The 57,171-nt window shown below is 59.5% G+C and carries 60 protein-coding genes; 9 read left to right on the top strand and 51 right to left on the bottom strand.

The window, feature by feature from the left end; all coding sequences use genetic code 11:
- Positions 1-134: 134 nt before the first annotated feature.
- A complete protein-coding gene (dapE, locus tag D8M21_RS02225; protein ID WP_048680445.1) occupies positions 135-1,265 on the bottom strand; it encodes a succinyl-diaminopimelate desuccinylase in 1,131 nt (376 codons plus the stop codon).
- An 88-nt stretch (positions 1,266-1,353) separates the two neighbouring features.
- On the opposite strand from dapE, the gene dapD reads away from it, so the two are divergent.
- Positions 1,354-2,319, top strand: a complete 966-nt coding sequence (gene dapD / locus D8M21_RS02220; RefSeq protein WP_048680448.1) for a 2,3,4,5-tetrahydropyridine-2,6-dicarboxylate N-succinyltransferase — start codon at positions 1,354-1,356, stop codon at positions 2,317-2,319.
- Between the two features lie 24 nt (positions 2,320-2,343).
- Positions 2,344-3,360: a UDP-glucose 4-epimerase GalE gene (gene galE, locus D8M21_RS02215; protein ID WP_048680451.1), complete on the top strand. Its 1,017-nt coding sequence runs from the start codon at positions 2,344-2,346 to the stop codon at positions 3,358-3,360.
- Between the two features lie 144 nt (positions 3,361-3,504).
- Here the strand turns inward: galE and D8M21_RS02210 are convergent, their stop codons facing one another.
- From D8M21_RS02210 to D8M21_RS02165, 10 genes are all read right to left on the bottom strand, one after another.
- Entirely contained in the window at positions 3,505-4,791 is a 1,287-nt protein-coding gene (locus tag D8M21_RS02210; protein WP_048680454.1) for a citrate synthase, read from the bottom strand.
- A gap of 266 nt (positions 4,792-5,057) precedes the next feature.
- On the bottom strand, positions 5,058-6,191 hold the full coding sequence (gene dapC / locus D8M21_RS02205) for a succinyldiaminopimelate transaminase (protein WP_048680456.1): 1,134 nt from the start codon (positions 6,189-6,191) through the stop codon (positions 5,058-5,060).
- Positions 6,192-6,205: 14 nt separating this feature from the next.
- The gene (fdxA, locus tag D8M21_RS02200; protein WP_048680458.1) at positions 6,206-6,529 is read right to left on the bottom strand and encodes a ferredoxin; all 324 of its coding nucleotides are present in this window, start codon (positions 6,527-6,529) and stop codon (positions 6,206-6,208) included.
- A 182-nt stretch (positions 6,530-6,711) separates the two neighbouring features.
- The gene (locus D8M21_RS02195) at positions 6,712-7,995 is read right to left on the bottom strand and encodes a PIG-L family deacetylase (RefSeq protein WP_126855620.1); all 1,284 of its coding nucleotides are present in this window, start codon (positions 7,993-7,995) and stop codon (positions 6,712-6,714) included.
- A 30-nt stretch (positions 7,996-8,025) separates the two neighbouring features.
- Positions 8,026-9,942, bottom strand: a complete 1,917-nt coding sequence (gene typA, locus D8M21_RS02190; protein WP_048680464.1) for a translational GTPase TypA — start codon at positions 9,940-9,942, stop codon at positions 8,026-8,028.
- A 192-nt stretch (positions 9,943-10,134) separates the two neighbouring features.
- Positions 10,135-11,823 (bottom strand): dipeptide ABC transporter ATP-binding protein, encoded by a 1,689-nt coding sequence (locus D8M21_RS02185; RefSeq protein WP_048680467.1) that lies wholly within the window; start codon positions 11,821-11,823, stop codon positions 10,135-10,137.
- 3 nt (positions 11,824-11,826) lie between these two features.
- On the bottom strand, positions 11,827-12,819 hold the full coding sequence (locus tag D8M21_RS02180; RefSeq protein ID WP_048680634.1) for an ABC transporter permease: 993 nt from the start codon (positions 12,817-12,819) through the stop codon (positions 11,827-11,829).
- Between the two features lie 76 nt (positions 12,820-12,895).
- Positions 12,896-13,822: an ABC transporter permease gene (locus tag D8M21_RS02175; protein ID WP_048680471.1), complete on the bottom strand. Its 927-nt coding sequence runs from the start codon at positions 13,820-13,822 to the stop codon at positions 12,896-12,898.
- Positions 13,823-13,975: 153 nt separating this feature from the next.
- On the bottom strand, positions 13,976-15,613 hold the full coding sequence (locus D8M21_RS02170; protein WP_048680472.1) for a peptide ABC transporter substrate-binding protein: 1,638 nt from the start codon (positions 15,611-15,613) through the stop codon (positions 13,976-13,978).
- Positions 15,614-15,954: 341 nt separating this feature from the next.
- Entirely contained in the window at positions 15,955-17,757 is a 1,803-nt protein-coding gene (locus D8M21_RS02165) for a BCCT family transporter (protein ID WP_053089971.1), read from the bottom strand.
- A 255-nt stretch (positions 17,758-18,012) separates the two neighbouring features.
- On the opposite strand from D8M21_RS02165, the gene pgi reads away from it, so the two are divergent.
- On the top strand, positions 18,013-19,695 hold the full coding sequence (gene pgi / locus D8M21_RS02160) for a glucose-6-phosphate isomerase (RefSeq protein ID WP_048680640.1): 1,683 nt from the start codon (positions 18,013-18,015) through the stop codon (positions 19,693-19,695).
- A gap of 20 nt (positions 19,696-19,715) precedes the next feature.
- Here the strand turns inward: pgi and pcp are convergent, their stop codons facing one another.
- The 24 genes from pcp to terL all read right to left on the bottom strand — a co-directional run bounded on the left by pcp (position 19,716) and on the right by terL (position 42,003).
- The gene (pcp, locus tag D8M21_RS02155; RefSeq protein ID WP_065424264.1) at positions 19,716-20,342 is read right to left on the bottom strand and encodes a pyroglutamyl-peptidase I; all 627 of its coding nucleotides are present in this window, start codon (positions 20,340-20,342) and stop codon (positions 19,716-19,718) included.
- Positions 20,343-20,584: 242 nt separating this feature from the next.
- Positions 20,585-21,013, bottom strand: a complete 429-nt coding sequence (locus tag D8M21_RS02150) for a hypothetical protein (RefSeq protein ID WP_048680478.1) — start codon at positions 21,011-21,013, stop codon at positions 20,585-20,587.
- A 10-nt stretch (positions 21,014-21,023) separates the two neighbouring features.
- A complete protein-coding gene (locus tag D8M21_RS02145) occupies positions 21,024-21,446 on the bottom strand; it encodes a helix-turn-helix domain-containing protein (protein ID WP_053089972.1) in 423 nt (140 codons plus the stop codon).
- 21 nt (positions 21,447-21,467) lie between these two features.
- Positions 21,468-21,974 (bottom strand): hypothetical protein, encoded by a 507-nt coding sequence (locus D8M21_RS02140; RefSeq protein WP_126855619.1) that lies wholly within the window; start codon positions 21,972-21,974, stop codon positions 21,468-21,470.
- A gap of 73 nt (positions 21,975-22,047) precedes the next feature.
- Entirely contained in the window at positions 22,048-22,479 is a 432-nt protein-coding gene (locus D8M21_RS02135) for a hypothetical protein (RefSeq protein WP_048680483.1), read from the bottom strand.
- 10 nt (positions 22,480-22,489) lie between these two features.
- Positions 22,490-23,401: a peptidoglycan recognition protein family protein gene (locus D8M21_RS02130; RefSeq protein WP_048680487.1), complete on the bottom strand. Its 912-nt coding sequence runs from the start codon at positions 23,399-23,401 to the stop codon at positions 22,490-22,492.
- 49 nt (positions 23,402-23,450) lie between these two features.
- Entirely contained in the window at positions 23,451-23,786 is a 336-nt protein-coding gene (locus tag D8M21_RS02125) for a hypothetical protein (RefSeq protein WP_048680490.1), read from the bottom strand.
- A gap of 14 nt (positions 23,787-23,800) precedes the next feature.
- The gene (locus D8M21_RS11460) at positions 23,801-24,403 is read right to left on the bottom strand and encodes a hypothetical protein (RefSeq protein ID WP_126855618.1); all 603 of its coding nucleotides are present in this window, start codon (positions 24,401-24,403) and stop codon (positions 23,801-23,803) included.
- A 681-nt stretch (positions 24,404-25,084) separates the two neighbouring features.
- Complete coding sequence (locus D8M21_RS02115) at positions 25,085-27,352, bottom strand: hypothetical protein (RefSeq protein WP_048680493.1); 2,268 nt, start codon at positions 27,350-27,352, stop codon at positions 25,085-25,087.
- An 805-nt stretch (positions 27,353-28,157) separates the two neighbouring features.
- The gene (locus tag D8M21_RS02110; protein WP_048680496.1) at positions 28,158-31,751 is read right to left on the bottom strand and encodes a phage tail tape measure protein; all 3,594 of its coding nucleotides are present in this window, start codon (positions 31,749-31,751) and stop codon (positions 28,158-28,160) included.
- Positions 31,752-31,770: 19 nt separating this feature from the next.
- The gene (locus D8M21_RS02105; RefSeq protein ID WP_048680498.1) at positions 31,771-32,109 is read right to left on the bottom strand and encodes a hypothetical protein; all 339 of its coding nucleotides are present in this window, start codon (positions 32,107-32,109) and stop codon (positions 31,771-31,773) included.
- Between the two features lie 52 nt (positions 32,110-32,161).
- Positions 32,162-32,695: a hypothetical protein gene (locus D8M21_RS02100; protein ID WP_048680501.1), complete on the bottom strand. Its 534-nt coding sequence runs from the start codon at positions 32,693-32,695 to the stop codon at positions 32,162-32,164.
- A 159-nt stretch (positions 32,696-32,854) separates the two neighbouring features.
- A complete protein-coding gene (locus tag D8M21_RS02095) occupies positions 32,855-33,391 on the bottom strand; it encodes a phage tail tube protein (protein WP_048680504.1) in 537 nt (178 codons plus the stop codon).
- Positions 33,392-33,541 (bottom strand): hypothetical protein, encoded by a 150-nt coding sequence (locus tag D8M21_RS11245; protein WP_153245881.1) that lies wholly within the window; start codon positions 33,539-33,541, stop codon positions 33,392-33,394.
- A gap of 18 nt (positions 33,542-33,559) precedes the next feature.
- Positions 33,560-33,985: a hypothetical protein gene (locus D8M21_RS02090; RefSeq protein ID WP_048680507.1), complete on the bottom strand. Its 426-nt coding sequence runs from the start codon at positions 33,983-33,985 to the stop codon at positions 33,560-33,562.
- A complete protein-coding gene (locus D8M21_RS02085) occupies positions 33,982-34,329 on the bottom strand; it encodes an HK97-gp10 family putative phage morphogenesis protein (protein ID WP_048680509.1) in 348 nt (115 codons plus the stop codon). The genes D8M21_RS02090 and D8M21_RS02085 overlap by 4 nt, the downstream gene beginning before the upstream one ends.
- Entirely contained in the window at positions 34,319-34,789 is a 471-nt protein-coding gene (locus tag D8M21_RS02080; RefSeq protein WP_048680512.1) for a DUF6093 family protein, read from the bottom strand. The genes D8M21_RS02085 and D8M21_RS02080 overlap by 11 nt, the downstream gene beginning before the upstream one ends.
- Complete coding sequence (locus tag D8M21_RS02075; RefSeq protein WP_048680515.1) at positions 34,777-35,160, bottom strand: hypothetical protein; 384 nt, start codon at positions 35,158-35,160, stop codon at positions 34,777-34,779. Before D8M21_RS02075 ends, D8M21_RS02080 begins: the two co-directional genes overlap by 13 nt.
- Before the next feature lie 92 nt (positions 35,161-35,252).
- Positions 35,253-36,329 carry a phage major capsid protein gene (locus D8M21_RS02070; protein ID WP_048680517.1) on the bottom strand — a complete coding sequence of 359 codons (1,077 nt, stop codon included), beginning with the start codon at positions 36,327-36,329 and terminating at the stop codon, positions 35,253-35,255.
- Positions 36,330-36,342: 13 nt separating this feature from the next.
- Positions 36,343-36,678 (bottom strand): DUF2190 family protein, encoded by a 336-nt coding sequence (locus D8M21_RS02065; RefSeq protein WP_048680520.1) that lies wholly within the window; start codon positions 36,676-36,678, stop codon positions 36,343-36,345.
- A 10-nt stretch (positions 36,679-36,688) separates the two neighbouring features.
- Positions 36,689-37,873 carry a hypothetical protein gene (locus D8M21_RS02060; RefSeq protein WP_126855617.1) on the bottom strand — a complete coding sequence of 395 codons (1,185 nt, stop codon included), beginning with the start codon at positions 37,871-37,873 and terminating at the stop codon, positions 36,689-36,691.
- A gap of 4 nt (positions 37,874-37,877) precedes the next feature.
- Positions 37,878-38,921 carry a phage minor head protein gene (locus D8M21_RS02055; RefSeq protein ID WP_048680526.1) on the bottom strand — a complete coding sequence of 348 codons (1,044 nt, stop codon included), beginning with the start codon at positions 38,919-38,921 and terminating at the stop codon, positions 37,878-37,880.
- Positions 38,918-40,462: a hypothetical protein gene (locus tag D8M21_RS02050; protein ID WP_048680528.1), complete on the bottom strand. Its 1,545-nt coding sequence runs from the start codon at positions 40,460-40,462 to the stop codon at positions 38,918-38,920. Before D8M21_RS02050 ends, D8M21_RS02055 begins: the two co-directional genes overlap by 4 nt.
- Before the next feature lie 20 nt (positions 40,463-40,482).
- A complete protein-coding gene (gene terL / locus D8M21_RS02045; protein WP_238650930.1) occupies positions 40,483-42,003 on the bottom strand; it encodes a phage terminase large subunit in 1,521 nt (506 codons plus the stop codon).
- A 133-nt stretch (positions 42,004-42,136) separates the two neighbouring features.
- On the opposite strand from terL, the gene D8M21_RS02040 reads away from it, so the two are divergent.
- A complete protein-coding gene (locus tag D8M21_RS02040; RefSeq protein WP_082156729.1) occupies positions 42,137-42,688 on the top strand; it encodes a phospholipase A2 in 552 nt (183 codons plus the stop codon).
- A gap of 345 nt (positions 42,689-43,033) precedes the next feature.
- Here D8M21_RS02040 and D8M21_RS02035 read toward each other — a convergent pair whose 3' ends face one another.
- From D8M21_RS02035 to D8M21_RS11610, 14 genes are all read right to left on the bottom strand, one after another.
- Positions 43,034-43,720, bottom strand: coding sequence for a hypothetical protein (locus D8M21_RS02035; RefSeq protein ID WP_048680538.1), 687 nt, complete (start codon positions 43,718-43,720; stop codon positions 43,034-43,036).
- Positions 43,721-43,821: 101 nt separating this feature from the next.
- Positions 43,822-44,340, bottom strand: coding sequence for a hypothetical protein (locus D8M21_RS02030; RefSeq protein ID WP_048680541.1), 519 nt, complete (start codon positions 44,338-44,340; stop codon positions 43,822-43,824).
- A 142-nt stretch (positions 44,341-44,482) separates the two neighbouring features.
- Positions 44,483-44,842: a VRR-NUC domain-containing protein gene (locus tag D8M21_RS02025; RefSeq protein ID WP_065424265.1), complete on the bottom strand. Its 360-nt coding sequence runs from the start codon at positions 44,840-44,842 to the stop codon at positions 44,483-44,485.
- Positions 44,843-45,123: 281 nt separating this feature from the next.
- Positions 45,124-45,381 (bottom strand): hypothetical protein, encoded by a 258-nt coding sequence (locus tag D8M21_RS02020; RefSeq protein WP_048680544.1) that lies wholly within the window; start codon positions 45,379-45,381, stop codon positions 45,124-45,126.
- 9 nt (positions 45,382-45,390) lie between these two features.
- Positions 45,391-46,107 (bottom strand): RelA/SpoT domain-containing protein, encoded by a 717-nt coding sequence (locus tag D8M21_RS02015; RefSeq protein WP_048680547.1) that lies wholly within the window; start codon positions 46,105-46,107, stop codon positions 45,391-45,393.
- A 195-nt stretch (positions 46,108-46,302) separates the two neighbouring features.
- Positions 46,303-47,616 carry a competence protein CoiA family protein gene (locus D8M21_RS02010; protein WP_126855616.1) on the bottom strand — a complete coding sequence of 438 codons (1,314 nt, stop codon included), beginning with the start codon at positions 47,614-47,616 and terminating at the stop codon, positions 46,303-46,305.
- Between the two features lie 533 nt (positions 47,617-48,149).
- Entirely contained in the window at positions 48,150-48,587 is a 438-nt protein-coding gene (locus D8M21_RS02005; RefSeq protein WP_048682792.1) for a helix-turn-helix domain-containing protein, read from the bottom strand.
- Between the two features lie 76 nt (positions 48,588-48,663).
- Positions 48,664-49,719, bottom strand: a complete 1,056-nt coding sequence (locus D8M21_RS02000; RefSeq protein ID WP_053090021.1) for a RecT family recombinase — start codon at positions 49,717-49,719, stop codon at positions 48,664-48,666.
- A 2-nt stretch (positions 49,720-49,721) separates the two neighbouring features.
- Positions 49,722-50,618, bottom strand: a complete 897-nt coding sequence (locus D8M21_RS01995) for a YqaJ viral recombinase family protein (protein WP_274542911.1) — start codon at positions 50,616-50,618, stop codon at positions 49,722-49,724.
- 71 nt (positions 50,619-50,689) lie between these two features.
- On the bottom strand, positions 50,690-50,935 hold the full coding sequence (locus D8M21_RS01990) for a hypothetical protein (protein WP_048682798.1): 246 nt from the start codon (positions 50,933-50,935) through the stop codon (positions 50,690-50,692).
- Between the two features lie 293 nt (positions 50,936-51,228).
- A complete protein-coding gene (locus D8M21_RS11240; protein ID WP_153245880.1) occupies positions 51,229-51,384 on the bottom strand; it encodes a hypothetical protein in 156 nt (51 codons plus the stop codon).
- On the bottom strand, positions 51,381-51,749 hold the full coding sequence (locus D8M21_RS01985; RefSeq protein ID WP_048682804.1) for a hypothetical protein: 369 nt from the start codon (positions 51,747-51,749) through the stop codon (positions 51,381-51,383). Before D8M21_RS01985 ends, D8M21_RS11240 begins: the two co-directional genes overlap by 4 nt.
- The gene (locus D8M21_RS01980; protein WP_161970366.1) at positions 51,749-52,537 is read right to left on the bottom strand and encodes a BRO family protein; all 789 of its coding nucleotides are present in this window, start codon (positions 52,535-52,537) and stop codon (positions 51,749-51,751) included. Before D8M21_RS01980 ends, D8M21_RS01985 begins: the two co-directional genes overlap by 1 nt.
- A gap of 209 nt (positions 52,538-52,746) precedes the next feature.
- Entirely contained in the window at positions 52,747-52,962 is a 216-nt protein-coding gene (locus D8M21_RS11610) for a helix-turn-helix domain-containing protein (protein ID WP_446720489.1), read from the bottom strand.
- A 242-nt stretch (positions 52,963-53,204) separates the two neighbouring features.
- Between D8M21_RS11610 and D8M21_RS01970 the strand changes: the two genes are divergently transcribed.
- From D8M21_RS01970 to D8M21_RS01950, 5 genes are read left to right on the top strand one after another with little or no spacing between them, the layout of a single operon-like run.
- On the top strand, positions 53,205-53,732 hold the full coding sequence (locus tag D8M21_RS01970) for a hypothetical protein (protein WP_048682813.1): 528 nt from the start codon (positions 53,205-53,207) through the stop codon (positions 53,730-53,732).
- A gap of 56 nt (positions 53,733-53,788) precedes the next feature.
- Entirely contained in the window at positions 53,789-54,352 is a 564-nt protein-coding gene (locus tag D8M21_RS01965) for a hypothetical protein (protein WP_126855614.1), read from the top strand.
- Entirely contained in the window at positions 54,352-54,687 is a 336-nt protein-coding gene (locus D8M21_RS01960) for a hypothetical protein (RefSeq protein WP_048682818.1), read from the top strand. The genes D8M21_RS01965 and D8M21_RS01960 overlap by 1 nt, the downstream gene beginning before the upstream one ends.
- A gap of 32 nt (positions 54,688-54,719) precedes the next feature.
- Positions 54,720-55,154: an ImmA/IrrE family metallo-endopeptidase gene (locus D8M21_RS01955; RefSeq protein WP_126855613.1), complete on the top strand. Its 435-nt coding sequence runs from the start codon at positions 54,720-54,722 to the stop codon at positions 55,152-55,154.
- Entirely contained in the window at positions 55,151-56,233 is a 1,083-nt protein-coding gene (locus D8M21_RS01950; RefSeq protein WP_082156860.1) for a tyrosine-type recombinase/integrase, read from the top strand. Before D8M21_RS01955 ends, D8M21_RS01950 begins: the two co-directional genes overlap by 4 nt.
- A 149-nt stretch (positions 56,234-56,382) precedes the next feature.
- Here the strand turns inward: D8M21_RS01950 and D8M21_RS01945 are convergent, their stop codons facing one another.
- Complete coding sequence (locus D8M21_RS01945; RefSeq protein ID WP_126855612.1) at positions 56,383-56,655, bottom strand: hypothetical protein; 273 nt, start codon at positions 56,653-56,655, stop codon at positions 56,383-56,385.
- An 83-nt stretch (positions 56,656-56,738) separates the two neighbouring features.
- Positions 56,739-57,161, bottom strand: a complete 423-nt coding sequence (locus D8M21_RS01940; protein WP_048682823.1) for an NUDIX hydrolase — start codon at positions 57,159-57,161, stop codon at positions 56,739-56,741.
- Between the last annotated feature and the right edge of the window lie 10 nt (positions 57,162-57,171).

Raw genomic sequence — 57,171 nt, 5'->3', positions numbered from 1 at the left:
AACGGCCGCCAAAATCACGAAGGTCAGTCCCACCAGGATAAAGTTCATGCCCCCATTCTGGACCATGACCCAAGATCTGGCGTATTCAGAAACATGTCAGCACCCGGTGATTACCTGGGAAGTCACTGATGCGCTTAACTACTCGTCAACCAAGTCCGGAGTGATTCGTAGCAGTCGTGAATCTCCGACGCGAAGACGTGCTCGTCGTCGGAATGGGCCAACAAGGCATCGCCGGGGCCAAAGTTCACGGCAGGAATTCCGAGCGCAGAGAATCGGGCGACGTCGGTCCACCCGTATTTGGGCTTGGGCTCCGAGCCCACCGATCGGACCAGCTCTTGCGCCAGCGGGGCGTCGAGACCCGGCCGGGCCGCGGCGGAGGTATCGACGAAATCCAACTCATATCCCCCGAACACGTCACGAACGTGATCCATGGCCTGTTCGAGGCTCTGATCCGGCGCAAAGCGATAGTTGATGTGCACCTTGCAGGAATCCGGTATGACATTTCCCGCCACACCGCCGTGAATCTGCACCGCGTTCAGGCCCTCTCGATATTCCAGCCCATCCACGAGGACGCTTCTTGGTTCGTACTGATCGAGGATCCGCAGGATATCGCTCATCCCGTGAATCGCATTGCGTCCCATCCAGGCCCGGCCAGAGTGAGCGGCGACGCCGTCGGTCGTAATCCAAAACCGCAGGGTTCCGTTGCAGCCGCCTTCAATGTGCCCGTCGGTGGGTTCCAGTAAGACCGCGAAGTCCGCGTCCGTGACCAACTCCGGCGCGGCGTCGATCAAGGCACCCAGCCCCGAAGCGTCGCTGGAGACTTCCTCGTGGTCATAGAACACGTAGGTGACGTCGCGCAGTGGCTCGACGAGGGTAGCGGCTAGCTTGAGTTGAACCGCCACGCCACCCTTCATATCGGTCGCGCCCCGTCCGTACAGCACGTCGCGTCCGTCGAGCTTGTCCCATGCCGAGGGGACGGTTCCCTTGGCCCCTTGGGTCGTGGGCAACGGCACCGTGTCCAAGTGACCGGCCAAAACGATGCGTTCGGAACGACCCAAGCTCGTCCGCGCCACGACGGTATCTCCGTGCCGGTGCACGGTCAGATGGTCTACCCCCTCCAAGGCCGACTCCACGGCGTCGGCCAGAGGTGTTTCGGCGTCGGAGACCGAATAGATGTCGAGAAGATCCGCCGTTAGGTCGGCGACGCTCTTCTCTACGTCGAGTTTCGGGGTGGGCTGCGCGGCCGTTGGGGAATCGTGAGTCATGTGAATACCTTAGGCCCCCGGCAGCCTGTGTCCCACGATGTGTCATGCCGAGGACTTTCCGTGCGGATTGACCGGTGGGCTTCGTAGAATGGCAGACATGACTAACAGCACGACCCCTGAACACGCATCCGGTCTCGGCCTGGCAACCGTGGTTGCCTCCGGCCCGAACGAAGGCACGATCCTGGAGGTCTGGTACCCAACGCCGACGTTGACCAGCGACCCCGACGATTCGGTGCGCTCGGCACTCGAAGAGGCTCAGGCCGACGACCCGGCACGCAACGTGACTCAAACCGTCGTTGAGACCTCAACGATCCTGGCGGAAGCTCCCGTGGACACGGCGGATGCCTACCTCCGGCTCCATCTCCTCTCACACCGCCTCGTCACGCCCAACTGCATTAACCTCGACGGCATTTTCGGGGCGTTGACCAACGTCGCATGGACCAACTTCGGGCCCGTGCTTGCCAGCGAATTCGAACAGGCCCGCCTCGCGCTCAGGGCCCGAGGGCACGTGACGGTCTACCAGGTCGACAAATTCCCGCGCATGGTCGACTACGTGGTCCCGAGCGGCGTCCGGATCGGCGACGCCGACAGGGTACGCCTCGGCGCGTACCTCGCCGAAGGAACCACCGTGATGCATGAAGGGTTTGTCAATTACAACGCCGGCACCCTTGGACACGCGATGGTGGAAGGCCGCATTAGCCAGGGCGTCGTCGTCGGCGATCACACCGATATTGGCGGCGGTGCTTCGATCATGGGCACCCTCTCCGGCGGCGGCAAGGAGCGCGTCAGCCTCGGTGAACGCGTGTTGCTCGGTGCGGAAGCCGGCGTGGGGATTTCCCTCGGTGACGACTGCGTGGTCGAGGCCGGCCTGTACATCACGTCCGGCACGCGTGTCACCGTCGCTACCGGCAACGACACCACCGTGGTCAAGGCATCCGAACTTTCCGGAGTGAACAACCTTCTCTTCCGCCGCAATTCGCAATCCGGCACCGTCGAAGCCATCGAGCGGGCCAGCGGTTCCGTCGAATTGAACTCCATTCTTCACGCCAACTAGGCACAAAACTTCAAGGACACACATATGAAAATCATGGTGACTGGCGGAGCCGGTTACATCGGAAGCCACACTGTCCTGGCCCTCCTCGAGGCGGGTCACGACGTCGTGGTGATGGATAACCTCTCCAATTCTTCCCGCACTTCTTTGGACAGAGTGAGTGAGCTCGCTGGCGGCAAGACCATCGAGTTCCACCAAGTGGATCTCCTCGATGCCACGGCGATGAATGACGTGTTCGCCCAGACCCGGCCAGATGCCGTCATTCACTTCGCGGGCCTCAAAGCAGTCGGTGAATCCGCGGAAAAGCCCCTGTGGTACTACAACACCAACGTCGCGGGGACCATCAACCTGTTGTACGCGATGGAACAGGTGGAATGCCGCACCATGGTGTTCTCCTCCTCGGCCACGGTTTACGGTGCCCCCGAAGAGATGCCGCTGACCGAGAAGCTGCCAATGGACGCCCAGTCGTGCTACGGCCGGACGAAGGAACATATCGAGGATATGTTGATCGACCTCGCCGCCTCTGACGCGTCGTGGAATGTGGCGCTCTTGCGGTACTTCAACCCTGTTGGCGCGCACGAGTCCGGTCGGATCGGTGAGGACCCCACGGGAGTTCCCAATAACCTTCTGCCGTTCATTGCCCAGGTGGCCGTGGGACGTCGAGAGAAATTGAAGATCTTCGGCGCCGACTACCCCACCCCTGATGGAACCGGGGTTCGTGACTACATCCACGTGGTTGACCTGGCCGAGGGACACCTTAAGGCCCTGGACTTCATTTCCAACCATGGTGGGTTGCGCACCTGGAACCTCGGAACCGGTAATGGGTATTCGGTCCTCGAGGTACGAGATGCCTTTGAGAAGGCCTCCGGTCAAGCAATCCCCTACGAGCTCGTCGACCGGCGACCGGGCGACGTCGCCGTCTCCTACGCCGACCCCTCTTCTGCCCTCGCCGACCTAGGGTGGTCAGCAACTCGCGACATCGACACGATGTGCCGTGACCACTGGCGTTGGCAACACGAGAATCCCAACGGTTACGAGGCATAACCGACGACGCCGGCCCCGGGGTTCAACGCCGGGGCCCGGTGCCGGCATTTAATGACCAAACGCCGCCGCTTTCGTGTCGACCTCCCCTGGAGGTTCACACGAATGCGGCGGCGTTTGGTCTAAGGCCACAGGCCCCGGTGGGTGCTAGGAATCGAGCCCGGGGTAGCGACGTTCCGGATGACCGGTGTAGACCTGACGCGGGCGGCCGATCTTGGTCGACGGGTCCTGCATCATCTCGCGCCACTGGGCGATCCAGCCGGGGAGGCGACCGATCGCGAAGAGGACCGTGAACATCTGCTCCGGGAACCCCATGGCCTTGTAAATGAGGCCCGTGTAGAAATCGACGTTCGGGTATAGCTTGCGTTCCACGAAGTAGTCGTCGGCGAGGGCCTTGTCTTCCAGACGCTTAGCGATGTCGAGCAATTCGTCGTCGCCGCCAAGCTTCTCCAGGATCGAGTCCGCGGTGGACTTCACGATACGGGCCCGCGGGTCGTAGTTCTTGTAGACGCGGTGTCCGAAGCCCATCAGGCGGACGCCATCCTCTTTATTTTTGACCTTCTCCATGTAGTCCTCAGGCGAGATGCCTTCCGACTGAATACGACGCAACATATTCAAGACCGCCTCGTTCGCGCCGCCGTGCTTGGGGCCGTACAAAGCATTAATCCCGGCGGAGACCGAAGCGAACATGTTGGCGTCGGACGAGCCGACCAGACGAACCGTCGACGTTGAGCAGTTCTGCTCGTGATCTGCGTGCAAGATCAGCAGGAGGTCGAGGGCCTTCGCGATCTCGGGATCGATCTCGTAATGATCCGCGGGCACCCCAAAGCACAAACGCAAGAAATTCTCGGTGTAGTTCAGGTCGTTCTGCGGGTAGAGCATCGGCTCACCCTTGGACTTCTTGAAGGCATAAGCCGCCAAGGTGGGGACCTTCGACAACAGGCGAATCGTCGAGATTTCGACTTCGCGCTCGTCGTGCGGGTCCAAAGAGTCATTATAGAACGTCGAGAGCGCCGAAACCGCGGAGGCCAAGACGGGCATTGGGTGCGCGGTCCGGGGGAAACCCGAGTAGAAGATTTTCAGGTCTTCGTGGACCATCGTGTGAGTCCGGATCAAATGATCGAACTCGGCCATCTGATCCTCGGTCGGCAGCTCCCCGTAAATCAACAGGTACGCGACCTCGACGAAGCTCGATTTTTGGGCAAGGTCCTCAATCGGATAGCCCCGGTAGCGCAGAATGCCTGCGTCGCCGTCGATGTAGGTGATGTCCGACTTGGTGTTTGCCGTATTCATAAACCCGGGGTCGTACGTCACGTAACCGCCGGTTTCAGAACGTAACTTCGCAATGTCGAAGGCACCGGTTCCGTCGGTGGGTTCGACGGCCGGGCAGTCGACACTGGTTCCAGCGAATGTAAACGTCGCTTTTTCGGTCATTTTTCCTCCCGTGTGAACGCATCCCTCGACCAGCCGAGGCTCCGGGGTTGCCCGGGCCCTGGCATAAAATCGCCGCCCGACAAACGCGGCCAGGGGCCGTGGCGTGGGCGGGGACACAGAATCTCTCCACACACCCTACCCTTTGACGACACACCGTCACGAATTAGGGTTCGGAAACGAGACGGATTTCATCCAGACGTGACCTGAAGCTACATCCGATGTCATCTTGAGCGGCCCCAGAGCCACCCCGAGAGTCAAAGGGCAGGTCACAGAGAGGACAAGCGTTCCACGGCCGCCGCGATGCGCTCATCCGTTGCGGTCAACGAAATGCGGACCATTCCCTCACCAAGCTCTCCATAGAAAACACCAGGGCCCACCACGATTCCGAGGTCGGCAAACCTGCCGACCGTCGTCCAGGTGTCCTCCCCCATGGATCCCCACAGGTACAGCCCCGCTTCGGAACCCGAGATCTTTAGGCCGTACTGCTCGACGACGGGCTTGAGAGCCTCCCGCCGGCGACGGTACGCATCCTTCTGAGCCACGACGTGAGCGTCATCCCGAAGAGCCACGGCCATGGCGTCTTGTATCGGGCGAGGCACGATCATGCCCGCGTGTTTGCGGGAATTGACGAGGTTGGCCATGATCTCGGGGTCGCCTGCCACGAAAGCGGCCCGGTATCCGGCAAGGTTGGACTGCTTAGACAGCGAGTACACGGAGAGGAGATGCTCCAAGGATCCCTCTGAGACCGCCGGATCCAAGATCGATGGAACGCGCCGGCCACCCCGGGCTTCGTCCCAATCGCCCCAACCGAGTTCGGCGTAGCATTCGTCGGAAGCCACAACGGCGCCCACCTCGCGGGCCTCGCGCACGAGTCGTCTGAGCGATTCCTCGTCGCGTACCTGACCTGTGGGGTTGCCCGGGGAATTCACCCACACGAGTCGGACCCTTGAGCGAGTCCGCTCATCCAATTCGCTGAGTTCGTCCGCTGCCACGGCCTCTGCTCCCGCGAGGGTCGCCCCGATGTCGTAGGTCGGATACGCAACGCGAGGACGAACGACGACGTCGCCCTCCCCCAACCCCAGAAGGAAGGGCAACCAGGCCACGAGCTCTTTGGAACCTACAGTCGGCATGACGCAGTTTTCGTCCAGGCCGGTTACGCCGCGTCGTCGGGCATACCATTCCGCCACGGCAAGCCGGACGTCCGTGGTTCCCTGAGTCGTAGGGTATCCGTGCGCGTCTGCTGCTTGAGCCAAGGCCTCGCGGACGAGCTGCGGCGTCGGATCCACGGGCGTTCCGATCGACACATCGACGGTTCCGCCAGGATGCTTCGCGGCACGTTCGCGGTACGGCGCGAGAGAGTTCCAAGGGTAGTCAGGAAGCGACAAGCCGAACGACGTCATGCTCTTAGACCCCTTCAGTCTTGGTTCTGCGGGGGTAACGCGGCGATAAAGGGGTGATCGTGATCGATCGCGCCCGTGCGCGCGGCACCGCCTGGCGAGCCCAAATCATCGAAAAAGTCGGCGTTGGCCGTGGTGTATTCGTCCCACTCTTCGGGGACGTCGTCCTCGTAGTAGATGGCTTCCACGGGGCACACCGGCTCACAAGCGCCACAATCCACGCACTCGTCGGGGTGGATGTACAGCGTGCGTTCCCCCTCGTAGATGCAGTCGACCGGGCATTCCTCGACGCACGCGCGGTCCTTCACATCGACGCAGGGTTGGGCAATTACATATGTCATGAAAACCTCTCATCGGCACCGGGCCGATCTCGTTGCGGTGTCTGTCGAAGGGCCCTGAGAATCCGTTGATTCACCAGTCTAGTGGTCCGTGAGGCTCCGTTCTCACGGCCGGTCCCACCACTCTAGGCCCAGGGGCTCGACGTTTGCTCGGCAATTAAGCCAGGTGACTTCGGACGACGTCGTTACCGACGGCTGCGCAAAATATGTCGGTTCGCAATCCACTCGCCGAGCAGCGTCATGGCGACGATGCCCAAAACCCACGCAATGCCCACCTGACCGATGGCGACTGATGGGTTGGGAATGACCAACAGCGAATCCGAGCGGGCGTATACGAAGAAGCCCACCAAGATGAAGGCCGATACGCCCGGGAGCACCGTCGCCCAAGCGCGGCGGGTCACGTGTGCGGTCCACACCGTGGCCGAGAGCACCAAGATCAAGGCCAAAACAAGGCCCCACGGGAGATACCAACCAGAGAAATATCCAATGGAGGCATGAAACAGGGTGCCGATAAATCCCACGATGAGGCCCAAGCTCAGACCGGTCACCGAGGAACTCACAGGACCCGCCGGTTCGCATTCACTGGGGTCTTCGTCATCGTGCGGAACACGCGCGAGCAGTCGGTAGGTCTCGCGCCCCGAAATCTTTTGTTCCACGCCATTGGAATAGTGGAACGTCATGTCTTCGCCCACCGTGACCTGCGTCTGATGCGCGGCCATGGCCAGCTTCTTGGTCGCGGCGTCTCCGTCCACCACGGCCTGCTGCCGTTCGTCGTCGGGGTCCGCTTCACCTTCCACACCCCACACCAATACGGGTAGAGCGTGCGCCGGAAGCATGTGAAGAGCCTTGATCGTGGCTTCGTGAGTGCGCCGATGATCCGGGTGTCCGTAACCGCCGTCGACGTCGTAGCTCACCACCACATCGGGGCGTAATTCCTCGATGACCTCGGCAATCGCGGCCGCGGATTCTTTCAAGCGTGCACGGGAAAGGCAGTCGTCGGCCGCGTTCGACGCGGACTCCGCGCGACCGTGTTTGCCCCACGACATTCCAGAGTCGCGGAAGAAGCCCGCGGCCCCATTCCGTCGGGCAAAACGATGCCCGCGGACGCCCAAGGCTCGACACGCATCGTTCAGCTCGCCCTCGCGGACGTGCCCGAGCTCATCGCCAGTATCGTGACTCGGTCGCGTCCTCACATCTAACCGAGCATGCTCGTCGCCGATGACCTCCCCCATTTCACCTCTGGACATGGTGAGCAATTCGACGCGGGCACCGGCCCGCGCGTAATGGCTCATCGTCGCCCCGGTCGAGGTGGATTCGTCGTCCGGGTGAGCGTGGATGAACAACATCGTCGTCCCGGCCGCCTCCGCCCCTACCGGGAGTAGGGTGCGGACGGCGTCGGGCGCAATGTATTCGCCCTGCTCAGGGTAGAACGGCTCCGGGTGGGAGCCGTGCGTCGTGGGGGTGGTCATCGGCGGGAAAGCGTGCTCGTTCTTTGGTGGTTAGTTTGCGCGGTTGCGGGCTCGGAAGGCCTTAACGCGCTCGTTGGCGTCGAGGACGACCTTGCGGATGCGGAACGCCTCGGGGGTGATCTCCACGCACTCGTCCTCGCGGGCGAATTCGAGGCATTCCTCGAGGGTCATCTTGCGCGGCGGCGTCAAGTTCTCGAAGGAATCCGCGGAAGCCGAACGCATGTTGGTCAGCTTCTTTTCCTTCGTGATGTTGACCTCCATGTCGTCCGCACGAGAGTTCTCGCCCACGATCATGCCTTCGTACACCTCGGAGGTGGGCTCCACGAAGAACGTGCCACGCTCCTGGAGGTTAATCATGGCGTACGGAGTCACCACACCGGCACGGTCGGCGATCATAGAGCCGTTGGTGCGGTACTCGATGTCGCCGGCCCAGGGCTCAAAGCCGTCGGCATACGAGTTGGAGATACCAGCGCCACGGGTTTCCGTCAGGAACTGCGTGCGGAAGCCAATGAGGCCACGGGCAGGAATTCGGAATTCCATGCGCACCCAGCCGGTGCCGTTATTGGTCATGGTTTCCATGCGGCCCTTACGTGCCGCCATGAGCTGGGTCACCGCGCCCATGAACTCGTCCGGGACGTCAATGGTCATGTACTCGATCGGCTCGTGTACCTTGCCGTCGATGATCTTGGTGACAACCTGCGGCTTACCGGCGGTCAGCTCGAAACCTTCGCGACGCATCTGCTCGACCAGAATCGCCAGGGCGAGTTCACCACGGCCCTGAACCTCCCACGCATCGGGGCGCTGGGTCGGCAAGACGCGGATCGAGACGTTACCGATCAGCTCCTTGTCGAGGCGGTCCTTCACCTGGCGCGCCGTGACCTTGGCTCCCTTAACACGGCCAGCCATGGGCGAGGTGTTGATACCGATGGTCATCGAGATCGCCGGCTCATCGACCGTAATCAACGGGAGGGGCTGCGGGTTCTCGACGTCGGTCAGGGTTTCACCAATGGTGATGTCCTCGATGCCGGCCACGGCGACGATGTCTCCGGGGTTGGCTTCCTCGGCCGGAACGCGGTCCAAAGCTTTCGTCTTGAGCAACTCGGAAATACGGACATTCTTGATCTGTCCATCCTGGCGGGCCCAGGCCACCGTCTGGCCCTTCTTCAGGGTTCCGTTGAAGACGCGCAACAAGGCGAGGCGGCCCAGGAACGGCGAGGAGTCCAAGTTGGTCACGTGGGCCTGAAGCACGCCGTTGGGATCGTACGTCGGCGCCGGAACGTGATCGACGATGGTCTTGAAGAGCGGCTCCAGATCCTCGTTTTCGGGAAGTTCGCCGTCGGCCGGCTGTTCGGTCGACGCACGGCCGGCCTTACCCGAGGCGTAGACCACGGGAACGTCCAGCACGGAGTCCAGATCGAGATCCGGCACTTCCTCGGCCAAGTCGGAAGCTAGCCCCAAGAGCAGGTCCATGGACTCGGACACGACCTCGTCGATGCGGGCATCCGGGCGGTCGACCTTATTCACCACGAGGATGACGGGCAATTTGGCAGCGAGGGCCTTGCGCAACACGAATCGGGTCTGCGGGAGCGGGCCCTCGGACGCGTCCACCAAGAGGACGACGCCGTCGACCATCGACAAACCGCGTTCGACCTCGCCGCCAAAGTCGGCGTGGCCGGGCGTATCGATGACGTTAATGGTGATCGATTCACCGTTGGCGGCCGGGCCGGAGTACTCAACGGTGGTGTTCTTCGCGAGAATGGTGATTCCCTTTTCGCGCTCCAAGTCACCGGAGTCCATCACACGATCTTCGACGTCCCCGTGCTCGGCGAACGAGTGGGTTTGTTTCAACATGGCGTCCACGATGGTGGTCTTGCCATGGTCAACGTGCGCGACGATGGCGACGTTGCGGATGTCGGAACGAGTGGCGGTGTTGGACGTTTCAGTCATACGATAAGGCTCACTTTGCTGGTGGATGGCTGGTGTGACGTGATGATGGGCCACACCACTACGCCTTTCAGGCGCGTTCAGGCGCGACCGCATAGGGCCGTTGTTAATCATAGCCACCTCGTCAAACGGAACGTGCCCGCACCGCCCATCGCTGTGGATGGAGGGAGCGGGCACGTCGAGTCGCGAAGGGTGTTATGCGGCTTCCGGCGGGATCATCAGACCCGCGCCGGGAATAGCTGCCAATAGCTTCCGCGTGTACTCGGTCTTCGGATCTTCGAAGACGGAATCCGTGGATCCGGTCTCCACCATCTTCCCCTTCTCCATGACACACACGTTGTCCGCGATTTGTCGGACCACGGCGAGGTCGTGGGTGATGAAGAGGTAGGTCAAGCCCAGTTCGGTCTGAAGTTCGGCCAGCAGGTTCAATATTTGCGCCTGCACCAGAACGTCGAGAGCGGAAACCGCCTCGTCACACACCACGAGGTCCGGATTCAAGGCGAGGGCGCGCGCGATGGCGACTCGCTGGCGTTGACCACCCGAGAGTTCATTCGGATACCTCGCCATCATGGATTGCGGCAACGAGACCTGATCCAGGAGTTCTTTGACTTTCTTTTCCCGGGAGGCCTTATTACCCACCTTGTGGACGCGAAGAGGCTCTTCGATCGTCCGAAAGATGTTGTACATGGGATCGAGCGAACCATAGGGATCCTGGAAGATCGGCTGGACGCGACGCCGGAAATCGAACATTTGCCGTCCCCGCAGGCTTGCCACATCTTTCCCATCAAAGGAAATGGTTCCACTCGTGATTTTCTCCAGACCCAAGAGCATCCGTGCCACCGTCGACTTACCGGAGCCAGACTCCCCTACCACCGCCGTCGTCGTGCCCCGTGGAATCGAGAAAGACACACCGTCCACTGCCGTGAAATCTTCGGATTTGCCCCAGGCACCCCGCAGTTTGAAGACCTTGGTGAGGTCTTTCACCTCGACGAAATCCTGCTGCAATTTCTGCTGGATTTCCGTCTTGGGATGCTCGGCCAACAGATCCTCGGCCTCGACGCCCGTTTCCTTGGCCACCTGGATACGACGCGACGCTAGGGACGGCGCCGACGCCACGAGCTTTTGGGTGTACGGGTGCTGCGGATCCCGCAGTAGTTCCAAGGCGGGACCGGCTTCGACCACACGCCCCTTGTACATCACGACGACTTTGCGAGCGCGCTCGGCGGCGAGGCCCAGGTCGTGAGTGATGAGAAGCACTGCGGTTCCGAGATCTGCCGTCATCGATTCGAGGTGATCCAAGATGGTCCGTTGGACCGTCACATCGAGGGCCGAGGTCGGTTCGTCGGCGATCAACAAACGCGGCTGGCAGGAAAGGCCAATTGCGATCAACGCACGTTGCCGCATGCCGCCAGAAAACTCGTGCGGGTACTGGCGCGCACGCTTTTCGGCGTCGGGCAAACCCGCCTGTTCGAGCACCTTCGCGACGTCTTTCGCCTCGGAGGGCAAGCCGTTGGCTTTGAGCGTCTCTTTCACCTGGAAGCCAATGCGCCATACAGGGTTGAGGTTCGACATCGGATCCTGCGGGACCATACCGATCTGATTGCCGCGGAGCTTGACCTTTTCTGGTTCGCTGAGGTGGGTGATGTCCTTGCCATCAAAAAGGATCTGCCCACTGGAGACTCGTCCATTGCTCGGAAGCAGACCGATCGCGGCAAGGGCCGACGTCGATTTGCCCGACCCGGACTCCCCCACGATGGCCACGGTTTCGCCCGGCATCACGGTGAAGTTGGAATCTTTAACCGCCTCGACGTCGCCCGTGCTGGTCGTAAAGGTAATTCCCAGATCTTTGACCTCGAGCAAAGGTTGCTGTGGTTGTTCTGTCATCGTTTACTTCTTCCGAGATTTGGGATCGAGCGCATCTCGCAGGGCATCGCCCAACATGATGAAGCTCAGGACCGTCAGGGACAAGGCCAAACCGGGCCAGAAGACCGGCAACGGATTGGAGCGGAAAGCGTCCTTTCCGTCGGAGATGTCATTTCCCCAGCTCGTGATCTCGGGTGGAAGGCCAATGCCCAGGTAGGACAGGGTCGACTCCGCGACGATGAACGTACCGAGCGAGATCGTCGCGATCACGATCACCGGAGCCATCGCGTTCGGGATGATGTGCCGAAGCAAGATCCCAAATGACGAGACGCCCAATGATCGCGCGCTCGTCACGTAGTCCGCATTCCGCACCTCGACCACGGCTCCGCGCATGATGCGCGCAACCTGAGGCCATCCCAGCAGCACCAGGATCACCACCAGAGTCCATACCCCGCGGTGCTCACGGAACACCGGAAGCTGCATGATCACCAAGGCGCCCAGAATGAGCGGCAGAGCAAAGAAGATATCTCCGAGGCGGGCGAGGATCGCATCCAACCAACCGCCAAAATATCCGGCGATGGCACCGATGATTCCGCCGATGACCACGACGCCGAGGGTCGAGAATAGGCCAACCGTCAGCGATGCTCTGGTACCGGCGATCACGCGCGAATACACGTCACAGCCTTGCGCGGTGAATCCCATAAGGTGCCCTGCGGAGCCCCGACCGTTCGAGTGTTCCAAGAGGCACTGAGCGTTGGCAGGATTTTCAGTCCAGAAAATCTGCGGGAAGAACGCAACTAGCACCGCGAGGATGATGAGGAGCATCGACACGATGAAGGTCGGTTTCTTCCGCAGTTGCCTCCAGGCATCGCGCCATAGGCTCAGTGGGGCTTGCTCTTGGGTGGTCGAGTCGGTCGCCGCGACCGGGGTTTCCTCAAGGTCGGCGACGTATCTCTCGGTCGCGATCGCCGAGGCCCCGAGATCCTTTTGATTTCCGGCCACCGCGTGCTCGGCCATCTCCGGAGTTGCACGATGACGCGCGGTCGCTTTCGGAGCCTGCTGCTCGGCCGCGTCTACTTCTGTGGGGTCAAATTTATGCATAGCGAATCCTCGGGTCGAGCCAGGCGTACAGCAAATCCACCAGGAGGTTTGCCACGCAGAAGACCAAAACCATGATCGACACGATGGAAACCACACTGGGTGCGTCGCCCAATGTGAGGGCCTTGTACAACTGAGAGCCGATGCCAGGAACGTTGAAGATGCCTTCCGTGACCACGGCGCCGCCCATGAGCGCACCAAGGTCGGCGCCCAGGAACGTCACCACGGGGATCATCGAGTTACGCAGGATATGCACGCCGACCACCCGACGACGGCTCAGTCCTTTGGCGGTCGCTGTGCGGACATAGTCGGCGTTCGCGTTCTCGGCCACGGCGGTTCGGGTCAGTCGAAGGACATAGGCGAAGGAGACGAGGCCCAACACGATGGCCGGCAGAATCAATTCACCCCAGCCAGCCGTCCCGGAAACCGTCGGCTTGACGATTCCCCACTTCACGCCCACGACGAACTGGAGCACGAAGGCCAAAACGAAGATCGGAACCGAAATGACGATCAGGGAAACGACCAGCACGGTCGAGTCAAAGAGTTTGCCCTTCTTCAATCCCGCGTAAAGCCCAAAAATCACGCCAAAAAATGCTTCGAAAATCAATGCTTCGATGGCCAATCGCGCGGTCACGGGGAATGCGCTAGCTACGATCGAGCTGACTTCGCGACCAGAGAAGTTGACTCCCAGATCACCGGTGAATAGGCCACCGAGGTAATGGAAATACTGCACAAAGAAGGGGTCATTGAGGTGGTACTTTTCGGTCAGCGCCGCGGCGACACCGGGGCTACAGCCTTTGTCGCCGCACAAAGCAGCCAGAGGGTCTCCCGGCAACATAAAGACCAAGAAATATACGAGAAGAGTTGCACCGATAAATACCGGAATTAATTGGAGGAGTCTTTTGACGAGATACCACAGCACGGCCTATCCCCTCCCCGACGTCGAAACGCCCACCTGTGGGCGCGATGGATGACTGCAGAAAATCATGGTGTACAACCTTTGAAGAATGCCGCGATGGAGGGCCGGCATGACGACCCTCCATCGCGTGCTAGATGTGCCAATGAAGGAATTCCCTTAGGAGGTCTTCTCCACGTTGTAGTACATGGGAGTTCCGTTCCATGACGACTTGACGTTCTGAACGTTCTCCGACCAACCAACGTTGGCCTGCTGGTACCAGAGCGGGATCGCCGGGAGGTCTTCGAGCAACATCGAGTCGGCCTCCTGGAATTTCTTGTGAGCCTCGGACTGGTCCTTCGCCTTGAGGCCTTCACTCAACGTGGCCTCAAACTCGGGGTTGTCGTACCGCGAGTCGTTGGAGTCAGCGCCCTTGGTAAAGATCGGCCCCATGAAGTTGTACATAGAGGGGTAATCGGCCAGCCATCCCGAACGCACGGCCCCGGTCAACTTTCCGGCAGTGGTCTCGGTGCGTAGCTCCTTGAAGGTCGCATACGACTTTCCTTCGGCCTCGATACCGAGGTTGTTCTTCAATTGGTTGGTCACGGCGTCGACCCACTTCTTGTGTCCGCCGGCGTCAGCGTTGTAGCCGATCGTGAATTTCTCAGACTTGTCGTACGGCTGAATCTTTTCGGCCTCGTCCCAGAGCTTCTTGGCCTCGTCCTTATTGAACTTGGTGTTGTCTGAATTCTGGAGGTCGTCCTTATAGCCCTCGAGCACCGGTGCCGTCAGATCGGTCGCCGGCTTCCGGGTGTTATTGAGAATCACCTTGGTGATCTCGTCACGGTCGATGGCCTTGGACAGTGCCTGACGCCGCAGTTTTCCAGCCTCTCCGCTCCAATTCTTGAGGTATTCCGGGATCGCGATGGTTTGGATGCCTGCATAGGGCTTATCCAAATTGCGGTCAGGGAGGTCATCTTTATAGGTACCCAAGTCGGTCGCGGGGATCTGCTGGAGCACGTCGAGGTTATTGGCTAGAAGGTCCTGATACGCGGTATCGGGATTCTGGTACAGCTTGAAGGTAATTCCGCCGTTTTTGGCCTTCTCGGGACCGTCGTAGTCGTCGTTCTTGACCAGATCGATTTGGGTGTTGTGTTGCCACGCACCTTGCTTGGCCATCTTGTACGGGCCGTAGCCCACGGGGTTTTCACCAAAGGCCTTGATGTCCTTAAAAGCAGACTCTGGCAACGGGGCATATGCGGTGTACCCGAGACGCTGGCCGAAGTCCGACTCGGGTGAGGAAAGCTTCACGGTGAACGTCGTATCGTCCACGACCTTCAGGCCGGACATTTTGTCCTCGGTGGCGCCTTCGGCGGAAACGGCGTCATAACCTTCGATGGGGCTAAAGAAGGACGAGGAAGCCTGTGCATTCTTGGCGGCCGCTCCAAAGTTCCAGGAATCCACAAAGCTCTTGGCCGTGACGGGCTCGCCGTTGGTGAACTTCTTGTCCTTCTTGATCTTGATGGTCCAGTTTTGCTGATCCGTGGAGTCAATGGACTCGGCGAGATCATTTTCGACCTTGCCGTTCTCGTCGTAGGAGATCAGTCCGTTGAAGATGTTTTCGACGACGACGCCGCCGCCGTTTTCGTTGGTATCGGTGGGAACCAATGGGTGCTGCGGTTCCACGCTATCCGCGGTGATGATGGCGGATGCGTCGGCCTGTCCACCGGACGAGCCGGTGCCGCCGCCACATGCGGAAAGAGCCAAGGCGGAGATAACGCCAAGGCTCGCGATCGATGAAATGCGGGAGAAGCGCATTTCGCCTCCTAGGTGATTTTTGATGGGATTCGACGAGTCGCGGCCCGACTCTCCGCAAACCTCGATACCGAGGGGTACGGATTGTGAAGCACAACACGCTTGTTGTGTAGTGTAGACCACATTTTGAAATCTCAGTTCTTTGCCTAGTCACCCAGGTATCGCCAACCATCGTGACGAGCGCCACCCCTCCGCGGGATTCCGCTCGAGTGCGCCACTCCGACACCCGGAAAAAATCTTGCGAGATCCCGACACGCCTCACCTTCACCAACAGAAGTGGCCCACCTTCCACTCGGAAGATGGGCCACTTCTCTCACGTCATTCACACGACGGCGTCACCGAATTTACTGCGAACGGTGACGTCCTCGCCGGAACCGCCGCGACGCTTGCTTACGGCTTCCAGTCGGGGCTTCCGTGGGCAACGACCCTCCCTCGGGAGTGGACGCCGCCAATTCCGCTTCTAGGCGTTCATTCCGCCGCGCCTCCCATTCGCTGAAGCTGGCTTCAACCTGGCTATTGACGTCTTCGGCGATTTCCTCCACCAACTCGTTTCGAGCCTGACGTCGCTGCGCCCGGACCAACAGCTCGTGCTCCGCTTGGAGGGATTTGAACAGCGAAACGCACATCAAAACAATCACCACGGAGAACGGCAAAGCGGTCAGGATGGAAATCGTCTGGATCGCATTCAGTGAATTCTCTCCGCCGGCCCAAAGGAGCGACAGCGCGGCACCTCCAGCAACCAACACCCAGAACACTCGAACCCAGGTTTTTGGGTCTGGAGATCCCGAGGATGAAATCATGCCGAGCACGAGCGCTCCCGAATCAGCCGAGGTCACGAAGAACACGATGATCAGAATCACCGATCCCACGATCAGCGCGCCCGAGGCAGGCAGATCCTGAAGCATCGTGAAGAGGACACCATCCGAGGACAACTTCCCCAGTCCCCCCTCACCGAAGAGCTCCCGGTTGAGGGCGGTGCCTCCCATTACGGCAAACCAGAAGAAGGACATCACGGCGGGCACCAACAGGACCGCAACCACAAATTCACGAACCGTACGGCCGCGGGAAACACGGGCAATGAACATACCGACGAAGGCCGACCAGGAAATCCACCATCCCCAGTAGAAGGTCGTCCATGTTCCGGCAAACTCTTGGCCTTCAGAACCGTTGAAGGCGAACGTCGAAAAGGTCATCTGGATGACGTTCTGTAGGTAGCTGCCGATGGACTGCACAAACTCCCGCAGCAGGAAAATAGTCGGCCCCATGATCAGCACGAACAGCACGATCACCGCCGCCAAAATCAGGTTGCCGTTGGACAACCACTTCATCCCCTTTTCGAGGCCCGTCACCACGGAGAAGAGCGTGACGGCGGACAACAAGACGATGATCAGCGTGTAGCCGAGGTTATTTGACGCATCAATATCCAGGAACCCGAGGCCCGAGGCGATCTGCATGACGCCTAGCCCCATCGAGGTCGCGACGCCAAAGAGGACCCCCACCAGAGCGACGATGTCGATGAGGTCGCCCCACACGCCGCTGATTCTCTTTCCCAGGAGCGGCTTCAGCGAGAAGCGGATGGACAATGGGAGCTTTTTACGATGCGTCGCGTAGGCGATGGCCATTCCCACGATCACGTAAATCGCCCATGGGTGAAGACCCCAGTGCAGGAAGGAACGTGACATCGCCTGTTGGGCTACCTGCTCCGGCGCACCAGAGACCTCCGGCGGAGGGGACGCGAAGTGGGAGATCGGTTCGGACGCGCCGTAAAAAACCAGCCCAATTCCCATGCCTGCCGCAAACAGAAAGGCCAGCCAGGTCCGGAACGAGTAGTCGGGCGTGGAGTCATCGGGCCCCAACTTGATGTCCCCCAGTCGACTGAAACCGAGGTACAAGGCAAAGATGACGAAAATGGCAACAATCGCCGTGTAGTACCACCCAAAGTATCCAATGACGTCTTCCTGAAGGGCAGTAAACACGTTATTGGCCTGCTCCGGAAACATCATAGTGATGCTAATGAATATCGCCATGATGATGGCAGCAGGAACAAAGACACGAGGGTCGATGGCACCTCGCTTCATTTTTCGTTGAAGCCTGTCAGAGACGTCTCCAACCCCCAAATCCGGCTTATCCGTCAGAAAATTCGCCATACACCACTCACTTCTTCACTCACATCCACGGGTCTCGACTAAAAGATTGGTTTACTATCTAATTTCTGGTCGACAGATTTTCGGATGACCGCCGTACAAATTAACAGCTAAATGCCACCTGATTAAACACTAAACAAAATATCGACGCCGAAGCTAACTCACGCCGAACATTGCCGGTCGGTGCGAGAGCAGACGAGGCGAACCATCCCTTATGCACGTGTGGAATCTCTCGCACGCACGGAGCACAATGGAGACATGAGTGTTACAGAGCTGTCCGACGTCACGTCCTTCGAGTCTTGGAAGGCCCTCGCGAATCATCATTCCGGGCTGACCCCCGATCTACGGTCCTGGTTCGAACAGGACCCCCAACGAGCCGAAAACTTCACCGTGACGGCCGGAGACCTGGTTGCCGATCTATCGAAGAACCTGGTCACTGAGGAAACCCGAAGCCTCCTTCTCAAGCTTGCGGAAGATGCGGGCGTCGAAAAGCGCCGCGATGCCATGTTCGCTGGCGAACACATCAACGTCACCGAAGACCGTGCCGTGCTCCACACTGCATTGCGCCGCCCCCGCGGGGCGTCCCCGGAACTTGTGGTGGATGGTCAAAACATCGACGAAGACGTCCACGAAGTTCTCGCCAAGATTTATGACTTCGCCGACCGGGTGCGTTCTGGCGAGTGGACGGGAGTCACTCAACGCCCGATTGAAACCGTGGTCAACATCGGCATCGGCGGTTCCGATCTGGGTCCCGTCATGGCCTATGAGGCCCTAAAACCTTACGCCCAGGACGGCCTGTCGGCGCGCTTCATCTCGAACATCGATCCGACCGACTCCGCCGAAACCATCGCAGACCTCGACCCGGAAACCACGCTCTTCATCGTGGCGTCCAAGACCTTCGGAACCTTGGAGACCCTGACCAACGCGCGGGTGTGCCGCACGTGGCTCCTGGATTCACTGCGCGCATCGGGTGCGTTAGAGAATTCGTCGGAGGCCGAAGCGGTCAAGCGCCACTTCGTCGCCGTCTCCACCGCATTGGACAAGGTCGAAGACTTCGGAATCGACCCCGAGAATGCGTTTGGATTCTGGAACTGGGTCGGCGGACGCTATTCCGTCGACTCAGCTATTGGCACGTCCTTGGCAGTCGTCTTAGGCCCGGACGTCTTCGAAGAATTCCTGGCCGGCTTCCACACCATGGACGAGCACTTCCGCACGGCCCCAGCCGAGCAGAATCTCCCCTTGCTCATGGGGTTGCTCAATATCTGGTACGTGAACTTCTTCGAGGCATCCTCGCACGCCGTTCTGCCGTACGACCAGTTTCTGCACCGGTTCCCCGCGTATCTCCAGCAGCTCACCATGGAATCCAACGGCAAGTCGGTCCGATGGGACGGATCCCCCGTCACCACGCAAACCGGGGAAATCTTCTGGGGCGAACCCGGAACCAACGGTCAGCACGCCTTCTACCAGTTGATTCACCAGGGCACGCGGACCATCCCAGCGGACTTCATCGCCTTCGCCAATCCGGTTCATCCCACCCGCGATGGCGAGAACGATGTTCACGAGCTCTTCTTGGCCAACTTCTTCGCCCAGACCAAAGCCTTGGCTTTCGGAAAGACGGCCGACGAGGTCCGTGCGGAAGGCACGGATGAGTCCGTGGTGCCCGCACGCGTATTCTCCGGAAACCGCCCGACGACGTCCATCATGGCCCCGGCTCTGACTCCGTCGGTGTTGGGCCAGCTCATCGCGCTTTACGAACACATCACCTTCGTCGAAGGAACCATTTGGGGCATCGACTCCTTCGACCAGTGGGGCGTGGAATTGGGTAAGCAGCTCGCTCAGGCACTCGCCCCGGCGGTCGGCGGCGACCAGGACGCCGTCGCCCGTGAGGATTCCTCGACGCGCTCGCTGATCTCCTACTACTTGAAGCAGCGCAGCAAGTAGTCGCCTCGTCGTGCGTTCCCTCAGTCGGTTGTCCCGGCGAGGGAACGCACGACTTCTCGGAGTGCCACGTCCACGCCACGGTTAATCAGCTGCTGATCCATCACGGGCTGACTCTCTGTAGTAGCCGTTTCAGGCGTGAGCGGCACATGGATGAACCCTCCTCGTAAGATGCCGCGCCCTTCAGCGGTATGCAGGGTCTCGTACAAGATGCGATTGCACACGTACGTTCCGGCCGAATTCGAAATCCTCCCCGATAATCCTTCCGATTCCCACGCCGCGACAATGCGATGAATCGGGAGGGTGCTGAAATACGCATTCGGGCCGCCCGCGACCACGGGCTCATCGACGGGTTGCCTACCCCTGTTATCGGGGATCCTGGCGTCGATGCAGTTAATCGCTACTCTTTCCACACACAGGTGAGACCTCCCGATGGCCACACCGATATTGATCACGACCTCCGGCCGATGTTTCGCACAAGACGTCGCCAAATATCGGGGAGCCTCATCGAAGTCCACAGGTAAACGTTCGGCGACGACGTCGTGGTTCGAGTCGTCCCAAAGTTCAGCGGCCCGAAGCGCGGCCTCCCACGATGGATTGGACTCGAGCCCGTCGAAGGGCTCGAAGCCGGTCAGGAGAATACGCGTCACGGTCAAGGCCTCCAGAAGGGTTGAGGGAACGAAGAATACTTCGCCCGCGAATCTACGCTTCAGCCGTGACGCACGGTATCCCGGGCCACATACCACACCCGGTCCGCATTCTGTCCGCAAACGCCCAATAACAGGGAGTTATCCACAGGTCCGAACGGTTCTTTTACATCTAGCCACGCAACGTAAAATAGGCCCCCGCCCACCGGTGAAGGTGAGCGGGGGCCTTGAATATGGAACTTGCGTCAGAAGCTACCGGACTCTGTGCCGTCTAGCTCGATCCGGTATTGTCCACGCTCTAACACCCCAAGTGTCGGGATTCCGACGCCGAGCTGCTGGGCCATGGAAGAAAAACCTTCACGCAAGTATGGGTAAACCTGCATGAACACCACATCTGACAGAAATATTTCCTTGTCTTCCTTGGACAAGTTCAATTCTTCCGGGTTCGAATAAATGACGTGCACCTTCACAGAGATTTCCAGCGAGCCACCCTCTTCGGCAGTAGAGAGCCCGAATCCAAGCTCGATGTACTGACCCCACTCAAACAACTTGAAGTCGACATCTAGGTTGGAAGGACGCTCATCGTCTTCCCTTATCCTGTGGAGCTTACCTACCCGCTCTATGTTGCGAATAACCTTCAGGTCAACCTTTTCAATGAAGGTCTGAACCGGCACGACGTTGGATTCAGGCCGCAAGAGAGAAGTCCGTCCTCTTCTCGGATGTTGCAGTAGAGGCTAACTTCAGTTGAACCCGACGCTCACCAGTTTTTTCCATGTCAGGGATGGCAAAAGACCCTTGTCTTTTCCACCCCCTGGAATACTGACCATCCGCATCATCGTGGACAGCGTGTTCAATCAAGGCTTCTACAGCGTTGGCATAGCGTTGAATTGTAGAAAGTTTCGGATCATGATCGTAACCTTCGAAGGCAGCGACAGTCGGCTGAGTAACCCCCATAGCGTCGGCCACCTGTTGTTGCGTCAGACCTTTATCCTTGCGAATTTGGACCAGTTGTTCCAGCATGTCCGCATCTTCGTTATACAGAACCTCTGCGCGCCTGACAGCGGGATCGCTGGGATCGATACCCAGGGCCTGATCTAACTTGTTCATAGAGTGCACTCTATATCCTTCTCAGTTGCTCGTCCATCCGCGACGGGCGAACAGCTCCTCGCAGCGTTCGCCAGCACAATCCATGCGGTCATCCTGCACCTCAGCTATGGTCTTAGAGTCACAACTGATGTCCTTGATATGCGCCAAGAACGCCACAACTACTTCTAGGCGCTCATTCGGCTCTCCGTAGTAGATCCGAAGGGGTGTATTGGATTCCCAGGTCTGCCATAACTCCCACAACGCCGGTTGCCGCCGAACTGGCTTCGCACCTTGCTTGTTTGCCTTACGAATCGGTTTGCCGTCTTCGATGTCTTGAATCAGCCGCTTGTACTTCGCACGCCTCTGGTTTAGGACTAGGGGCTCCACCGGCCGTTTCACCCAGGTTCCATCGCGATTCACAAACATACTGTGCTTCATGCATTCAGCTAGTTCTTCATTGAAGATTTCGGCACCTTCAGCATCTTGATATGCCACGAAAGTTCGTCTCGAGGACTCATTGGTCAAACGGCTGTGGCGGGTCGATGGCATAGGACGATCATAATTGAGTGAATGCAAAAAGAGGCCCCACCCACCAATAAAGGTGGGTGGGGCCTTCTTCTGTTTAGACGGGGGTGGTCCGTGTCCCAACGACTACGGTCGGGACGTTGGTATCTTCCGAGGACGTCACGGGGCTTCCGAGACCGTCCGAACCGTAGACGAGTTCCGGCTCGCCGTTAGCTACGTGGGAGCCGGTATAGGTTTCCGCCTCCTCCGTTCCTGGTTCAGCGCTCGGGGCGGTGTCGGCCAACGGCGTGGACGTTCCGGTAGGCACTTGGGCGCTGGCTTTCGGTGTGTTGGTGAACGCCGTGAAGCCGAACGCCGTACCCAGGAAGGCGTAGACCGCCAAGGTCACGATCAGCCATACGGGCGGCTCATAGCCGGCGGAGGAATAGCCGACCTGGATAGCGCCGATTGCTACACCCAGGAAACCGTAGACGAGGTAGATGGTCTTGCGGACGTTGGCGGGGATCGCCTCCACAAAATTGTTCTCCATAGTGCTCTCCTTAGAAGTCGTAGGTGTTCTTGGTGATCTTGTCCCACCAGTCCTTGCGGGCCTTACCTACCTCAGCTTCGGGGTAGCCGGTGACCCATTCGTCCTTGCCCTTGGCGTTGCGGACCCATCGTCCATATACCTTGCGAAGTAGCGGCCCGAAGTCGCCATCACCCAGCACGCCGGGAATGCCGACCTTGAACTGGTCGAACAGCACGCGAACCATCTTCTTCGTGTTCCACGTGTTCCGGTCGATCGCTTTGAGCAACTGGACTACGCCGCGCTCTTGAGTACCGGGCTCACCGGTATAGGAGAACGTACCGAAGATGCCTCCACGGGTGATCTCGGTGTCCTTCCTGATGATGCGAAGCTCTCGAATGATGTCGTCGTATTCCTTGGACGTGAGACTCAGCTCCTCTCTGAGTGCCGCCCTGGCGGCGTTGTTGTTTTCTTTGTGGGCGTTGACCTGTTCGATGACCCAGTCGATCTTGTGCATGTAGTCACCGGGGCAGGCCGTGGGGCTCCAGTGCTGGTGGGGGTATACCTTCAAGGAGCCATAAGCGGATTCGAGCCACCCGATTACCTCGACAAGGGTTTCGAGGTCCTTGTCGGTCATCCTCGGGTTGCATTCGATACCGATAGTGGTGCGGTTGCCTTGGGCACTCCCGGCGTGCCATGCAACGTTCTCCGGGGACACCAGGCACGCAACCCGGCCGGCTTCCAGGACGAAGTGCGCGCTCTTACCCGTACCGGGTTTGCAGAGCTCGTTCGCCGTCGCCTCGAACGAAGGGTTATTGGCGGGATCACCCCACCAGTGCACCGTCACCCCCTCGATGACACGTGGGCCACCGAACACCACGGGCACCTGTGCTGCCGGCGTGAAATTCGGGCTGTTGTACGTTGTTTCGTCGAGCGTGTAGCTCATTCGTGTTCTCCTGGAAGGAATAAAAAATGCACCCCTCGGGGTGCATGGATTATTTGTCGTTGAGGATCTCGTCGAGTCCCGGTGGTCGTTGATGCCGTTCCCCTGTCAGAGCGTCCAATCGAACTTCCAGGTCGAGAGCATAGGAGACGACGCGGCGCAGTTTGACCCATAGTGTCTCGACTTTGGCTCGTTGCTCTTGGATGATGGCCCACTGTTTGAGGTTCGATTCTTCAAGGTTTGTGACCCTGTCAGCGAGCACAGAGAATGCGTCCCCCATCTTCTTCGCGGCGTCGACTTTCTCGGGGGTCTTCTTGGTCCATAACGTCATCAGTGAGAGTGCCAGGCCGCTAAGAAACGACGCAATCGAGGCGATCAATTCATCCAATTGGTTCTCCTCGCCTAGCTGATGGGCGTCCCTGGTAGTTCTTCTGGCCACGGGTCGTCTGTTGGCCATTGTGTGGACGCCGCCATCCGGCCAGTGGTGGTTCCGACGTTGACGAGGATCTTGTTCCCGTCGTTGACCTGGCTGTAGTAGAGATTCGCGATCGTTGGGTCTTGAAGGACCGGGATTACTCTTGCCCGGGAGGAACCGTTCGCGTCGATTAACCGTGCAGAATGAGAAACCCAGTTCCAGCCGGGGATACCATTTCGCTGCGCACGGAAACCGGGAAGCACATCCCATATGGTGAACACGCTGACGTTATCGATCGGACTGATCTGCGCCATAAAATGCACAATTGTTCCGATTCTGCGGACCATGGTTCCATTCCAGAAGGAAGACTTATCCCGGTCGAGTTCCGGTGGTACAGGTAATTTTCGCCATCCGGTGTCGCCATGGGTGACGCCCCATCGTGCCGGGGTTTTCATCCACTGCCAGGCCCCTGTCCCCGCCCCATCTGTCGAATAGAACGAGGCACCGACCGGTGCTGTAACAACGGTCTGCCTGTTTTGCTGAAGCGTTGATGCAATATCGGGGCGGCCAGGCCCAACAATCTGGAACATGGTCGGGTTACCCGGGTCCCCACTCGGGCCAGCTGGTCCCCTATATCCTTGTGGGCCTCTTTTGCCTTCAGGTCCCCGCTCTCCCCTTGGCCCTCGTTCGCCCACTGGGCCAGTCTTACCGGCCGGTCCTCGTTGGCCAGGCGGCCCTGGAGGAGGCTCGGGCAAAGGGTACGTTTCGGTGGTGCCGTCGGACATGTTCAAGGCCACCATGCCTTCAACGAGGGACACACTGACGATTCCTCGACCGTCCTTCCCACGTGTCACCCATTGCCCGGTCACTGGGTCAGGCGCCGGCATCACCTGCGCGAGGTCCACGGTCTGCCCATGGGCTAGTTGGAAATCGAACCCAGGGAAGTCCACGTACCCGGTGGGCGATTCCAGGTGAAACTCGACGTTCCACGTCCATGCGTCAGGTTCTACTTCTTTCCCCGGTGCTAGAAGGCGGACACCCAAATTGCCGTCATATGTGAGACGCCCGTCGTGATCGAGGCAAGCCTTCACCGACGACGGCAAGTAGACCGCTTCACTGTCTCTCATCGAGACCGCTCGGGCAGTGAAAAGGACCGTCCCCGACAGTGGTACACGGTCCTGGTTCTCATCGTTGCTGGTAGCGACGGGTGCGAGGAATCGTCCCGTCACCAGCCCAAATTCGCTCATCTCTTCCTTTCGTCATCTTTCAGCTCATGGCGTCGTCGTTCGTCTAGACGTGATCACCCTAGGCGTGAAGGACGTCGTACCGGTCGATGGGTTCTGTTCGACATGGGTGACTAAACAATCGAACGTGTATCCCCACCTGCGGGACGCGTCGATCGTGACGACCTGCCCAACGTCGATACGTGGGTCGAAAACCGTTGTCACGTCTTTGAACACTGGGTGTGGGGTAGAGAAGTATCGTGCCAGCACGTCGCGCATGTACTCACCGCCCCCGTGCCCCCGGTAGATGCCCATGTCATGGAGCAGCTCGGGGCCGGGCGGCCCGCCAGTCGATTTAGTCAGCGTCCGGGCCCGGATTTTCGTAACCATGCCTCCAGCCCTTAGAACCGGCATCGCGTCCCCCGCTGTCGCGTCCAAACCGAGTGACGACGCGATCCAAGGAGACATCATCGGTTTCGATTCCTTCACCCACAGGCCCTTGTACCCATAATCGATGAGGTACGTGCGCGGACTTAACCGGGTCACATTGCAGAACAACCTGCTACCGGGAATATGCCGATCCTGGGCCCCGGTTTCGCCTCGAGCCTTCTCAGATAGGCGAGCCACCGAAAAGGCCGATCCCCACCCAAACCAGAGGCGCTGCGTCCGTTCAGTCCAACGACTCTCCCCTTTCAGAGTGTTCCAGCGGTCGAATCGCGAGTTCAGGTTCGTCGGGACGGTATCAACCTCGAAGAAGTCCTTGTCTTCCGGGACGGTAAAGAATTCCGTCATCTTCCACCGGGCGTCGAAAGTATCCGAGGTAGTTCCTTGCCAGGCGGTGATCACTGGGTCACCTGAACCGGTCATCGTCACCTCATGAGTCAGGCCTTTCACCTTCACTACGGAAGCCGCATGCGTGTAGGAGGCTTCCCATTCCAGCGGGGCGTAGTCGCCTTCGTTGAGCGTCAAGATTGGTCGTCGGGCGCGAAGCTGCTCGCCCGAAACGAAATTCAGGGTCCCTTCACCGTCGATCCACGAGGAAATGCAAAATGGTGTGGACACCGAGTCGATGGCTGCTTTCCCCGATTGGTCTTCCGCACCGGGAATGTACCCGGCCTTGAAGTTCGGAACCTCGTAGTTGACCCGGCCCGCCCGCCTCGTGCCCGTGAACCGTTTCCAGGTGTCCACGGTGGACCCCGCGGGCATTCGCCCCATAACCAGGTCGAAAACGATCCCGGTACCCGACTTGTAAAGGAAGATCGGCGCAGTCCTAGGTCCGGTGGATTTGCTGCCGTCGACCGGTATCAGCGTTGAATCTGGGTCCGTTCGCGTCAGCCCGGTGTCATAGTAGACGTCGTCCACCCTCGCCCACATCTTGTCGCCAACTCTGGCGGGATAAAACAAGCCAATGACGTGTGTTCCCGACAGTGTGGTCACCCTGACGGGATGCTGAATCGAGGTGTACACGTAAAAAACGCCGCCAGTCACACCCATCTGTACCGTGGTTGAACTATTAAACCGGCAGCCGGCATACAGGTATGAGGATCCATCAAAGTTATGAACTTCCGCTTCGATCCACATGCCCGTGGCTGCGACCGTCGAGTCGGTCGTGTCCCAACAGCCCACGCCGGTCAGGAGTCCGATGCGACTCGGGCCGGTGGCAGACGCTTTGATCTGCCCGAAGATTGGCTCACCGGAACCATTCTCGGTTGCGCCGGCCACGATCAAAGCTCCTTCGCTGGACAGGAAGTCGGTCCACAAGGAACCGACAAGGTGAGCGCGAAGGAAGAACCGTCCCCCGTATCCGGGGTAGCCCACCCCAAACTCGCATTGCTTCACGACTTCACCGAGAACGAAAGACATCGCCGTTCCCGGGTACCGCTCCGGCCATACCGTGTTCTGCCGTCGCGGAAGATTAGAAACCAGCGGATACCGGGACACAGACCGATTAAGCTGGTCCGAGTCGTCGATGATCCTAGACACCAGTGGTTGCCCCATTCCCCCAGTTGTCACATCGATAACCCCAGTGAAAACCCTCCGCTGGACCGTGACACCCTCAGCAGTAACTACGACTTGAACCGTGACAGGATCTCCCGGGCGTGGGTACTTTGGGTCCAGCGGCGAGATACCGTCGTAAATCAATTCACTCGGTTTCCACCGGATCTCGCCGGTCCGTTGTTCCACAGCGTCACCAGAAGTAAATCTTCCAGGCAGATCATTCGTAATGGACGCGGCCCACGTGACATCCTGAACCCCCATGTCCACACCACGAACGGTCACCAACGTATAGATACTTGTCACGGACTTGTTTGTCATCGGACCTCGTAACTATTTCGCAATTCAGTGATCGTGAAAGATCGTTTCGAATAGGACTGGTGGGTAAACCCCCTGGAACGTGCTGACTGCATAGTGTCCCCAGCAGGCGTGACTAGAACGGACCCCACGCGTGTTCCCGTACCGTACTCGTACAAATGCTCCCCAAGGGTTATCGCCGGGGCCGTGAATCTACCTCTCATAAACACCTTCACGAAACGAGCCTCCGACACAGCGGGATAAACCGTGTGCTCACGACGCCACGACTTAGTCGCATGATGATCCAACACATAATTGACCACGTTCGACCCGCCCCTCCAGTACTCCACACGAGACAGAACAGGCCCATCCGCGTAGAAGGACAAACAAAGACGACGCTCCCCACTGGCCGGTAACGGTAGCTGATCCGCGATCCTCACGACCTCGTCAGATTCCACGTACCCAAACACCGGACCGTCCTCGGTCACCACAGGATTTTTCATGAACCCCGGCACCAGAGACAGACCTGACTCTTCCCGAGTGAGCATGTTCGTTCGCTCCCCTGCTGTCGGGATGAAACACACCTTGCCACGGTCGTACCAAGACTTATGGTCCGTGAAAGAAGACAAGAACATCGCATCCCGCGGCGTCATCAGTGAATACCCGACAGTCCAAGTGCGATTGCCCACCAGGCCACCGAAAATGGTCGCTGATTGCGAACCGTCGGCAGCCTGATGGAAGGTCACATGATCCTGGTAGCTGGTTTCAAGAGACACCGGACATTTCAGCCGGTAAAGGCCATCTATTGTCGTACCGAGATGCATTACCCCTACCTCCGACTCCCGTACTGCCTTTCAGCCATCTGCATCTGCCCGTAGAATTCACGACCGCCAATCTGCACCATTGGTCTCCACGAAGCGAGCGCCGCAGAAACCGCTCCCGCGATCTCATCGGTGGCCCTACCCCGGGGAATGAAGCCGCTCGCAGGAGGCCCGTACCCGGGCGAAGGCGAACCGCCGTAGACGAATCCGCGGTGCCCCTTGAGATCTCTAGGGTTCCCAGGGATAACGCCGCCGGAGTTCATCCATTCAACCCAGCGCCGGTTCTTCGCGGTGGCGTCGCTATTGAGGATGAATTCCGTGGACTGCACACCGATCATTTCGCCGGTATCAATCACCATCGCCCTGAGGTTGTCCTTCAACCGGTTTACGGGTCTGGCACCCGGGATGAGCCCGCCGCCAGTAGCGAATCCCCTCATGGGTACACCTGCCGTCCCCCTAGCGATGGAACCGACCTGTCCGCCGGTTGCACCACCGTGCAAGGACGGATCAGCAAGGGACATGCCCTGGTTGTGATACCTGGTCATAACATCGATGAAAACTTGCCTACCGCGTACGGAATTAATGGCATTTTGTACCGAGGCGACACCGTTCTCTGTAACAAAGATCGTGGCGTCACCATCCGTGATGCCATTAATCGCTCCCTGCACCGTATAAACAGTGCCTTGGTCCGTGACCTCTACCTTCGTAGTTTTCCCACGAATGTCATTAATCTGCCCTTGCGTCAGGCGCGATGTACCACGATCGGTAACCAATACTTCAGGCGTCGCACCGTGGATACTGTCCACTTTCGCCTGGACTGCACCAACAGTGCCCCGATCGGTGGCCGTGATATCTACAGACTTTTGACCTGGGATGCTGTCAACGGAGCCTTTGGTTTCCTTCGCCTTACCATTGGCAAAATCAGACATCCACGTCTCTATGGACTTGTTATCAGGAATGCCCATCACGTACCGGGCCAGCTGGTCCGCCGCCTGCCCGGTGATCCCAAACTGTCCGGCGGACTGAATCAACCCGTTAAAGGTTTGATGCAACGATTTGACGATGTCCTGCTGAGTAGCGTCAGCGTTAGCTAATGCCTTCGCGTAATCGAGTCCAGCTTTCGAGGCATCCAAGAAAGCCCCTTGGGCTTTTCTTCCTGCCTCGGTGGTTAAATCGAAACCAGTGCCAGAATCGTTGAGGGCCTGGCCCATGCCACCGAGTTTTTCGTTGATGTCCTTTACCGCTTCAGAAACGTCGGCCATGGACTCTTGGAACTTGGATTCCGCTTCCGCGACGCTGATATGCGCTAAACCGAGTGCTTCCAGCCCCTTGACGACATCACTCATGGATTGGGCGGTGTCTTGTGACGCCTGCCCCATGCCGGCGATACCGTCCTTTGCTTTATCAGCACCATCAGCGGCCGCAGCGAGAGTATCGGGCATCTTGCTCATCATCGCGTCCAGCTTCTCCGAATCAGTCAGAGTCACGTGCTGAGTTGTCGCGTAGTCCTCAATTGCTGCTTTCAGTTTCGGGAATCGTGCAACAGCCTCATCGACATTTCCGCCCTTACTTTTCACCTCATCCATAAACTGACCGAACGCCTGTGTCGCCTCGGTGATGCTGCCTTTACCGACCATATTGGCTAACGCATCGTCAAGGTTCCCAATGTCTTTTTCCATGGCCACCATGCCTCGGGACATGTGCGGCCCTGCGGCACCAAGCTGAACGAGCGCGTCGGAGACCCCGTTGATATTTCTAACGTGACCGTCCCACCAAGGCCCGTTCGCCCACTCGGAATTCTTGAATGCCGCATCAATCTGCGAAATACCTGCCGAGCTGTCGGCGAGAGCGTTTTCCATCGAGTTAGCCCCGACGGTGGCATCGGCCATGGCCTCGCCTAATGCGCTAATTCCCGCTGCGATCGTACCCGCGATAGCCAGCGCGCCAAGTCCTTTGCCAACTCCGTTGAAAGCCCGGCCCATGCGGGTACTTGACCCTTCTGCGTTGGTCATCGCCACACCAAGGTTTTCCAGGTTGCCCTTGAACTCAGATAGGAAGGAGGTTAGCTTCATGCCACCACCAACAGCGACTAGTGCGGCCCCGCCGATGCCTGCGATAGCCGCGCTTGCCGACAGCACTGGTCCGGGAATCTGTCCGATCTTGTCCACCACACGGCCGACGAATTGCACGATGAAGCGTAGGGCGTCGTTCGCGCCGGACCCGGAGCGTAGGAACACGGTTTCCATGGACCCACCGAGCTTTTCGAGATCGCCACGGAGGTTGTCCTGCTTCGCCGCGGCGGTTTCGGCTGCGTAACCAGTGTCGTTGACCTTGTCGATCCACCCTTGGATTCCGGTTTGGCCCTGGGTGTAGAGAACGTTGGCGCTACGCACGGCGTCGGACCCGAAGATCGTGGCCATAGCGGCGCTACGTTGCGCGTCGGTGAGGCCTCCCATTTTGTCGTGGAGCTGACCGGCTAGGTTCGCTAAGCCGACGAACTTGCCTTGCTGGTCATACATTGTGATGCCGAGCCCGTCGAGCATCGCCTTGGATTCCTTCGACGGCGCTTGGAGACGTTGGAGCATCGTCTTGAATGACGTGCCCGCGTCCGAGCCGGTGAGCCCGGCGGATGCGAAGGCGGCGAGCCCGCCGGTGGTTTCCTCAATCGACAGCCCCGACTGGGACGCGATCAAACCGGTTTGCTTCAGTGCCGCACCCATGTCGTGGACGGAGCCTTGCGCCTTGCCCGCGCCAGCGGAGAGTAGGTCCGCCACATGGCTCAGGTTGGTACCTTTGAGCCCGAACTGTGTCATTGCTGAGGCGGCTGTTTCTGCGGCTTCTCCGACGTCGAGCTGACCGGCGGCGGCCAACGACAAGGCGCCGGTCAGTCCACCGCTGAGAATTTCTTTAGTGGAGACGCCGGCCTTGGCGAGTTCGTCGATGCCCTGGGCCGCTTCGGTGGCCGAGTAGGCGGTGTCTGCACCAGCCCTGATAGCGGCTTCGCGGAGGAGGTTTAGGTTACCGGTGGTCTCGTGGGTGTCAGCTTTGACGTTGGACATGGCCGTGTCAAAGTCGGCATATGCTTTGACCATTCCGCCGATTCCGGCGGTGATCACACCACCGGACACAACCGCGGTAGTGGATACTTGCTGCCACGCGTGGGCGTGTTCGCGCTGTTTGGCGATTAGTGAATCAGTGAATCCGCCGACGCCGCCCCATGCAGAGCGCACACCGTTCGCGGAGGTTGCCGCTTCCTCGCCCGAAGCTGACCAGGCCGACGAGACCAGTTTCGCCCCGGACACACCGGGTACTTCCACGCCGTTCCAGGAGCCGCGAACCTTCGCTGCCATGCCGGTCGCGTCGATACCAGCAGATGACCATGCTTTATCGACGCGACCGGCCGCGCTCACCGCACCCGAGTCAATGCCCGACCACGCTTTTTGAGTCTTGCTCGCCGACGAGGCGGCACCATCACCAGCGGTAGACCACGAAGACTTGATGTTCGACGCCGCAGACTTCGACGCATTGGACGCCTCAGACATGGCCGTTTTGAAAGCGCCAATCTCGGCTGTGAGCCGGATCGTGACGTTCTGGTCGGCCATTTGAGTGCCCCCCTAGGGTCTATTCGCTATTCGGTTGCATCCACGGCGGCAGGCCGTAACTGGTTGTCTCTTCGTCGTCGTCCGGTTCTCCGGGTACGGCGTAGACGATTTCCCCGGGGCTGGGCCGGTATCCGGGTTCGTTCTGGTGGGATTCGACGGCTTCACGGACCAGGCAGGTGTCAGTGCGGATGGTGAAGCGCCCTGCCATGCCAGGGTCTCGGCACACCGCTAGGGGGTTACCGCATTCCGGGCATTTGGTGTCTTCGGCCAGTTGGTAACCAATGGCGGCGATCTTGTCTCTGTCGGACCAGTCACCGTCAGCGCCGAGGAAGAATGACGGTGGCTGCCCCCACGTCAACGCTGTTTTGATCGCCAGTCGTGCCGCCCCGTTCTCCCCTGTCGCTAGTGCGTCAGCGACGAAATCGAGGCGAAATATCCGCCTGCACGGCGTTGGCGTAGCCCTGGACGAGGGACACGAACTGGGCGCCGATGGTCTGGTGCACCGCCCGCCACTGGTCCACGGTGAGCTTCCGCCCCTGCAACGTCGCCGCACGGGACAAGACCTCGTACCAGTACGTCTCGTCGTCCGCGTAGTTGTAGTTGGTGGGCTTATCCCCGAGTGCTTCACGGCATTCGCGCAGTTCCGGATCAATGAGCGCGTAAACCTCCACCTCGGCCTTGGCCGATTCCATGCGGTTCAACAGGTCTTGCTTCTTCTGCTCGAGTTCGGCGGTGCTGGTCTCCCCCATAGGCTCCATCCCGTCGGGCGCTTTCGCGGCGGCGTCCATCTGCTTTTCGATGCGGTCTACTTCAGCGGAGAGGTTCGCGTCGCGGTAAATGGTGACGGTTTGGCGGAGACGGTGCTCGGTGCCGCCTGCTAACCAGTCGGCCAGGTTGAATCCGTCAACGTCGAGGTTGTTCTGTTCTGTGGCGTTCGTGTTCATGGTGAGGTGTCCCTTTCGGCTCTATCGGCTCGTTGCGTCGGGTCAAAAGTGTTGAGGGGTGTGGCCCGCTACTGGTCGAGCCGACTCAGGCCGGTAGCGGGCACAAAAAGGACCACCGGGCCCAGTAGGCCAAGTGGTCGGTCTGGTGGTGGTTTAGGGTTATGCGGCGTTTGCCACGACGGCGTCAAGGTACCCGCTCTGCACACCCATCGGGATCGTGCGGCGAATGTAGCCTCCAGTTTCCGAAGGGGCTTGCGGGTTGTCGGTGAGGATCGAGAACACCTCGACTTCGTCGCCGGCTTCCCAGGCGTCGTCGTATCGTTTCCCGGTTTCCCTTTTGATCAAATACCCCTGCGTGCCGCGGACCTTGAGTGTTTGGTACGCGATGTCACCCTGTGCGTCATGTCGTCCCAGGTTGTTCGGGTCGTACCAACGAAATACCGTGAGTGACCCTTCGAAATTTGAGGGACCGTAGACCACCGGTTTGGTTTCGTCGCACAAGGCCGCCAGGTCATCGACGGTTTCCGATCCTGAGGCGGAGAGTTTGAAGTCGGATTTCAAGACACGGCAGGAAAGGTCCACACCGGTATTGAGCTCAGCGAGTGTCGGTTTCGTTGGGTCTTTGAGCGTTGGGCAGTAGACGAGCCTGATCTTGCCGTCTGCGAGTGTTTTGGGGCCGAGGGTTGCGGCAGACATTTACTGATTCTCCTTCTTGTCGTTGGTGGCCTTCGCTGCGGCATGCTGTGAGGGCAGTACGGAAAAATGGTTCGGGAACAGTTCGAGGAAATGCTCAGGGCGCTCGAGAATGTTCCCAGTGGCTTGGTCTTTCATCCGGATGATTGCCATCTGGGCCCTCCGTTTCAGTTACTGGGTTTCGATAGTCCACATGAGTGGTAGATAGGGGCGTGAGGGGATCACGCTGGTGTCGGTGAGAATGTAGGCGTTTTCCTGTTGGAACGTGTCCGGCAGGATCACGCCGGTGCCAATGCGCCGGTTCGTGAGCAGTTCCCTGACGAGGTCCGCCAACTGGTACACACCAACCTCGTCGGCGGCGACGATCTGCGTTTGCACGGAGATTCGCACGGCGTCGACATCGGCCAGACCAGAAACAGCACGGGCGAACGGGTCGTCGCTAGAGGTTGTGACCCACAAACCGATGTACGGCTTGATGTGGGTGCCCCACGACGGCACTGTCTCCGGGACCGTGCCCGTGTAGATTGTGACGTTCGGGTGAATCCCGGTCAGGGCGTCGGTGATGCCTTGGCGTGTCTGCGCGGTGCTGATGGTCATCGCGCCACCACACCGGCGATACCGTGCAACGCCGACTTGAGGACCGGCAGCTCTTTCTCCAAGGCCGGGCGCATGTAGGGACGGGCGGCCATACGCGAGGTGCCTTGCTCGACGTAGGCGGCGTAGTTTGCTGTCGCCCCAACGCTGACCGATAGGCGACCAATTGGTACGACCGCGATCGACCCACGTAGGAACCCAGTTCGGACAGGTGCCCGGGTCTTCGCCTCGGTGACTATGTGAGCGGCCGAGGTCGTCAGGGCGGCCGATACTTGCGATTCGGCCTGTGAGGGTGCACGACCGACACGAGCGGCGAACGCGTCGAGTTCACTGGTGTCAGCTCGCATTCGTATCACCGTCCTGTTCATTCTGCGTCTGGTTATCGATACATACGAGGTCTCGTTCCCACACGTCGGAACCGGTCATCACCTGGATCACGTCGAAGCGGCGGCCTAACAGCATCGGGTCCCCGTCTTCGCGTATCTCGGTGACTTCAATCTGGTGGCCACGGGTGCCGGTTTTGAAGTGGACCGGCGTTTTCACCGGAACGGTGATCAGATATCGACGTTCGGTGACTTCTTGGCCTGCCAGGACGGTGGACCCTTCCCCGGCGGACTTCAATTCCTGCACGCGGCACGGAACGTTCCGGGCAGCGAGCATGTCCGAGCCTGGACCATCGAGACCCACAGGCGGACCGACGGCCCGGTCCCAGATACGGCAAACCGTCGTCATGGTGCCCGTAGCGACCGGCTGATGGTGCCCCGCCCAACCCGCCGGAATCACCCGGTTACTTCTCAGCGGCGCCATTCTGCGGCCTCCACACCGTGGACCGGAACGTTCGGAGTGAACGAGGCGTACGCGTCTGTGATCACGTCAGTTTTCGCGTCTACCGCGTCGGCTTCCGCTTCGAGGTCTTTCGCCTGGGCGCGCAGTTCAGCGGCGACGGCGGGCCCATCGGTCGAGAGGTCCTGGGTGGTGATCTTCTTGGAGATCAGCACCTCCGAGGCGGCGATCATGCGCAGTGCACGAGCCGCCGCACGTCGAACGTTCCCACTGGTCAGGGCGAGTAACCCCTGGACTTGGGATTCCTCCACTATGAAGGCCTCGGGGTTGACGTCGGCGATGAGGAGGCGAACCTGCCCGGCCGGTGTCCGATAGTCGATACGGTCACAACTCACGGGGACCACCTTTCACAATTGTGTTTTTGCGACCGGGCCCGACCTTGTTCCCGGTTCACAAGGTCGGACCTCGGTTCCCGGAGGCGCCGGGTTTACACCCCGGTGGAGGCGTACACGGCGTACGGCATGAGCGCGGCCGCACCAGTGACGTGACGGCCTCGGAACCAAATCGTGTCGTCCTCGAAGGAACCTTCCTCGGGGTTGACCAGCCCGCCGCCGACGGCGGTGCCCTGGTCGTTCTTCACGCGAATGTCCGGGTTCTCGTGACCCTGCAACTTGGCCTTAGCCAAGGCCGGGTTCGTCGAACCGGGAGCCGGGAGCAAGAACCACGTGGTGGCCGCATTCTTGCCCTTGTCGTACTTAGCCAGAGCACGAGGTGCCACGACGGTAACCATGCCACGGAAAGGGTTAAGCTCCAGGGTCTTGGTCTTGCCGTCGGTGACCTCGATATTCTGCGCGTTGACGATGCGGTTCGCCTGAAACTGCAACGCCGGGTGCACGACGAGAACCATCTTGGACACGTCGGCGAGTTCACCGTCGTACGCTTCACGGGTTGCCAGGGACTCGAGGGCGGCCTGCAAGTTCTCCGCGGTCAACGGTGCCTTAGTGGCCGCCGATGCGCCGGTGAACAGGGACCTGGACGGGCCCCCTTTGGGGTCGAGGAGCGCTCCGAATACCTTCTTGTCTTCGGTGCGGCGGGCCGCATTGGCCAACCGTTCGGGCAGGTGGTGGATTGCGTCCCAATCCTGGTTCAGGTTTAGCTCCCAGGAGTGAAGAACGGTAAGGCCAGTCTTGCCGACCTGGACCTCGTACTCCGTTTCGGCCAAGGGCTTGGACTTGTACTCTTCGCCCTGGGCGACGTCCTCGAAGTCGTCGATACCGAACAGGTCCACGAGCTTCTTGGGCTTGAAGTCCGAGACCGTGATCTCGTCGGCAATGCCTTTCCAGTCGGGGTCGATCTGCTGGAACCGGTCCAACAGTTCAACCTCGAGGCCCCGGCCCAATAGCTTCGGGAAGTCGGAGGTGGTGAATGCTTCCTGCAGGCGGGCGCGGGCAGCGAAGCCGCCGGTCATGCCTTGCTGGAAGGTGCGGACGGCCTCGACGACGTGGTCGAGGTTCGCAGGCTTGGCTTCTGCGATCTTTTCCAGATCGAGGAACGAATACGTCATTTTCTGGGTCTCCTTAGTTGCTCTGCTTGGCCTGGAGCTTGCCCAGGGGTGCGATTTCAGCGGTGCCTGCTGCGGCGGTTTCCACGACGGCGATACCGAACGGGGTTCCGATGCCGGTAGTGAGGGTGCCGTCGGTCTTGATGTTGACGAGCTGGCCTTCAGTGACGGCGCCGTCGACGGTGAGGTCGTAGGAACCGTCGAGCCACACGGTGACCTTCTCGCCCTTGGTGGCGGTGGTCTGCGCGACGCCTACGAACTGGCCGATCTGGACCGGTGCGCCGGACTCGATGTCTGCGGGTGCGGTCAGGGCGATGTGCTTGGCTTCGGTGTAACGCTGGTTCAGTGCCATTTTTGGGTCCTTACTTCGTGAGGCCGCGGATTTCGCGGATTCGGTCAATATCGGAGATGTATCCCGCTGCCTCTTGGGTGTTCTTGCTGTGCCCGAGGCCGCGAACTGTGCCGGTGGCGGGTTCGTATTCGGCTGCGGCTTCGATCGCTTCAGCCTTGAAAGTGTCCGGGTTGAAGTCCTGCCGGTTCACGGCGGATTCGATGAGGCGGGCGCGGCCCTTGGGGGCGTCCACTCCGGCGAAGGCTTCGGCGACGATCTGGGACGCTTCTGCCCACCGTGCCCGGGATTCGGCCGCGGCGATCGCATCGACAAGTTCCCGGTTCTGTTCGGCGAGACTGTTCACGGCTTCGATGACTTCACGGTTACCGTTCGTGCCTTGCAACGACTCGCTAATCTTTTGGGCGATGCGTTCAGCGCGAGCGGACTCATGAGCCGGAGTCTGGACGTTGACATGAGGGGTCTTGTCGGTTTTCTGCTCTGGGTCGGCGGGGGCCTTGAAAAGGTCCTCGGTCTTGACCTCGGTCGGCTCGCCCTTCGGGGTGAGTTTGTCACCGTCGAGGGTGTATTCGACGCGGTAGAACTTCTTGTCCTTCCAGTCTCGGTACACGAATTGGGCGTCGTCGTAGTCGACGAGTGCCTGGTCGGGGGTGAGGGTCGCTTCAATCTGTGTACGGGGGTCCATACTGTTTTCTCCTTGGTTGTTTCGTGCGGATTCCAGGAGCGCGACGAGTTTTCCACCGGCGCCGGCCTTGGTGACGACGTCGACGGACACGCCGTCGGCTAGGTGTTGGATGATCGGCCCGGTTTGTCCGTCTGCTTCGCCTTGTTCCACGACAGCAGAAGCACGAATGGACATGCCCACATCGGCCCACATCGCCTCAATAACTGGGGCAATGTGGGGGTAGAACTCGATGTCGGCGTAGAGACCGTTGTTCTCATATGTGGGTGTGGTGACGATCTTCCCGGCGAGGTCACGCACCGACCGTTCAGGCCGGTCGTAGGACTCGTTCGCACCCGGGTGGTCAAGGAACACTTGAGTACCGGCGGGCCACACGGTCGGGCCGTCCCGTTCGAGGACCGCGGCCGGGTAGTACCCGGAGGAACCCCAGATGTCACCGACGATCAGGCACGCCCGGTAGCGGTGCGCGCCGATGGGTTCGGCGGTGAGGGCGGATGACTCACGAATAACGAACAAGCGTTCACCCTCCTTTCCGTAGTTTGAGGCTCTTGATCGATGTGGGGACGTAGGAGTCCCGCCACCCGTCGGTCTTTCGGCGGGTGATCAGGTCATCGAAGGTGACTTGTTTGGTGCGCAGTAGTTCGGCGCGAGTGGCGCCGAGGATCGCGTCTTGGGTTTCGCGGGACTGGTTGTCGAACCATTCGGGACCGGTGAGGATCGGGGCTGGTTCTTTCATGCCGGGGATACCCAGTTCGGCCCATGTTTTGGTTTTGGGGGCGCGGGTGCACCGGCAGTTCTGGTGTCCGAGCGGGCCGGGTTCACTGACCGGATGATCCGAACCGTGCAACCCGACACAAGCAGCGCAGGAGCGCCGGTCTAGGGCACATATCCAGGTCCACCCATCCAACACGTCCTGGTTCTTCTTCTCCCACTCCTGTGCGGCCTCGCGGGTCGCGTCGAGCATTTCGGTGCGGGCGATCATCGTCGCCCTCGGCAACCCACCGTTGAACGCTTGACCGGTCTTGCGGACCAGCCTGGCGGCCACCGGTTGCGGGTTCTCCCCTATCGCGATGCCGTGGACCAGTTGTCGCCGCATTTCCGCTTCAACTTCGACCGGTAACCGTAAATGCGACGCCGTGATCTCCTCGGTCGCACGCGCCACGATCTTGTCGAGCTGGCCGGTGGTCACGGCGTCAAACTCGATCCCCGATTCGGGGACCTGCGCGATGGTCATAGCCTGATGGGCGGTGACCGTCACCGTAGCGGCTTGTGGGAGTGTGGCGGCGAGGTTCTGGTCGTACTGATCGAGAAGTTCGACCATGCTGGTCCGGGCGTGATCAATCGCGGCGGCGAGTTTCTTCGACTTAGCCATCTGCCGGGCCGAGACACGACCGGTTTTCGATGCCGTCATGACGGACAGGACAGCGTCCAAGAACTCCGGTTCCAGGTCCGTCCAGGTTTGGGCCCAGGCCCCGATAAGCGCCGCGTCGTGCGGGTCCAACATCCGGGCCTGGGAGTCTTTCAGTTGCGCCGCAATCGCGGCCACCTCGGGGGTCACAGTCATTGTGCGGCCCCCTGGTGGTATGCCTGGATCAGCGCGTCACCGGTGGAAGCATCCGGGGGAATGAAGTTTCCGTTGTCATCGGTCATGTCGTCGATGACCTCGTCCACGTCGCGCACTTTCAACGCACGCAGCAGCAGGCGAGCGGTGACCTCGGGCGGAATCTTCCCGGTGGAGTCGGCGGCGGTAATCGCGTCGATTGCGTCCTTCTCGCCGAGCTTGTCCAAGCGGGGCCACTCGAAAACGAGCGTCCTTTCTGTGTCCCCGGCCAGGTTCACGGTTTGACGGTTCCCGTCTTGGGAGACGGTGCCTTTCAACGGGCCTTGAGGTGCCAGCACGGCGGAGTCAATAACGTGGTTGAGGATCGCCCGGTGAGCTTCGGTCCACAGTTCACGGCGGGACTCGAACTCCAACCGCATCGGCTGGTCCAACGTCTCCGCCACGGCACGGGCCCCGGTGGTTCCGGGGTCGCCCATGAGCAGGGTGACGGGGATGCCGAGGCCAGCGGCGACCATGACAGCTAACGGCTTACCCGAATCCGCGTCGATGCTCGCCCCAGACTTCGGGACGGCCTCAATGTCAGCGTTTGCGGCGGCGATAGCGCCACCGGCGACCGGGGCGGCCATAGCGTCTTGCATGGCTTTACGTGCGGCCATGGTGGCATGGCGGTCTTTACCGGAGATGCGAAAGCTGATTCGCGCCAACGCCGACATGAGTTTCGCCCAGTCATCCAGATACGCCCCGTAGGTGCGTACCCACGGGATGGAGGCGTAAGCGTCACCGATACCCCACGCCCAACCGTCGAGGCCGTTGTCTTTGACGTGGTAGACCGGGGTGTCCCACATGACCTCGACGTCGTCGATCGTGCGATTACGAACCACAGGGCGGTACCCTAGGGCCGGGTAATACGCTTTCCGCTCGGTAGTCGCGGTGCGTCCCGCTTGGATACTGGTTTCGGTCCAGGTCCGGTAGTAGAACCACGGCTCGGTGGAGTCCTGCGGGTTGGTGCGAATGTTCGTGACTTCGTCGAACGGGATCGTTCGCACCTGCACACGGCCCGTACGGGCATCGGTGAACAGGGCGAGTAGCTTGTTCCCGTCTGTACCGATCGCGGTCTCCGCGTCCAACCTGGCTTGGTGACCGGTGAACGCGCGCCGGTTGCCCGGGTCATCCAAGAACTCTTGAACGACCGTGTTCACGTCTTGCGTACCGTTGTCGCCGGTCGCTTTCGCCGTGATCCCAAGCCCTTGCCCCCACACGAACGAGGCACGCACGGCAAGGCCGCGCTTGATCAGGGGGTTAGCGATCGCCAGGACACGGCAAAGCTCGGCGTTACGGCCCACACCTTCACGGGTGAACTCGCGGGAGGTCTGCTCGATTAGCCTCGTCCAGCCGGCGTCTTCTTTCGCCAGTTGCAGGTCCGCGATGGACTCTTGTACGAGCTCTAACTGGTTGAGCAGCTGTCCGCGTTCGCCGGGCTTGTATCCGTAGCGGGTTTCAACAAGGTTAGTGGCGGTCTCCCGGAGGGTGTCGAGTAGTCCCATGTGGTGCCCGCCTTCCTTGGCTAGTAGGTGCCTGTCAGCCACCCGGTGTCGTGTTCCCATTCCTCGGCGTCGTAGATCGTTTCGCCTTCGGGGAGCTGATGGTTCAAAAGTTGGTTCACGGCTTGAGTCATCGCGTCGACGGTGTCGTCGTGGGAGGACGCGGGGAATGACTTGGCTTCTTCGACGAGTTCGTCCACGTTCGGCAATAACCCGACTTCGGGAAGGATGATGTCGCCGGAGAACGCGTATGGGGATACGGCGTTAGCTCGGGCGATCTTGGACCCTTCTGGTTCGATGGGGATCAGGCCGGATAGTTGCCCTTTGAGGGCGTTCATCACGGCGGGGCCGTTGGCCTTGTCCTCGACGTATTTCGCGACGGCTTGCGGCCATTTCGCGGATATCGCCCGTATGGCGTTGAGGGTTTCGTTGAAGTTCAGGCGGTCGCGGATCATGTCCAGTAGGTACGTTTGCGAACCGACTCGTAACCAGACTTGCCCGACGACGTAGTCACTTGCGTCGGTTGCTTTGAACGTGAGGTCCCACGACTGGATCAGTTCGTGGTCGGGCCTGCCGATGCCGGGTACGGTTCGGGTACCGTCCGGGTTCTTCGTCCACATGGGCACGGTGTACCGCTGCCAGGTGGGCGGGAAGATTCCGCCTTCATCTGGGGAGGGTGTGCCCTGGTAGAGGGACGCCCACGTTTTCGGACCGGAAGCGCGTTTACGGTATTCCCACTGTTTGACGGTGCGGCCACGAGCTGAGGTCATGAACTCGCCGGGCTCACGGTCCAGCGGGTCCCGTTCGCCTTGCTCGGGCCGGTGATCGGCCTGGGCAGGGATGCGCAGGAACTCCCACGAATCCCGGTCGGTTTTCATGAGCCGCCCGGCGAGGTCGTCCTCGTGCCACCGGGTGAGAATCAGAATGACCGGTGCACCGGGTGCGAGGCGGGTTAGAGCGGTGTCGGTCCACCAGTCCCACGCCTTCTCGCGAATCGTTGCCGAATCAGCTTGTTCACGATTCTTCACCGGGTCGTCAATGATCAGCATGTCCACGGGGCGACCGGTCATCGCACCCCCGATACCGGCGGTGAAGATGCCGCCGTCGTGCCCGTTGAGCTGCCACTCGTGTTGAGCGGACAGGTCATCACGCACGGTCAGGCCAAGTACTGCGGAGTGTTGGCTGATGTCGTCACGGACGACGCGGCCCCACCGGCGGGCGATGTTCGCCTCATAGGACGCGATCGCGATACGAAGGTCCGGGTTCTGTTGCAACGCCCACAACGGGAAACGGCGGGACGCCCGCTGGCTTTTCCCTTCCTGCGGCGGCATGGAAATAATTAGCCGCGAGTCCGGGGTTTTGAACGCCCTCACGAGCGCGTCGTCGATCAGGTCCAACGCCGGTGTTTGCACCGTGCGAGGGTCGAGTTCCACGGCCATGGTTCCGGGGGTGTCCCACTTGGGGGCGTGCGGCTCGAAGTAGGAGGACAGCGCATCAAAAAACTCGCGACCGCTCCTCAATGCCAAAGTAAAACTCCAATCCAATGAGGCACATTAGTTAGAATTTTATAATCACAATTTGATCAAGATTCATCAGCTTTAGTTGTTTCCGCTTGTACTGATGAGTATCTTGGTTAGTACCCATTGATCCGCATCATACAAAGGAGTACGACGCATCATGAAGAGTTGGTCAAGACTATCCACATACCTTGGTGTTACATTGCTCGGACTCACACTCATAGCACCCTCGGCAAGCGCCAATGAACTCCCAGTCGTTGACAGGAACTCATTAGAGTTCAAGAACTTCGTTCAAGCGTCAAAGGATGCCGGAGCAACTGATGCCGAGATTGAGCAGACCGTGGAAACCATGACTTCCGGGCCCAATCTTGAACCCTCAGAGGGCGTGACCACGTATGCCGGAAAGGCTCAGCCGAACGGCTGCTCTGACCCAGTCCCTCACCTCGACGATGCCGTCAAATACCAATTTGATGGACCGTGCAATCTGCACGATATTTGCTATTCCGCCGAGGAAAACAATGGGCGCCCACGCGTCGATTGCGACAACGAGTTCAAAAAGAATATGGAAAAGGTGTGCAACACTAACAACCCGGGCCAGAACCCTAACGTTCCATCAGGACTTCACGCCTGCCTCACCAATGCGCGAGCCTATTATTTCTTCGTACGCACTTTCGGCAAGGACCACTTCAAAGGAAGCGGTGATCCTAGCTAATGAACAGTTCCGGTAGCACAAGTAAACAGCTTACCGTCGTTTTTGGGACCCTATCGGCAGTGCTTTGGATAGTTGTTGTTGTCTCGTCGATACTGGCCAAGCTTGACGTTGACTGGTGGATGGCCCCCGCGGGAGCGGCAGTTCTAACTGCCCCCTTCGCAGCCGCCTTCACTTTGTTCACGATAGTTACATGGATCATCTACCTCAATAGAAGATAGTTGTCGTACCCAATTTCCATCGTCATCGAAACCCCCGCCGAGAATGGAAATAACCGGCGGGGGTCCCGAGATTCACTCATGCACCTTGATCACAGGAATCCCAAGGTATGCATGAATATTACCACACTCATGCGGCATTGCACCCCGCATAACGGGTAGCGTGCTCAGCGCGCTCGACCGCGTCTTCGAGGGACCATCGCTGCGAGGGCCTCCCCCGGCGCCCCGTCCGAACAGGCCCGCCTGCCGCGGGAGTGAGTTTGCCCCGGTCGGCCCACGAGGCCACCGTCCGCGACTTCACATGGAACCCCAGTAGTCTTAGAGCATCGACCAGTTCTCGCACGGGCAGATACGCTCCGGCCATCTCATCAAGGACTCGTTCGCGTCGAACTTCCAGAGCTGCGGCCACGTCGTGCGTCTCACCGCAGAACCGGCACCGAACAACCTCCTGCCCCTTAGGGACAACCAGACCGGCCCCGCACGTGCATGCCCCAAGTTCTACACGCTCGGCAGGACGGTCGATCTTCGTTTGCACGCGACGCAGGAACTCGTCCAGGTCTGCATGCCACCCGGTGACCGAGGGGTCACGCAACAGAGCAGGCATGTTGCCGAGTATCCTGCGGACACGCTGCACCACCGTGGCTGTATTCAGAGCCCGCCCGCAGGCCGTTTTCTCAAGCCCCACCAGTGCCGCGTTGACATTGTCTCGGAGCTCAGACGCGTAGACGTCGAACCCGACCGAGGAACCGGACGCCGTACCCGGCGAGCACGCCTTCACGGCCTGCCGGGTCACCTCCACTTCCAGGTCCTCAATCATCGATGGCGCACGCCTAAGGTTCCGCACGAGCGCGCTCTCGCAGGTACGACATAGATACCGGCCCGCCCCATCGATCGGCGCCCCGCACCAGCAGGAAACGTTCACACATCCCCCTCAACGACGGTCAGTTCTTTCAACCCGGAGGACAGTTCAGTCTTCGCTTTCATCAACGCCGGACCAGTCAATCCGGAACCAATAAGGACACGCATTACCAGGGCCGCGACGGCTTGCGCCTGATCCTGCACGATCTTGATCTTTTTACCCTCAATGTCGTGCTTGAGGAGCGCGTCCAAAACTTTCATGGTTCGGTCAAGCGCGGAATTATACAACTCGAGGACCCCGCGAATCTTTTCGTCCCCGAAGTTGTTGGATATTTCGATCTGTCCTTGGAGGTTGTTGACCATCGACCCGAGGGCGTCTTTGTTCGCCATGATCTCGACTGCGAGTCTTTCGAGGGCGTCCAATGGGTCTTTAATGCCGTTTTCGGCTTTATAGGCGAGGTCGTGCATGAGTCGGGCGGCGTGTGCTTTCGCCTGGTATTGGGCGAATACACGTTCACCCTTGGCACGGTTCTGTGGGGCCGCGCCGCCGTGCTGGTAGCAGACCTGCTGGCCGCGCATGGCGGGGCGTGTGCATCGTTTTTCGGTGGATTTGGATTTGGCTTTGCATTGGACCCGCCAGTGCCGGGTTTCGCGGGAGGATTGTACGTCTCGGGGTGGCCGCCCGCGTTTGCCTTTGGGATGGGTTTCCTGGGTCACTCTTCTATGCCTTCTTTCCGGTGAGCTCTTTCAGGATGGTGCCGTCAAGGTAGTGCTGAGGTTTCCAGATGGCGGCGTTTTGTCCCGCATTGGTGAGCGCATCAAGCCATTCATGCTGCTGGGGTGTAACCCGGCCACCATTTGCTCGTTTGAGCTCACGGAACATGAGCCCATGGTCGGCGTGGACAAGAACCAGGTCCGGGAACCCTGGAACCGAGCGCCGCGAATCGTGCGTGTGATAGCAGCGCCAACCAAGACGACGAGCCAGATCGATAACGAGGCTCTGAAACTGTGCTTCGGTCCACTGAGCGGCTTGGGATTGGCGGGCATCAGAAGCCGAGACAAACTGACGGCCACTATTCATTCGCGACACTTCGCGTACATTCACACCGTTTACACCCCCTCCCCAGGATTACCCCCTCACTGAGATTCCGTTGAGGCCTTAGATCCACTGAGATCATCTCAAAATATTACCCTTATCATAGGGTGTTTCACCCGTACAACCAGGCATTCCGCTCGTGAACCACCCTCATCACAATCGCACAAGCGGCAGTTCAATCATCAGGCTCGGAAGCATCGTCCATAATCCGGCCATGAAAAAACCCTCCAGGAATCATCCTGAAGGGCTTCTCCACCACTTAGAAACTAGAACTTGATAGACATCGCCTCATCCATCAAGTGCCTTGACATACCAGTGAAATAGTTCTGGTGAGTGACTTTGACCGTCTCCAGCGAGTCTGATCCGACGAGAACGATGTCGATGGCCGGGTCCGCGGAGTGCTCGGCCTCCATCTGCGAGTACGCCGCGACAGCCTTGTCGCCGTCCTCGCCGAACTCGCGCATGTCTATGAGCTTGTCTTTCCGGTGGTCAAAGACCAAGAGAAAATGCTTGATCTCACTCATGGTTACTCCTTAAAAGAGAGGTAGCTGATCGCGCTCCAACAACACGGCTTCCACCTCGGGTAGTAGCTCACTGTACCTGGCTCGCAGCTCCGGCTCTACGGCTTGACCCACTTCATGGCGCCCGAATATATCCGAGGCGACAGCCAAGAAGCGTTGCACGACATGATCCCCATCTTGCTTGAAGTTTACCCCAAGCTCTTTGGAGAATCCCTCAGCTGTTTCCGCCCATTGATGCATAACTCGGCTACGCAATTGAACCTCAACAGGCAACGACTCATTACGATTCACCACCAGATGCACGGCCCTATACCCGGAATATCTCGGATCACTGACGTAGTCCCGCTCCCTCACAAGGTAGTTCTTCGGGTCGTCTCGAATCAGAGCTTCCAGCCGACGCACGGTCGCTATATCTTCTACCACCACCCTGCACCCTCCAATATCGTGAAGCCGAGCAAGATCGAGCGTCGTTTCACGTTCAGTGAGCTTCTCTAAGATGGTCGGGACCTTCTTCAACCTCTGGCTGACCTGCCCGTCGATCTCCTGCTTTTCAAGCAAGCGCCTCAAGTACATGTTGACCGTCACGGTCGGCATGGCGAAGCACGCCCGGTATTCGCGGAGTGTATCCAACGCCTTGGCGTACTCCCCCTGGGTAATCTCGCCCCTGAAGTATTTTCGGATGCGTGACCCAGCTTTGCTCACAGATGACTTGCTTGGCATGTCGGACATAGGAGCATCATATGCTCTGCATTCCGACTCACGACTTTTGGCCTGACGTGCTGTGCATGCTCTCAGGTGTGGAGTATTTGCCTATGGCCGTGAGGTTGGCCTGCGTTCCTTTGTTTGCATGGTTGTTTCGGTGTCCGGTGTTTTTGGACTTATGAGCGGACTCGTCAGAGGGGACGCGCTGTCCTCGACGGCTGCTTACTTTTTGGGGTCTTGGCTAAGTCCCAGGAGTCGTAGGATTCTTTGCCCAAACCGGCTGCGGGTCTTGGCGGGTGTTGTTGGTGCGGGGCTCGGGTTAGTGGCAGGTACCGGCTCTGTTTTTGGCTCCGTATTCGGTGTTGCGGCCGCGATGAGCCGTTGTTTAGCTTCACGCATGCGCTGTTCATGTTCCTGCTGCTGGCGCTGTAGGGCTTCGGCTTCGAGTCGTGCTTGTTCACGCTCGGCGGCTTCTTTGGCTTCGGCTTGTTCGCGGGATTTTTGTTCGGCGGCTTGTTGGCGCCGGCGGGTGATCTCTTCTCGGATTTTGGGTCGGTGTCTTATAACCAGGTGATGTGCCGGGGAAAGTAGGTTCCCAGTCTCCCTGTCGATGGAGCAGGACTGCAGAGACGATTCACGGAGGAGCCCATACTTGTCTAAGCCTTTTTGTGGTCCGCGGAAGTATTTTTTATGCGTTTCAGTGGGTTGCCGGTCAGAGTCGGTGGATTCGGGGAAGAGTGCAAAAGGTACGCGGTTGTATGCGACGGGAGTTGCAAGTATCGAGCTGACCGGGTCGAACCAGAAGAACATGATTCCCTCCTTCGCCAGGACCGCTTGGCCAGGTGTGAACTTGGCGCTGACGCGGTATCGCAGTGAGGAGGTGGTAGTGGGGCCGGTGGTCTTATATCGGCGGACGACCTTGCAGGTGATATGCCTGGGAGAGAAGACCCACCAGACATTGATGTTGTTCTTGCGGTATATGGCCGTTTTTTCACGTACTCGTTGCGGTTCAGCGGCAGAGTGCTGGTACTCGATGGCGATTTCAGTGCCGTTCGTGAGTTTGATCCATGCGTCGGGGCGCACTGACACGGTCCCGGATTCATTAGTGAACGTAATGTTTCGGGTGTCCAGGTCTGAGGCGGCTAGCTCTGGGCCGAGATGGGTCGTCGCCCAATTTAATAGTTTGACTTTGGCTAGGGCGTGCTCATTGGATTCGGGGTTAGTTCGCCCAAGACATTCTGCTCCTTTTGGGTGGCGGAAGTGGTCTCGGCGATCTGTGTCAACGGAGTAGTGGACAGTCGTCCCGTAGGGGCCGCAGTCTGCGACTGGGCAGTTGATTGCTCCTTGTTGCGCTAGCTCTTTTGCTGTGGCTTCGGAAGGGGCAAGCTCGGGTATGGGCGAGTTTCCGCCGGAGGGATCGAGGTTGATCAGGATTTGTTGGCCTTTGTGCCTTGCAACGCCGTAGGAACTTGGTTCTTCTAGACCTGCTAGCTGGAGGTCTCCCCAGCTTTGCGATGCGGTCTCGGAGTGAGGCATAGAGAACCGTCCTGTGAGATGGTGTCTGAGTCGTGGCCTGCCTGAATCTGACTTGATTCCGGGCCATAGGTCATGGACTGCATTCTACGCTTGGTTGTGTTGGCCCTGAGGGCTTACCCTGCGGTGAAGGTCGTCGCTCCTGCGGGATCCGGTCAAGCATCATGGCGCACCGCATTCTGATTCAAGCGCCTTTGAGTGCCAGATTCTTTTTCGGCCTCAGGAAGCCCGTTGCGCCCCCTAGGATCGCCTGGACTGTCCGCCTGGTATATCTGGATGGTTCGTTCAATTTTGAGTCTTCCTGGGGCTTTCTGCGAGGTTTCGGGTTTGTTGGTCTGTTTGCCGTTGCGGGACTCGCGCGTTCAGGAACGTAACGATAGGCAGGATCTCTCTCGGGGTTCTTGTTCTCTTACTGTTCCCTTAGTAATTTCTTCTTATTGTTAAGGGCGGCAAAATCTGCCGGGACAGTCCCGGCAATTTTCGCCGGGACGTCCCGGCAGTTTCTGCCGGCTGTCCCGGCAATTCTCGCCGGGACATCATGCCCCCTCACCAAGGTTTTCCACAGGGACAGGTACAACCCGCAACGACCTCCTCATCTGCCGTCTGATACGTTGCTGGGCCTTGTGCTCACGCCCCTTCAGACGGCTCTCCTTGATCTTCTCGTCGGCTTCGTGACGGTCCGTCTCGGCCATGAGCCTCACACGTTTCCGGTCGACCTGGTACACGTTGCGGCCCATCATCTCCCCCGCGAAAGAGCCCGTACTCACGAGCTTCAACTCGGTCAGCTTCGCCAAAGCGTCCCGTACGGTCCGCTCCCCGAGCCCATTCCAGATCGCTATCTGCGCTTGTGAATGCCACACCTTCCAGTCACATTCCTCATTAGCCACCTGGCACAAGTGCATGAGGACAACCTTCTGCGCCGCCGTCAACCGCGTGATCTTCTGCGCCTGAGCAACAAGCGAATACGTCACCATGCCTCCGTCGTGGTGTATCGTCGTGGGGCTGGCACTGGTACCAGCCCCACGACGGGGTTATCTGAGACAGGTGAGGTCAGGCCTCGGCTGCTATAGCGGCCAGCTCGGCGAGAAGCTCGTCAGCCTCCCCGCTCGTGAGAGCCTCGATTCCGGCGTGCTCCTGGTTACCCAGCTGATCCCGGATCGTCTGGTTCGCGGTTTCGTCGTCGGTCGCGATCGACAAGGCCTTGAGACGCTTCCGCAGCTCCGCCACCTGAGCCGTCGACGCCGCCGTATCCTCATGAATTTCCTCGGTTGCGGGGTCCACCTCACCGGTAGCGATGGCCTCGACGTACTCCTCGGCGAGCGCCTCCTGCGGGACCGGGGCCTCACGTTCAGTGATCGCGGCGCGAGTGTTGCCCGTAGCGACTACGGCGGCTTGGGCGTTGGTGTTCTGCTCCCCCACCGTCGCCTTGATCTGCTGGACCGACTTATCCACTGCGGAGGTCGGCACCCACTTCGCCAGGTCATGAGCGGCGGTCTTGAGGTACATCGCGCGCGGATGCTTCTGCCACGGCGAATACTGCGAATCGGAACCGGCGGAAGCATCCTTCGCCGCCTGGATACGTTTCTGATCCACGATCACTACCTTGGAAGTGGAGCCGTCGTTCATGACCGCGTACGCGTACGCACCGACCAGCGGCCCTCGGTCACCGAACCAGTCAGGGGCGTGCTCGGGTTTATCCATCTGGCCTGGGTTCCACCGGAACGTATCCCCCTGATGCACAGCCTCCACCACCACGGAGGCTACCGCCCCGGACCGGTACATGAGTTCGACCTCGCCTTGGTACCCGGTCACGCCGAGAATCTCCCACCTGCCCTTGTTCTTCCTCGGTGTCAGGTAGTACTGGGTAGTGCCCGGTCGGAGGCCTAATTGGGCGGCTTCGTTGAGTGCATTCATCAGCGTTTCGGGGGCAGTGCGGGCGGCGTTGGCGAGGTTCTTGTCCTTCAGCAGCGCCGCGTATGCAGCTGAGAGCCACCCGTTGACCTGTGAGGTCTCCTGCTGGTCCGCCGGGAGCATCGCCGCGTACTGTCGCGAGTTAGCGAAGATCAGGCCTTTGGAGTGTTCCGCGAGTTGAGTGTTCTGATTCATGATTAGGCTGCTTCCTGTGTGAGCTGGTTGTTCGGGTTGATGGTGTGGACCGTGCGGTCCGTGGTGTCGAGAATGTGGGTTGGTAGTTTGCGTACGGCTTGGACGAACGGTTTGGCTTCGGTGCCACGCGCCCGTCGTTCGGCGACTGGGTGGCCGTCGAAGGTCGCGATCTTCGCGGTGCCCATGGCTTCGGCCACACGTGTCTTGGCGGCCAGTTCGGCACGCTCCGCTTCCTTGAGGGCAACCCTCGCTTTCACATACCCGGTGGCGACGTCCTCGGGGAGCTCGATCGCTTCGTCGTCAATGTCCGGGTGAAGCTCCCGCAACGCCGTGTACGTCGCCAGATGAGCTTCATCCCCCACTGACGGTTCATCGCCCGCTTCGAGTGCCGCCAGGAACGCCCGAGCACTCCGCACGAGCTCCGCAACACGGGCCGCGTCGTACTCGACGGCGTACTCCCGGAACGTCAGCGCGTGGATCACCGCCACATACACCCGCCGCTCGCCCGTGCAGTACATCTGCCACTGACATTGATCCGAATAATGCGGCGGCACCTCGTCGGAACCGGGCTTCCCCCACCCGGTCATGTCCTGAGCGGACTTACACTCCAGCAAGCCCAAGACCTCCCCGCCCTGTTCAACAATGAAGTCCGGTGTGGCAGCCATACGAGTATCGTCTTCCCGCACCCACCACCGGCCCTTCGGCGACCGAACATTCCACCCAGGGTGCTGTTCCCGGAACCATCCGGCGATCGCAGGCTCCAATACCCGCCCCCTTTGAAGCACATCGCTATCCGGTGTACCCGTCAGGTTCCCGGCCATCTCATGCCACAGCGAGAAATAGGACATGTACGGGGACCGGGAAGGCATGAACGTCGCAGACACCTTCGACGCCGTCATGGCCGCCCGCCAGGGGGCCGTGCCCGGTTTCGGGCCGGGCGTCCCCCGATAAAGCAGTGAACGGTAACGCGTCATTGTTCCTGGTGTCCTTTCACGATCTCCGCGGCCGTGTGCTGCGGCGGCCTCACGTTCGGGTTCTTCGCGCAGAGCTCGTCAAGATAGTTCTCGGCGTCGCGTTGCGCGGCCATAGCTTCCTCGTACTCACGGTGCGCGCGGTTCACACGGTCCTTCTGGTACTCGAGGAATCTCTGCGCGAAAGCGATATTCAGCGAAGCCTCGTGTTCCGCGAGGAGCGTGTAGATCGATTTCGGTGGCATGCTGTTTACCTCCTGGTGTGGCGCCCACGTATCAGGGCACGTACTGCGTTACGAATGACCTCCTGGTAGAGGTCGATAGGGTCCCTGGTGAACGGGGTGAACCGTCCGGCCAGGTGGTGGACGAGCGCCGGGAAAACGCACGCCAGGACTAGAAGGGCCGGGATGATCTCGGGGCCGGTGTGGTTCATGGGTCAGGTATCCTTGTCTGTGTGAGTTCCGGTCTTTGATCCATCTCGACCGTTGGGCTTACATGTGGCGGGCACCGCGGTTGGCGCTTTGGTGTCCGCCGCGTTTCATTCCTCGCCGCGTCGCTTCCAGTGGATGTCCGCGACCATGTCGTCGTCGATGCCGAACAACACGGGACAAACGCACGCGCCAGGCTGATTCCCGCACCCGTTGCAGGAGTCGTCAGCGTTCACGAATTCGTAGATCGAATCGACGTAACTCATGCCGCACCGTCTAAACCGAGGCTTGCCCGTAGCTCGGCGTTCTCCGCCTCAAGCCGTGCGATCCGCTCCTGCTTTGTCTCGCAGACCGCCCAGTCCGGTGTGCATTCATAAACGGTCACGTCACACCCGCAGTCGCGGAGCAGGTCAGCCCGTGCACGAGCCGCAGACACCGACCGGTACACGCGCCGGGCCGACGGGTAGAAGAACTCTTTCTGTTCCGGGTAACGCGCCGCGAAATTCGCAAGCGTACGCTCCGGAACCGGTCCCCCACCGATAACCTCGACCTTGTAGAGGCGGTCCGGAAGATCGGAAACAAGATCCTCGACCGTGTTTTCTTCAAACTCTTCGACAGAAACCAGACGCATTACGCGACCTCCAAAACTTCCTGTTTGCTGAACATCTTCTCGACGGCCTGAGCACCGGCCGGAGTGACCTTCACCGTGGTCCGGACCTCACCGAACAACCGCGGTGCCGTGTGGTTATTGACCAGCACGAAGTACTTCTTGTACGGCGAATAGACCCCGTACTTGTACTCGGTGACCTTCTGCCCCTTGGAGTTCATCCGCTCGATGGAATGCCGCCACAACCAACGCCGCTCCACCGACGCATCCCGGATCACCGTTTCCTTCACGTTGATCTGGTTAGCGAGCGTGCGAATCGTGATCAGGTCATGCCGTGCCACGAACTGATCGTGATATTCCACAGCGGGCCGGTCAGCCTCCACCTTCAGTTCGAGCTCTTCACGGGCGGCCCGTTCCTTCTTCAAGTTGGTCGCGAGCTGAATGATGGTGTCCGGATTAGTGAGAACTTCCTCGATCTTCTGCGGCGTCATGTAACCGCCATGCCGACGAATCGACGGGACCACCTCATGAGTGACCCACCGCTTGAAAGCCTTCGCCCCCTCCACCTGGGAACCGAGAACCGCAGCGTACAGACCCGGCTCCGAAATGATGGTTGCTTGACGCTCTCCCGCGCTCGTACTCACTGAGTGAGTACGAAGGTCCTCGGGATCTAAACGCCGTGTCATGTTGGCGGCGTCGCGGTATCCAAGAATTTTTGCGACGTCGGAGGCAACGAACCAGGGTTCGCCGTTCTCGTCGGCGATCGTGCGCACCTGGTGGTCCTGGTAATTGAAGATGTCTAGCTGGCTCATGCCGCTGTTCCTTTCCGTGATTCCTGTTCTTGCTGGATGATCCATTCGAGGACCGCCGCTTTTCGGTACCGGACCGCCCGGCCGATCCTGAACGACGGCGGATCTTGCTTCCGCGCCCTGAGGTACTGCAACTGGTCCAAACTGATCCCCATTACGGACGCGCACTCGACCGAGTCCATGACCCCGAAAACGTTGTCCGCGCCCATGAACTACGCCGCCCTCTTCGCATGTATGTCCGTGTGGTTTACAGTGACCGGTTTGAGCAAAAAAAGGGAAGCCGTGGGGACCCCCAGAGCCTTTGCGATCTTGCGAGCCGTGTCGGCTGAGCACTGCGTCCGGTAGCCACCGGCAAGGTTTCCCACGGATGCAGCCGAGACCCCGGCCAGAGTGGCCGTTTTTCGTCGACTAAACCCGTGGAAATCCATTGCGTTGCGGAGCGCCTGCCGATTGACTTCGGCTACAAAGTGGGTGACCTGCTCCACCATCTACCCCTTTCGTTCTGTATTGCTGTATGCCATACAGTACTACATGTGCACACGTTTGTACACGCGCAGTCACTTATCTGCCTTAACTCCCCTGCCCTGCCGGAATTACAGCGGTGTTCTTTGTGTACGGCACACGCACACGTACTATTGTCTTGCCTTGAAATCTCGCGGAAAGTGAAGCCATGAGCTACCTGTCGGACGCCCTCCAAAAGGCGAACCGTAACAATTGGTCATACAGACGCATCGAGCAGGAGGCAAACAAACATGGCTACACACTGAGCTTCACCACCGTCGGCAAGTACATGCGCGGCAACCACCCCGAAAAACCCGGGTTGGATGTCATCCAAGCTTTCGCGGCGGCGCTGGGAGTATCTGAAAACGAACTACTCAAAGCTGCCGGTAACCCCGAGCTCAAGGATCCCTTCGTCCTGCCAGAAGAAGCCGCAGCCCTCGATCGACGAGAACGCGAGTCGGTGCTCAATATGATCGATGTGATCATCCGAGCCAAGCAACTGCGACGGATGCCCGGCACCGCTGGTCGGGAATACGAAGACGCAGCCGCTACCCAGCTGCCCAGCCGTTTACACCCGGAGTTAGATAATCTCGACGCCGCCGCGTACGAGAACGCAGACCCGGAATGGAAGCACCGTCGCGCCGCCGAACGGGCGCGTGGCGAAGAAACCCAAGAGACCCCCTACGACGGCGCGTAGACGCCGTCTGAACCACACGCCCAAAAGATTGGAATAGTCACAGAAAGACACTCACCGTGGGCTCTTTTTCCGTCATCGGAGGATCAGTGATGGTCCTTTTGGCAGCTGGCACCTTCTTGCTGATCCGGCGGACCAAACGAAGCGGCCACAAGAACCGCCCACCGACGACGCCTAAACGTCGCCACATCCAGAAAGACACCACCATGAAACGCTCGCACCTACCCATATACCTCGCCCCATTAGCGCTCATAGCACTGTCCGGGTGCGGAAACACCAACACCAACAGCGCCCCCGCATCGAGCCAAGCTAGCCCTGCCTCGTCGTCGACTTCAAAAGGCAACGATGACGACTTCAAGGTGAAGTTCATCGCCGACGTCAACACCAAGGCACACGTCACAGTGACCACAGACTCGAGCACAAACTCCTACGACACCTCCGGACATTGGGAGAAGGCCCTCACGATCAAAGGATCAGATCACCCCTCCATGACAGTGGAAGCTACCGGCGGTCAGGACACGAAGCTCTCGTGCGAGTTGAACGTCGACGGCAAGACGTGGGACACCAACAGCGCCGAAGGTAACTCGGCCAATGTCCGGTGTGAACCGAAGGCGGCGAACTAATGATTCTTTCGGAGATGATGCGTCTCAAGCGCGAGAAGTCCTCCATCGGGTGGAACGCCCTGGAAGCGAAGCACGGGGCGCCGAAAAACTCGTTTCAACGGCTCGCTACCGGTGTGAAGGTGTTTCCCACCGTCGTGGTGATCGAGAAAGCCGCGGTGTTCTTGCAGACCTCCACCGCCAAGGTGGTCTTGGCCGCCGCGGAAGAGCTTGGTCTCTACACCCCAGAGACCGACGGTAAGCTTTCCACCTCCGTGGCCGAGAGCTCCAGCGAGATCGAGTGGGCCTTAAGCGACCTCGTGACCGCCATCCGACGAGAATCCACAGGCCGTTCTTAACCTGTCAGACCCTGGGATTACCCTATGACCCCATGAATAGTTCAAATTTTGATCCATGGGAGCATCTACCACCAGGACTCACCATCGAGCGTGTACCCCTCGAGCATTGCCCGGGGTACACGCTCGACGACACGATCTGGTTAGACGATTCACTCACCCACGTGGAACAACGTTGCACGCTCACACACGAACTCGTCCACCACGCCCGCGGCCACAGTGGCCACCAGAAAGCCGGCGTCGAGCGAAAAGTCCGATACGAGACCGCGCTTCTGCTGCTACCGACCATCGACTACCACGAACCAGACCTACCCGTCTGGTTCATGGCTGAAGAATATGGCGTCACCGAAGCAGTGATGAGAGACCGTCTGAAAATCGAACAACACCGTCATAAGCAACAGACACGCAAGACTCAAGCTGGCACCAATCATCGGGACGCCGACAACCCACAAAACCAAAAAGAACAATGAGCGTCAAACAACGACCGAACGGAAAATGGCGAGCACGATATAGGGACGAAACCGGCCGTGAGTACGCCCGCCACTTTGCCACCAAACGCGAAGCCGTCGCCTGGGAAGCCGAGAAAATATCCTCCGTCGCACGAGGTACCCATATGGCTCCCGCCGGGGGCCGTAAGACCCTCCGCGAATATGCCGAAACAACGTACCTGCCCAGGTTAGAAATCAACCGGAACACGGAAAGAAACTACAAGTCCGCGATCGACAAGTGCCCGTTCGTTGACCTTCCGCTGAACAGGATCACGCGGCAGCATGTCCAAGACTGGATCGTGACCCTTAGAACAGGACCGGTGCCCTTAAAATCCTCGACCATCAGGATGTACACCGGGAAAATTGGAGCCATACTCAACGCCGCAACCATCGACCGGCTCATACCCTTCAACCCATATAAGGGTGTCAAGCTCCCAAAGATTCAGAAGGAACCATGGGACACCCAGATTCCTTTGGTGAAGCACGTGAAATCTATGTTGGAGCGTTCCCATGAGCCCTACACGTCGATGCTAGCTTCCGCATCTTTTGCCGGCCTCCGATCCGGGGAAATACTCGGACTTCAACCCATTGACTTACGAGGTCCGTCAACGATTCGTGTTTCCCGACAAGTGAGCATCTCCAGAGTCATGCTTCCGCCCACCGCCCCTAAGTACGGCTCGGTTCGTGATGCGACGGCACCGGCTGATCTCATACGACTTCTACGGAAACAGGCCGAAAGAGTAGGGGCGGGCCCGACCGACTGGATATTTCCGGGGGTAAAACCTGGCTGCCACATGTCATACCCATCGTTCTACGACGCGATGCGTGAGGCCACCAAAGATTGGCCGGAGCAGATGCGACACCCCCATGCTCTCCGTCATTTCTATGCCTCCGCACTGATCGCGGCCAAGTGCGACGTCGTGACAGTTTCCAAGTCGTTGGGGCACGCGAACCCGTCAATGACATTGGATGTGTATTCGCACCTGTGGGAGACATCGGTCGATGACGTGGTGAATGCGGCATCCGAACTCATGAACCTTGCTTTACCACCCGCCGGATAGTCCGCATTGAGTCCGCACGTCACCCACAGACACCCACAACTACCCACGGTTCGCGAGTGTGTATATCCATGCAAAATAGGGGCACCCACAGGTAGTCACAGGTAGCCCGCCCACGTCAAAGGCTTCGCCCGCGAATCTATGACGCGATTCTAGAGGCGGTCCCGATCTCTCCATACTGATTCACCGTTCGTGACGGCCGGTTGCTGAACAACCACGTAATTCTGGGTCTTGACGCCGGCGGCCTGCGCTTCAGTCGACGTCATGACGCCGAAGCCGGCAACGGCCAACATGGTGGTAGCTCCGACGCTCGCGAGCATGCAGCGTAGTCGCGGCCGGCGACGGGAAGCCCCCGAGCGAGGCGTTTCCCCCGGACCGGGCAGTGAGGATGAGGCGGGCTTGAAGTTCTTGGTGTGTGTCGTCATGGTTTAAATGCTGCGCGCCCTGGCTATGTTGCGGCTGTGTTCCTCACAGCGCCTTGCTGTGGATTACCATCACCGTTTTCCCCTCATTCTCCCCGTGAGATCAATTCTGGAAACACGCAGTCCCGAGTCAACGGCGCAAGATCGTCCATGCCGAGTCCGTCCCGGGGCACGATCCATCGCAATTCTTCGATTTCCGCTTGGGGATGGACTAAGCGCTGACGCAAGGCCACGGCCGATTCGGGCCACCGGTACACGTAGCCGGTCAGCCCAAATCCCGATTCATTGGCCGCCGTGGTATCCCAGGTACCCAGAAAATCCAGATCCTCCGCCGACACCTGAAGTCCCAGTTCTTCGCCCACCTCGCGGACAGCGGCCTCCCGTGGCTCCTCCCCCGGCTCGAGCTTACCTCCGGGGAACATGAAGAAGCGGGTATCGCGTTTGCGAACGGTCAAAACCATCCCCTCGGCGTCGGCAAGGACTACGGCGGCAACGGTGAGATGAGGCATGAGTCGACCC

The sequence above is a fragment of the Kocuria sp. HSID16901 genome (assembly GCF_003989425.1).
GTDB classification, from domain to species: Bacteria; Actinomycetota; Actinomycetes; order Actinomycetales; family Micrococcaceae; genus Rothia; species Rothia massiliensis.
Note: the sequence above shows the minus strand (reverse complement) of the source record. Positions and strands in the feature narration are given on the sequence as shown.

Bases quoted from the DNA above. Each gene is read 5' to 3' on its own strand.
- dapE (WP_048680445.1), bottom strand. From the start codon at position 1,265: ATGACTCACGATTCCCCAACGGCCGCGCAGCCCACCCCGAAACTCGAC.
- dapD (WP_048680448.1), top strand. From the start codon at position 1,354: ATGGCAGACATGACTAACAGCACGACCCCTGAACACGCATCCGGTCTC.
- galE (WP_048680451.1), top strand. From the start codon at position 2,344: ATGAAAATCATGGTGACTGGCGGAGCCGGTTACATCGGAAGCCACACT.
- D8M21_RS02210 (WP_048680454.1), bottom strand. From the start codon at position 4,791: ATGACCGAAAAAGCGACGTTTACATTCGCTGGAACCAGTGTCGACTGC.
- dapC (WP_048680456.1), bottom strand. From the start codon at position 6,191: ATGACGTCGTTCGGCTTGTCGCTTCCTGACTACCCTTGGAACTCTCTC.
- fdxA (WP_048680458.1), bottom strand. From the start codon at position 6,529: ATGACATATGTAATTGCCCAACCCTGCGTCGATGTGAAGGACCGCGCG.
- D8M21_RS02195 (WP_126855620.1), bottom strand. From the start codon at position 7,995: ATGACCACCCCCACGACGCACGGCTCCCACCCGGAGCCGTTCTACCCT.
- typA (WP_048680464.1), bottom strand. From the start codon at position 9,942: ATGACTGAAACGTCCAACACCGCCACTCGTTCCGACATCCGCAACGTC.
- D8M21_RS02185 (WP_048680467.1), bottom strand. From the start codon at position 11,823: ATGACAGAACAACCACAGCAACCTTTGCTCGAGGTCAAAGATCTGGGA.
- D8M21_RS02180 (WP_048680634.1), bottom strand. From the start codon at position 12,819: ATGGCCGAGCACGCGGTGGCCGGAAATCAAAAGGATCTCGGGGCCTCG.
- D8M21_RS02170 (WP_048680472.1), bottom strand. From the start codon at position 15,613: ATGCGCTTCTCCCGCATTTCATCGATCGCGAGCCTTGGCGTTATCTCC.
- D8M21_RS02165 (WP_053089971.1), bottom strand. From the start codon at position 17,757: ATGGCGAATTTTCTGACGGATAAGCCGGATTTGGGGGTTGGAGACGTC.
- pgi (WP_048680640.1), top strand. From the start codon at position 18,013: ATGAGTGTTACAGAGCTGTCCGACGTCACGTCCTTCGAGTCTTGGAAG.
- D8M21_RS02145 (WP_053089972.1), bottom strand. From the start codon at position 21,446: ATGAACAAGTTAGATCAGGCCCTGGGTATCGATCCCAGCGATCCCGCT.
- D8M21_RS02140 (WP_126855619.1), bottom strand. From the start codon at position 21,974: ATGCCATCGACCCGCCACAGCCGTTTGACCAATGAGTCCTCGAGACGA.
- D8M21_RS02135 (WP_048680483.1), bottom strand. From the start codon at position 22,479: ATGGAGAACAATTTTGTGGAGGCGATCCCCGCCAACGTCCGCAAGACC.
- D8M21_RS02130 (WP_048680487.1), bottom strand. From the start codon at position 23,401: ATGAGCTACACGCTCGACGAAACAACGTACAACAGCCCGAATTTCACG.
- D8M21_RS11460 (WP_126855618.1), bottom strand. From the start codon at position 24,403: ATGTTCCAGATTGTTGGGCCTGGCCGCCCCGATATTGCATCAACGCTT.
- D8M21_RS02115 (WP_048680493.1), bottom strand. From the start codon at position 27,352: ATGACAAACAAGTCCGTGACAAGTATCTATACGTTGGTGACCGTTCGT.
- D8M21_RS02110 (WP_048680496.1), bottom strand. From the start codon at position 31,751: ATGGCCGACCAGAACGTCACGATCCGGCTCACAGCCGAGATTGGCGCT.
- D8M21_RS02100 (WP_048680501.1), bottom strand. From the start codon at position 32,695: ATGAACACGAACGCCACAGAACAGAACAACCTCGACGTTGACGGATTC.
- D8M21_RS02095 (WP_048680504.1), bottom strand. From the start codon at position 33,391: ATGTCTGCCGCAACCCTCGGCCCCAAAACACTCGCAGACGGCAAGATC.
- D8M21_RS11245 (WP_153245881.1), bottom strand. From the start codon at position 33,541: ATGGCAATCATCCGGATGAAAGACCAAGCCACTGGGAACATTCTCGAG.
- D8M21_RS02090 (WP_048680507.1), bottom strand. From the start codon at position 33,985: ATGACCATCAGCACCGCGCAGACACGCCAAGGCATCACCGACGCCCTG.
- D8M21_RS02085 (WP_048680509.1), bottom strand. From the start codon at position 34,329: ATGCGAGCTGACACCAGTGAACTCGACGCGTTCGCCGCTCGTGTCGGT.
- D8M21_RS02080 (WP_048680512.1), bottom strand. From the start codon at position 34,789: ATGGCGCCGCTGAGAAGTAACCGGGTGATTCCGGCGGGTTGGGCGGGG.
- D8M21_RS02070 (WP_048680517.1), bottom strand. From the start codon at position 36,329: ATGACGTATTCGTTCCTCGATCTGGAAAAGATCGCAGAAGCCAAGCCT.
- D8M21_RS02065 (WP_048680520.1), bottom strand. From the start codon at position 36,678: ATGGCACTGAACCAGCGTTACACCGAAGCCAAGCACATCGCCCTGACC.
- D8M21_RS02055 (WP_048680526.1), bottom strand. From the start codon at position 38,921: ATGACTGTGACCCCCGAGGTGGCCGCGATTGCGGCGCAACTGAAAGAC.
- D8M21_RS02050 (WP_048680528.1), bottom strand. From the start codon at position 40,462: ATGGGACTACTCGACACCCTCCGGGAGACCGCCACTAACCTTGTTGAA.
- D8M21_RS02040 (WP_082156729.1), top strand. From the start codon at position 42,137: ATGAAGAGTTGGTCAAGACTATCCACATACCTTGGTGTTACATTGCTC.
- D8M21_RS02035 (WP_048680538.1), bottom strand. From the start codon at position 43,720: ATGATTGAGGACCTGGAAGTGGAGGTGACCCGGCAGGCCGTGAAGGCG.
- D8M21_RS02030 (WP_048680541.1), bottom strand. From the start codon at position 44,340: ATGCGCGGCCAGCAGGTCTGCTACCAGCACGGCGGCGCGGCCCCACAG.
- D8M21_RS02025 (WP_065424265.1), bottom strand. From the start codon at position 44,842: ATGAATAGTGGCCGTCAGTTTGTCTCGGCTTCTGATGCCCGCCAATCC.
- D8M21_RS02020 (WP_048680544.1), bottom strand. From the start codon at position 45,381: ATGAGTGAGATCAAGCATTTTCTCTTGGTCTTTGACCACCGGAAAGAC.
- D8M21_RS02015 (WP_048680547.1), bottom strand. From the start codon at position 46,107: ATGTCCGACATGCCAAGCAAGTCATCTGTGAGCAAAGCTGGGTCACGC.
- D8M21_RS02010 (WP_126855616.1), bottom strand. From the start codon at position 47,616: ATGCCTCACTCCGAGACCGCATCGCAAAGCTGGGGAGACCTCCAGCTA.
- D8M21_RS02005 (WP_048682792.1), bottom strand. From the start codon at position 48,587: ATGGTGACGTATTCGCTTGTTGCTCAGGCGCAGAAGATCACGCGGTTG.
- D8M21_RS02000 (WP_053090021.1), bottom strand. From the start codon at position 49,719: ATGAATCAGAACACTCAACTCGCGGAACACTCCAAAGGCCTGATCTTC.
- D8M21_RS01995 (WP_274542911.1), bottom strand. From the start codon at position 50,618: ATGACGGCGTCGAAGGTGTCTGCGACGTTCATGCCTTCCCGGTCCCCG.
- D8M21_RS01990 (WP_048682798.1), bottom strand. From the start codon at position 50,935: ATGCCACCGAAATCGATCTACACGCTCCTCGCGGAACACGAGGCTTCG.
- D8M21_RS11240 (WP_153245880.1), bottom strand. From the start codon at position 51,384: ATGAGTTACGTCGATTCGATCTACGAATTCGTGAACGCTGACGACTCC.
- D8M21_RS01985 (WP_048682804.1), bottom strand. From the start codon at position 51,749: ATGCGTCTGGTTTCTGTCGAAGAGTTTGAAGAAAACACGGTCGAGGAT.
- D8M21_RS01980 (WP_161970366.1), bottom strand. From the start codon at position 52,537: ATGAGCCAGCTAGACATCTTCAATTACCAGGACCACCAGGTGCGCACG.
- D8M21_RS11610 (WP_446720489.1), bottom strand. From the start codon at position 52,962: ATGGATTTCCACGGGTTTAGTCGACGAAAAACGGCCACTCTGGCCGGG.
- D8M21_RS01970 (WP_048682813.1), top strand. From the start codon at position 53,205: ATGAGCTACCTGTCGGACGCCCTCCAAAAGGCGAACCGTAACAATTGG.
- D8M21_RS01960 (WP_048682818.1), top strand. From the start codon at position 54,352: ATGATTCTTTCGGAGATGATGCGTCTCAAGCGCGAGAAGTCCTCCATC.
- D8M21_RS01955 (WP_126855613.1), top strand. From the start codon at position 54,720: ATGAATAGTTCAAATTTTGATCCATGGGAGCATCTACCACCAGGACTC.
- D8M21_RS01950 (WP_082156860.1), top strand. From the start codon at position 55,151: ATGAGCGTCAAACAACGACCGAACGGAAAATGGCGAGCACGATATAGG.
- D8M21_RS01945 (WP_126855612.1), bottom strand. From the start codon at position 56,655: ATGACGACACACACCAAGAACTTCAAGCCCGCCTCATCCTCACTGCCC.
- D8M21_RS01940 (WP_048682823.1), bottom strand. From the start codon at position 57,161: ATGCCTCATCTCACCGTTGCCGCCGTAGTCCTTGCCGACGCCGAGGGG.